Origin of the sequence: Mycobacterium sp. IS-3022, assembly GCF_001500065.1 — a bacterium.
GTDB lineage: Bacteria > Actinomycetota > Actinomycetes > Mycobacteriales > Mycobacteriaceae > Mycobacterium.
Window position 1 is genome coordinate 1 of the sequence record NZ_LQIN01000015.1, and the last position, 57671, is coordinate 57671.

Consider the following 57671-nt stretch of genomic DNA (forward strand, 5'->3'; position numbering starts at 1 on the left):
CGCCCTCCCCCCGGCTTACGCGCTGGTGCTCGCCCTCGCCGTGACGGCGCCCCTGCTCGCACCGGGGTACCTGCTGTTGCGCGACGCGGTGTCGACGCCGCGTTCGTATCTGTCCGACGCCGCGCTGGGGTTGTCCGAGGCGGCACCGCGTGCGCTGCCGCAGGACTTTTTCGTGGCGGTCGCGTCGTCGGCGGTCGACGGCGGAGTGGTGGTCAAAGCGCTGCTGATCGCCGGGTTGTGGTTGGCGGGCTGGGGCGCTGCCCGGCTGGCCGCCGCGGTGGTGCCCGAGTCGGGAGTGGCCGGTCAGTGCGTGGCGACGACGATCGCGGTGTGGAACCCGTACGTCGCCGAACGCCTTCTGCAGGGCCACTGGAGCCTTCTCGTCGGCTACGGATGCCTGCCGTGGGTGGGCGCCGCGATGCTGGGGATGCGGACTCGGCCGTCGTGGTCGACGGCGACAGGTCTGGTGTTCTGGATCGCGCTGGCCGGGGTGACGCCGACCGGGCTGATGCTGGCGGCGACCGTCGCGCTGGTCTGCGCCGTCGCGCCCGGCGACGGGTGGCCGCGGTGGCGGTGCGCGATTTTCGGGATGGGCGTGGCGGTCGTCGCGGCGCTGCCCTGGCTGGTCGCCGCGATGGTGACGCGGTCGTTGGAGTCGTCGCAGGCCGACGGGGTCGGTGCGTTCGCGGCGCGGGCCGAGCCCGGGCTCGGTACTCTGCTCAGCCTGGCCGGGCTGGGCGGGATCTGGAACGCAGAAGCTGTGCCCGCTTCTCGCACAACGCTTTTCGTCATCGTAGGCACCGCGGTGTTGCTCGGTGTCGTCGCGTTGGGCCTGCCGGTGGTGCTGCGGCGGCGGGCCGCGGTGCCGCTGCTGGTGCTGGCCGCCGTCGCGGTGATGGTGCCTGCGCTGATGGCGACCGCGCCCGGACTCGCCCTCGTCGAGGCGGCGATCCGCGCGCTGCCCGGCCTCGGAGTGGTACGCGACGCGCAGAAGTGGGTGGCGTTGGCGATGCCCGGGTACGCGCTGGCCGGGGCGGCCGCGGTGCTCACCGCGCGACGTTGGCTGCCCGCGGCGGCGACGGCGGTGCTCTGTTGCGCGGCGCTCATCGCGACGCTGCCGGATCTGGCGTGGGGCGTGGGCGGCAAGGTTGCGTCGGTGCAGTATCCGCCGGGGTGGGCGACGGTAGCGGAGATGATCAACGCCGACCCGCGCCCGGTGGCCGTGCTGGGAGTGGACAGCATGCGTCGATTCGACTGGGCGGGTGACGCGCCCGTACTCGACCCGTTGCCGCGGTGGGTTCACGCCGAGGTGCTGAGCACCGGCGACCTCCAGATCGGCGACCGGATCGTCTACGGGGAGGGGCAACGCGCGCGCGAGGTGCAGGAGATCCTCGTCGAAGGCGCCGACGGCGACGCGTTGGCCGGTGCCGGCGTCGGGTGGGTCGTCGTCGAATCAAGCGGCGTCGAATCCGGCGGCGCAGCAGTGCATTTGCCGTTGCCCGTGGCGTATGCCGATGACGACCTCGCGCTGTATCGGGTCGGTGGCTCGTCGCCGCGGGCCGACGGGCGCGGCCTCGTGCTGGCTGCCCACATGGTGTGGCTGGCGATTCTTCTGGTCGGTGGGGGCGCCGCACTCGTCACGGCAGTTCGAGGCCGTCAGGGCCGTTGAAGTCGCAGGCGATATCGCTTGCACCGCAGGCCTTACTACGGAGAATGAGCTCCAAGGTCTGCCTGCAAAATAGCAGCAATACAGCTAAACTGCAGGGATGGTTGCCATCACCATCCGTGACATCCCCGACGACGTGCGCGACGAGTTAGCTGTTCGGGCGGCCAGGGCCGGAAAGTCGCTTCAGGAATACCTGCGCGGAATGCTTGTCGAAACCGCCGCCAAACCGACAGTGCAGGACACTCTTGCCCGGGCACGAGCGCGGGTTGCAGCAACCGGAAGCCGACTCGACGCGGCGACGATCCTCGCCGACAAAGATGCGGATAAGCGTTGAGATTGCGCGTCGTCTGCGATGCGTCCACGATCCTGGCCGCTCTACTGGACTCCGGCGACGACGGTCGATGGGCGACCGCCAAGATCAGCGAGGGAGATCTCTACGCCCCGACACTTCTGCCGTTCGAGTGTGCCAACGTCATGCGACGACAAGAACTTGCCGGAACGATCACGCCCGACCAAGCAGTACAAGCGCATACCGACCTTCTCGACCTGGCGATCGAGTATTGGCCCTACGACTTGCTTGCCGATCGAATCTGGGAACTCCGGAAGAATCTGTCCAGCTACGACGCGGCATATGTCGCACTAGCCGAGACGCTGGACGCGACCGTCGTCACCCTGGACCGTCGTATCCGCGGTGCGCCGCACTTGAGGTGCGAGATCGACACGCCGCCTCTGCCTAGACGACGCCGCTGAGGTACTGCCCGCGGTGCACCGACTCCAGCACGGCGCGCATGGCCGTCGCGCTCTGCTGCCAGGAGAACTCGGCGCAGCGCACATGTGCCTTGGCTCCGAGTTGCTCGCGCAGCACCCGATCCGACAGCAGCTCGCCCAGGCCGTCGACCAGCCCGTCGAAGTCGTCGACCAACAGGCCCGTCACCGCGTCGACGATCGAATCGGTCAAGCCGCCGGAGGCTCGATAGCCGATCGTGGGTACCGAATGCTGCCCCGCCTCGATGACCGCCAGCGCCCAACCCTCTTTCCGAGACGGCAACACATGCACCCAGGACTGCTGCAGCACACGATGTTTCGTCTTATCGTCGACGTGACCGTGGAACGTCACCGCGTCGGAGATGCCGAGCAGCGCGGCGTGCTCGACGAGCCGCTGCTCCCACCAACCGCCGCCGACGACGTCGAGCGTCAGATCCGGAATACGGGGACGAAGCGCCGCGACGGCTTCAAGAGCGTCCTCGATCTGCTTGTGCGGCACCAGCCGCGACAACACCGCGACCCGGGGCGTGGCTGACCGGTCCGGGTTGAGCGCCCCTGCGGGCGCTTGGTCGAGGCCGTTGCGCACCACCGCGATCTGACTGGGCCGCACGCCCAACGTCGCCAGATCCCGCGCCGACGGCAGCGAGACGGTGACGTACTGGTTACGCCGGTGCGCGCGCGGCGACAGCTTCGACTCGATGAACCAGCCGACTCGGCCCATCACCGGGCCTGCGACCGGCCACTGTTCGCGGTGGCAGTGGTGCACCAACAGCGCGACGCGTCGGCCATAGGCGAGGCGGGCCATGAACGGGATGCCGTTCTGCGTGTCGATCACCACGTCGGGCCGCACGCGCCGCAACGGTCCGAGCCCGATGCGCGCCAACACCATCGCCAACCCCGCCCAGATGTAGACGGTGAAGCGCCCGCCGCCACGGCTGACCCGCACCCCGTCGACGACCTCGCGGCGCGGTGCCCCCGGATAGCGCGCAGTGCGAAGCGTGACGTCGACGCCCGACGCGACCAACTGCGCGCCGATGCGCTGCAGGTAGGCCTCGCTGCCGCCGCCCTGCGGGTGGCCGGTGTCGCGCCAGCACAGCAGCAACACCGATCGGAGGGGGCGGTCAGACATCCGCCCCAGACTAGTCGCTGCGTAGGGTCGCGCTGTGGTCACCGACCTGCTCGCTCGCCGCGCGACGCTGTCACGGTCGCTGCGCCTGCTGAGCGAATTCCGCTTCGAGCAACGTGACCCGGCCCGGTTCTACGGTGCGCTCGCCGAGGACACCGCCACGATGGTGGCCGACTTGTGGCACGGCGTGACCGGCTCGTCACCGGCCGGCCGGACCGTGCTGGACGTCGGCGGCGGGCCCGGCTACTTCTCGGAATCGTTCAGCGACAAGGGGTTTCGTTATATCGGCGTGGAACCCGATCCTGCGGAGATGCACAGCGGTCCCGCGACGACGACGGCCGCCACATACGTGCGGGCATCCGGGATGGCGTTGCCGTTCGCCGACGCCAGCGTCGACATCTGCCTGTCGTCGAATGTCGCCGAGCACGTGCCGCAGCCATGGCGGATGGGCCGGGAGATGATGCGGGTGACCAGGCCCGGAGGGCTGGTGGTGCTGTCGTACACGGTATGGCTGGGACCCTTCGGCGGCCACGAGACCGGCCTGTGGCACTACCTCGGCGGCGCCCGCGCGGCGCGCAGATATGCCCGCAAGCACGGCCATCCGGCGAAGAACAACTACGGCTCGTCACTGTTCGCCGTGCACGCGCGCGACGGGCTGCAGTGGGCAGCGAGCACCGGAGCCCTGGTCGCCGCTTTCCCCCGCTACCACCCACGATGGGCGTGGTCACTGACGAACGTCCCGGTGCTCAGAGAGTTCCTGGTGAGCAATCTGGTGCTGGTCCTGAGGCCGCCGACTGGAACAGGTTCTACTTTCGCCGGTTCGTAGGTAGTGTGACGGGCATGACACAGAGCACCGCGTTTCGGACCGAGTGGGACAAGCTGTTCATCGGCGGCAAGTGGGTCGAGCCGTCGTCGTCTGAGGTCATCGAGGTGCATTCGCCGGCGACCGGCGAGCTCGTCGGCAAGGTGCCGCTGGCGAAGGAGGCCGACGTCGACGCCGCCTGCGCAGCCGCCCGCAAGGCGTTCGACGAGGGTCCGTGGCCGCAGATGTCGCCGCAGGAGCGCGCGGCCGTGATCGGCGCCGCCACCAAGCTGATGGAGGAGCGCGGCGACGAGCTGAAGTTCCTGCTGGCCGCCGAGACCGGCCAGCCGCAGACCATCGTCGACATGATGCAGTACGGCGCCGCGATGTCGGCGTTCCAGTACTACGCGGGCGCCGCGGACAAGTTCGCCTGGAAAGAGATCCGCGACGGCATCTACGGCCAGACGCTGGTGGTGCGGGAGCCGATCGGTGTCGTCGGGGCCATCACCGCCTGGAACGTGCCGTTCTTCCTGGCGGCCAACAAGCTCGGGCCCGCGCTGCTGGCCGGCTGCACCGTCGTGCTCAAACCCGCCGCCGAGACGCCGCTGTCGGTGTTCGCGATGGCCGAGATGTTCGCCGAGGCCGGCCTGCCCGAGGGCGTGCTGTCGATCGTGCCCGGCGCCGCCGAGACCGGCCGCGCCTTGACCGCCAACCCCGAAATCGACAAGTACACGTTCACCGGCAGCTCGGCGGTCGGCAAGGAGGTCGCCAAGATCGCCGCCGATCGACTCAAGCCCTGCACCCTGGAGCTGGGCGGCAAGTCGGCGGCCATCATCCTCGAAGACGCCGACCTCGACTCGACGCTGCCGATGCTCGGGTTCTCGGGCGTGATGAACAGCGGTCAGGCCTGCGTGGCGCAGACTCGCATCCTCGCGCCGCGGTCGCGCTACGACGAGGTCGTCGAGAAGATCGCCAACTTCATCTCGGCGATGCCGGTCGGGCTGCCCGACGACCCGAATGCCGCGATCGGCCCGCTGATCAGCGAGAAGCAGCGCGAGCGCGTCGAGGGCTACATCAAGAAGGGCGTCGAGGAGGGCGCCCGGCTGGTCACCGGCGGCGGGCGCCCCGAGGGCCTGGACAGCGGCTGGTTCGTGCAGCCGACGGTGTTCGCCGACGTCGACAACTCGATGACGATCGCCCAGGAGGAGATCTTCGGTCCGGTGCTTGCGGTGATTCCCTACGAGACCGAAGAAGACGCGATCCGCATCGCCAACGACTCGGTCTATGGGCTGGCCGGCAGCGTGTGGACCACCGACAACAAGAAGGCGCTCGAGGTCGCAGGCAAGATCCGCACCGGCACATACGCGGTCAACATGTACGCGTTCGATCCGGGCGCGCCGTTCGGCGGCTACAAGAACTCCGGTATCGGCCGCGAGAACGGCCCGGAGGGCATCGAGGCCTACGTCGAGCACAAGAGCGTGCTGCTGCCGTTCGGCTACACCCCGGAAGACTGACGCCTCCTAGCGCAAGCAGACGGAAAGTGCCCTAATTTCACGGGTTTTCGGGGCATTTTCCGATCCCCTGACTTCGCCGTGGGCCCAGCTCGCCAACCTTGGTCAGAAGGCGGCTTCAGGTAGGTCCATGACCTCGAGGCCGACCTTCTCGACGATGCCGCGCCGGGCGCGCAACGGCGGCAACATGTTCTTGGCGAAGAAGTTGGCGGCGGCGACCTTGCCGGTGTAGAACGCGCGGTCGCTGTCGGAGACATCGCCGTCCATGGCCGCCAGCGCGATCTCGGCCTGGCGCAACAGCAACCAGCCGATGAACAGGTCGCCGACTGCGAGCAGGAACGGCACCGACTCCAGACCGACGCGGTACAACTCGCGCGGGTTCTCCTGCGCGGAGATCAGATACCTGGTCAGCGTGGCCGTCATGGTCTGCACGTCCTGCAGCGCGGTGGCCAGCAGCGCGCGGCCGTCCGCGAGTTCGGGACGCGCGCTGTCACTGGCGATGAACCGCTGGATCTGGTCGGCCACGTGCGTCAGCGCCGCGCCCTGGTCGCGGGCGATCTTACGAAAGAAGAAGTCCTGCGCCTGAATTGCGGTGGTGCCCTCGTAGAGCGAGTCGATCTTGGCGTCGCGGATGTACTGCTCGATCGGATAGTCCTGAAGGAATCCCGAACCGCCCAGCGTCTGCAGCGATTCGGTCAGACACTGGTACGCGCGCTCGGAGCCCACGCCTTTGACGATCGGCAGCAGCAAATCGTTGACGCGGTCGGCCATCTCGCCGTCGGCACCGGAGACGATCTGCGCGACGACGCTGTCCTGGTGGGCTGCTGTGTAGAGGTAGAGGGCGCGTAGCCCTTCGGCATAGGACTTCTGCGTCAGCAGCGCACGTCGCACATCGGGGTGGTGCATGATCGTCACCCGCGGCGCGTTCTTGTCCGTCATCTGGGTCATGTCGGCGCCCTGCACCCGGGTCTTTGCGTAATCCAGCGCGTTGAGGTAGCCGGTCGACAGCGTGGCGATCGCTTTGGTGCCCACCATCATTCGGGCGTACTCGATGACCTTGAACATCTGGGCGATGCCGTTGTGGGTGTCGTTGACCAGCCACCCCACCGCGGGTACGCCGTGTTGGCCGAAGGTCAGCTCGCAGGTGGCCGACACCTTCAGCCCCATCTTGTGCTCGAGACCGGTGACGAAGACTCCGTTGCGTTCGCCGATTTCACCGCTCTCGGGGTCGAAGTGGTACTTCGGCACCAAGAACAGGCTCAGTCCCTTGGTGCCCGGCCCGGCGCCTTCGGGCCGGGCCAACACCAGATGGAAGATGTTCTCGAACAGGTCGTCGGTGTCGCCGTTGGTGATGAACCGCTTCACCCCGTCGAGATGCCATGTCCCGTCGGGCTGTTGAACGGCCTTGGTGCGGGCGGCGCCGACGTCGGATCCGGCGTCGGGCTCGGTGAGCACCATCGTCGCGGCCCAGTTGCGCTCGACCATCAACGCGGCCCAGTGGCGCTGTTGCTCGTTGCCGATGTCGTTGAGGATGTCGGCCATCGTCGATCCGGCGTGGTAGATGAACACCGCCGGTTGGGCGCCGAGCGGCAACTCGTTGATCGCCCACTCCACGACTGCCGGGGCGGGTACTCCGCCGATCTCCTCGGCGATGCCGACGCGGAACCACTCGCCCTGATGCCAGGCCTGGAACGACTTCTTGAACGCTACGGGCAGGGTCACCTCGTGGGTGGCCGGATCGAACGTCGGCGGATGCCGGTCGCATTCGGCGAAGGACTCGGCGACCGGACCCTCGGCCAGGCGGGCCGCCTCGTCGAGCATCTGCCGCACCGACTCGCCGTCGAGGTCGCCGAACTCGCCGGTCGCCAGCGCCTTGTCGAGGTCCAGCACCTCGAAGAGATTGAACTCCAGATCGCGCACGTTGCTTCTGTAGTGGCTCATGACGAGCGCCTTTCCCTCTCCGCGTCGAGCCCGAGCGTAGCCGTCCGGTCATGCCCTGACCTGCACTTCGCTCGGAGAATCCGGGGCGCGACGGGATTATGGCCTGGTCCATAATCGGCCGGTTCGACGTGCAGACAACGTCCGGCCGCCGGTCGGCTACCTGCGTATACACCCGGCACCTGTGATGCGGAATACATCCATTGCCTCGGTGTGTTCCTGCTTTTATGCTGTTTGTCATAGACAGGGAGGCGCCCGATGTGGGTCATTGAGGTCAACTTCGCCGGTTACCGATTCACGCATCACGCGCATGACCGCCGTCGGCCGGTCCTCCGGTTCAGCCCACGTGTCCACGGTTGGCGTTCGGCGCTGATGCGTCGCACCCGCGCAGCCTGACCACTTCCCTGGAGGTTGTCCTGACATCCGCCGCGACCAAAACCAACAAGCGGGTTTCGACGCGCACCAAGATGTTGATCAGCGCGGCCGAGGTGCTGCGGGAGCGCGGTGCTGCCGGCGTCACCATCGACGAGGTGCTGGCCCGCAGCGGCGCACCGCGCGGGTCGGTCTACTACCACTTTCCGGCGGGCCGCAACCAGATCCTGACCGAGGCCCTTCAATACGCCGGTGAGGAGATCACTGAGGTCATCGACGAGGCCGCGGCCAAGGGCGGCATGTATCTGGTCCGCAAGTTCGTGGCGTTCTGGAAAGAGCTGCTCGTGGAAAGCGATTTTGCCGCGGGCTGTCCGGTGGTGGCGGCGGCGATCGGGTCCGCCGACGACGAACCCCGGTTGACGACCGTCGCCGGCAGCATCTTCGGCCACTGGCGCGATGCGCTGACGCGCGCGTTCGTCGCCGACGGTTTCGACCAGGCCCAGGCGGGCTCACTCGCGATCACGTGCATCGCCGCGCTGGAGGGGGCGGTGCTGCTGTGCCGATCCACGCGTACGGTGGACCCGCTGCGCGACGTCGCAGAGCAGATCGAATTCCTCATCAAGTCAAGGGAATTCATCCGTCGCTATGGTGGTGCAGACCGGGGATAGGCTGTCCGCCACCGCGCGCAGACGAATTCCCTGTTGACCGCCGCCTCGACCACAGCCCATTCCGAACGCACCGGCAGCACCGGTGAGCCCGCGCCGAGCGAACAGGGTGCGTAGCTGACGATCATCTCGTCGATCAGGCCTGCCGACACGAACTGCCCCGCTGTTTCACCTCCCCCGACGACCCAGACATCCTTACCCGTTGCGGCGGCGACTAATTCGGGATGTAGTTCGGCGACGTCGCCGGCGAAGGCCCGCACCGGGTGCCCGCGCTCGATGATGTGCGGTCGTCGCGTCAGTACCCAGGACGGTTGCTCGTACATCCAGTCGCCCGGATGGTTGCGCACAATCCATTCGTAGGTTGTCGAGCCCATCACCACGGCGCCGATCGTGGCGATGAACTCGTCGTAGTTGAACGGTCCGCTCGAATCGATGTCGCGGGAGGTCAGCCAGTCCAGGCTGTCGCGGTCGTCGACGATGTAACCGTCCATGCTGGACGCGGTGTAGTAGACGGTTGCCAAATCAGTTGCCCCGCATCCATTCCAGTGGGTCGCCGCGGTGTGTTTCGATGCCGTGGCGGCCCAGCATGGAGCGGGCCAGCCCGCGTCTGAGGGCGGCGTACTCGAGGACATGCGCGACGATGCCGTACAGCTGAAACGATTCGGGCGGATCGCACAGCGCATCGATAATGGTGTCGCCCATCCGCCCCTCGGCCGCGTACTCGGAAACCATTGCGCTCCAGCGCTTCCCGATGTCGGCGTGGTGCCTGGCCAACTGCTCGGGGGTGGTCGACTCGGGCCGGGTTACCGCCCGGTCCGGGAAATCGTGGCCCGCGATCGTGGCCAGCCAAACCTGCTTCGTCCAGACGATGGCGCCGAGCACAGCGCCGACGCTGGGTTCGGGACCGTCCCAGTCCAGGACCACCTGGCCCGCTGAGATCTCTTCTGTCCACTGCTGTTTTCTCAGATTGGTGGCCCGGTCGATGAGGTAGGCGGTATCGGCGATGTCGTGCGCGACCATCAGTTGGGAGATGTCGGGCTCCTTCGTGTCACCGGCGTTGTCCAACCACAGCGACTGCGGTGGATGGAAGTGCAGGCCGTTGGGCGCGCTGACCCGGAACGTCACGTCGGCGGCCTTGGAGGGCGGCACGCCGAAGGCGCGCCGGAAGGCGCGGGAGAACACCTCGGCTGACGACCATCCTTCGTCGGCCGCGACGACGGCCACTCGCTCACCGCGCTGCAGGCGCCAGGCCGCGCGCTCGAGCATGATCCGGCGCCGCATCGCGGCGGGCGACTCGCCGGTCAGGCGGCGAACCTCCCGCGAGAAGTGGAATTCCGAGGCGTGGCTGCTGCGGGCCATCTGCTCCACACCGCTGTTGTCGGCGTCGACGACCGCGTCGAGCAGTTCGCGCAAGCGGTCACGGCGTGATGGCTGGCCCACGCCCACCGAGTATGGTCGCGCCACGCGCGGAATGACATGACAATTTCTGCTGCCTTCTAGCGGTCGAGGACTTCGTGGATGCGTGCCTCGACGTCGCGGTGCTCGCCGAGGTCGTGTAGATCTATCCCGAAGCGGTCGGTGAGCGTGGCGAGGACGTCGGCGGCGGTGTCGAACCGAACTCGTTCGGTGCTCCCGCCGCTGTGGATCGCCAGGTTGCGTCCCCGCAGATTCCACCGGGCGTCGTCGGTGATCAGCGCTGCCGACAGGCCGGTGACGAAGCCCGACTCGGGATGGGTTGACACATACCAGCTTCCGACTTCGAGGTCGATCTGCGGCTGGGGTCGGGTGTCGAACGTGTACAGCGGCTGCCACTCGCCGCGGATCTCGGCTTCCAGAAGGTAACCGTCGACATGGTTACGCAACCGGTAGGGCTCATGGCGGGTGGTCTGCACGGGTCCGACGTCCAGCCGGATCGGCGACGTCAGGGTCTGCCCGCCGAAGCCGACGTCGACCAACCATGGTTCGTCGTCTCCGGGAACGCGTACCGAGAGCGTCTCGTGAGTCTGCGCCGGCAGTGCGCCGGACTGATTCATCCACAGCACCCGGCCAGCGAGCCGTTGCACGCCGTACCCCAGTTCGGCCAGCGCGTATCCCATGAGCCCGTTCTGCTCGTAGCAGTACCCGCCGCGTCGGCGGGTCACGAGTTTGTCGGCAAGCGGGCCCACGCTGAGGTCGGCGACCGGTATGCCGAGCAGCGGGTCGAGGTTCTCGAAGGGAATCGAGCGGTTGTGCGCTGCGATCAGGCCACGCAGCGTGTCCAGCGTCGGTTGGGTCGATCCGGTATATCCGATGCGGCCGAGGTAGGCCGCGATGTCGAGGCCTACGTCCAGGCCCGCCGGCGAAGATGTCATGCGAACAATCCTGCGACCTCAACGGCGGTTCAGGTCAACACCGGTCAGGCCGGCGGTGCCGACCTCAGGGCTTGCCGCGCGCCGGGGTCTGGTTCGCGACGCCGTGCCGCAACGGGGTGTTGGCCTCCGCGGCCGTCGACTCCTGCACCGGCGAACCGCCCGGCGTTGCGCTGACCCCGGGGGCGTTGGCCGGGTCGCCCGGCGACGGCTCCGCGCCGTGGGTCAACTCCTTGAGCCGCGCATGCAGCACCTCGAGCACCGGGATCCGGTTGCCGTGCTCGGTCTCGTGCTCGAACACCGCGCGCAGCGCCGGTTCGTCGAGCGCCCGGATGCGGTGCCGCAGCTCGGTGATCGGCAGCTGGTCGTAGTCGGCAATCGGCAGGTCGTGCGCCATGCGCTGTCTCCTTAGAGGTGAGGAAGGCCGTCGGTTGGTGAAGGGACGGCGCTCGCCCGTCCGTCGGCGCGTCCGCGGTACCGCATGACCAGCGCCGCAACGGCGCCGATACCGGCGAGAGCCACTGTCGGCCACAGCGCGGCCTGCAACAACCACAGTCGCCGCTGTGCTCTGAAGATGCGCTTCTGCGCGTGCCGCGCCCGGGTCAACGTTTCCACGTCTACCCGGTTGCCCCGGGCGGCGGGCGGAGAAACCCCGTCAGGTTCCCGTCCACTTCGGCGCCCGCTTCTCGGCGAACGCGATCGCGCCTTCCTTGGCATCGTTCGACATGAAGACAGGCGCGAAGATCTCGACCTGCTTCTTCCACATTTCCTGGGAGTTCCAGTCGCGGGATTCGACGATGATCCGCTTGGTCGCCGCCACCGCAAGCGGCCCGTTCGCGGTGATCTTCTCCGCGAAGGCGATCGCCGCCTCGAGTGCCCGGCCCGGCTCGGCGAGCATGTTGACCATCCCGAGGTCATGGGCCCGCTGGGCGGACAGGCTCTCACCGGTCAGCGCGAGCTCCATCGCCAGGCCGTAAGGGATCCGCTGCGGCAGCCGCAGCAGGCCGCCGCCGCCGGCCACCAGGCCACGCTTGACCTCCGGAATGCCGAACGCCGACTCCTTCGACGCCACGATCAGGTCGGTGGCCAGCGCCAACTCGCAGCCACCGGCCAGGCAGTAGCCCTCGACGGCTGCGATCAGGGGCTTGGCGGGCGGCCGCTCGGTGAAGCCCAGGCCGCGACCCTCGATGGCGACGTTCTCGCCGCGCGCGAACGCCTTGAGGTCCATGCCCGCGCTGAACGAGCCGCCGGCTCCGGTGAGGATGCCCACGGACAGTCCCGCGTCGCCGTCGAGTCGGTCCATGGCGTCGGCGAGGCCGCGGCTGACGTCGGCGTTCACCGCATTGCGGGCCTGCGGGCGGTTGATGGTGATGATCAGGATGCGGTCGCGCTGTTCGACCAGGACGGCTGGTTCCGTGTTGTCACTCACGCGGCTGATCGTAACGGCCCGGGAAACTCGAGCAGGCAGTCGGTCACGCGCTCCAGTGTGAATCTGGCGACGGTTTTCGGCCGGCGGATTCCGTCGCCGGATTCACAACCGGAGCCCGGGCGCTGAGCCCGTCAGTCGTCCTTCTTGCCATTGCCGTTTCCCCTGCCGTTGCCGCGGCCCTGTTCGCCTTTCTTGTCTCCCTTGGGTTTCTCGAAGACGGGCACGTCGGCCGTCGGCGGCGGAGGCGGCATCGACGAGGGCGGTGGAGGCGGGGGTTGCACAGGTGTGCTGGTGCCGATCGGTTGTGGCAGTTGTGTGCTCGATGACGGGTCGAGAGCGAGCGCCAAGCCGACGACGACGAAGGCCACGAACCCGGCGGCCGCCAACAGAAGCTTGCGTTCGCGGCTCAGCGGGCGCCGGCGCGGCGCCGGAGCGACGTAGTAGTTGGCGGACGGCGCGAGTGGTTGGGCGAGGACCTTGGTCGCCGGTCGTGACGCCGACGGCGGCGTCGGTCCCAGCAACAGCGCCGAGGGAGCGCCCGCCAGCGCGGCGTGCATGTGCTCCGCATTGCCGAACCGCTGGCTCACGTCGCGGGCCATGGCCCGGTCGATCGTCGCGGCCAGGGCCGGGTCGATGTCCGGGCGTATCGCGCTGATCGGCGGAGGCGGCGTGTCGAGGATGGCATGCAGGAGGGCGGCCGGGTTCTCCTGAGGGAACGGCCGCTGCCCTGTCAGCGCCTCGTAGCCCATCACGCCGACGGCGTACAGGTCGTCGGCCGCCGACGCCGGCGCACCTGCGACCCGCTCCGGGCTCATGTAGGCCATTGTCCCGACGAGTTGGCCGGTCGCCGTGAGCGCGGCGCCCGCCGTCTTGGCGATACCGAAGTCGGCGACCTTCATCGCGCCGCTGTTCGGGGCGATCAGCACGTTGCCGGGCTTGATGTCGCGATGGACGATGCCCGCGGCGTGTGCACAGCCGAGCGCGCCGAGCACGTCGTCCAGCATCGCGCGGACCCGCTCCGGCGGCATCGGCCCCAGCGCGATGTCGTCGTGCAGCGTCCGCCCGGGCAGGCGCTCCATCACGATGAACGGGGTGCCGTCGTGCTCACCACAGTCGTGCACCGCGACGATGTTGGGGTGGTTCAGCGCCGCGGCGGCACGGGCCTCCTCCTCGAACCGGCGACGCATGTGGGCGTCGGCGTTGAACGCCTGGTACAGCAGCTTGATCGCCACCGGGCGCTGCAACCGGGTGTCCCACCCGTCGTGGACCTCGGCCATCCCGCCGCGACCGAGCACGCCTCGCAGTTCGTAGCGGTCCGCAAGAAGGTCGCGGCCGTCCATGCCGAATAAGGTAGCCGTAGCTGTGTGCACGCAAACCAGCGCCGTTTGTCCTGCACAGCGGCAGTCGGCTAAACTAGAACACGTTTCAGTTTTCGATCCGGAGGAGATCCGATGGCCGCCCCCGACACAGAGCCGTCGCAGCTCACCAAGTGGGATCCGAAGCTGACCGAACGGTTCATGGCCGTCACCCGGCCTTTCCTCAAGCGCTACTTCCGTTCTGAGGTGCGCGGCCTGGAGAACCTGCCGGCAGGCGGGGCGCTCGTGGTGTCCAACCACTCCGGCGGCATGCTGCCGATGGACGTGCCGATCCTGGCCGCGGACTTCTACGCGCACCACGGTTACGACCGCCCGCTCTACACCCTCAGCCACGACATGCTGATGGTCGGCCCGACGGGCGAGTTCTTCCGCAAGATCGGCTACATCAGCGCCAATCACCGCAACGCCGACGAGGCGCTGCGCTCGGGCGGTCTGGTCGTGGTGTTCCCCGGCGGCGACTACGACGTGTACCGCCCGACGTTCTCGGAGAACGTGATCGACTTCGGCGGGCGCACAGGTTATGTGAAAGCCGCGCTGAACGCCGGTGTGCCGATCGTGCCGACCGTCGGCATCGGCGGACAGGAGACGCAGATCTTCCTGTCGCGCGGAACGTGGCTGGCCAAGCGCCTCGGGCCGATCGCCCGCCTGGCCCGCGCGAAGATCGTGCCGATCTCCTTCGGCTTCCCGTTCGGGCTGTCGCTGGTCGTTCCGCCCAATCTCCCGCTGCCGTCGAAGATCGTCATGCAGGTGCTTGAACCGATCGACATCGTGGCCGAGTTCGGCGAGGACCCCGACATCGACGAGGTCGACGCTCATGTGCGCCGCGTGATGCAGCGCGCGCTCGACGAGCTGGCCACCGAGCGCCGCCTGCCGGTACTGGGCTAGCGGGTGGTCGCCGATGTTTTGCCGGCCGTCGCCTGGGCTATGACGGAGCTCGATGACTAAACGCCGCTTTCCGCTGCTTCGTGCAGTGGCCGAACTCGCCAACGCAGCCAACGGAGTTCAACCGCTCGGCCGCGAGGGCTACATCACGCTGCCGGTGTTCGCCTTCGGCTGGGCCACCACCGAGATGTCGCCGGTGTACATGGCGGTCTCGATGCTCGACGCGCTGCGCCGCGGCCTGCGCGGCGACTTCCGCGGCGCTCGGGGCCGAATAGCGTTGGTACTGACCGCAATCGCGTGGGCGCTGCTGGGGCTGATCCACTACCGCAACGTCAAGTCGCAGCCTTACTTCGAAGATCCGCTGCGCGAGGCGCTGGGCGAGGACTACGAGCGCGTCGCGAACAAGTCGCAGCCGGCCCGGCGACGGCGGGCGCAGATCGGCGTCTGGCCCCACGACCTGATCAGGCGCCGGTATGTCGAGAAGACCAACACCATCCAGTACGGGCCACACCGCCGCGTCAACCGCGCCGACATCTGGCGCCGCAACGACCTGCCCCGCGACGGCAAGGCCCCGGTACTGCTGCAGGTGCCGGGCGGCGCGTGGGCCATCGGCATGCGGCGGCCCCAGGCCTATCCGCTGCTGGCCCACATGGCTAAACGCGGGTGGGTGTGTGTCTCGATCGACTACCGGGTCAGCCCGCGGCACACCTGGCCCGCCCACATCGTCGACGTCAAACGGGCGCTCGCGTGGATCAAGGAGAACATCGCCGACTACGGCGGTGACCCCGACTTCGTCGCGATCACCGGGGGCTCGGCGGGCGGACACCTGTCCTCGCTCGCCGCGCTGACCCACGATGATCCGCAGTGGCAACCCGGTTTCGAGGACGCCGACACCTCCGTCGTCGCCGCCGTGCCGCTCTACGGCCGCTACGACTGGGTGTCGGCGAAAGGCTCCGGCCGCAAGGAGTTCATCGGGTTCCTGCAGAAGTTCGTGGTCAAGAAGCGCATCACCGAACACAAGCAGGTCTTCGTCGACGCCTCGTCGATCATGCGGTTACGTCCCGATGCGCCACCGTTTTTCGTGCTTCACGGCCAGGACGACTCGATCATTCCGGTGCAGGAGGGCCGCGAGTTCGCCGAGGCGCTGCAGAAGAAGGTGTCGACGTCGACGGTCGCCTACGCCGAGATCCCGCACGCCCAGCACGCGTTCGACTTCTACTACGGCTCGCCGCGGGCGCACTACACCGCGCAGGCGGTCGAGAAGTTCCTGTCGTGGGTGCACGCCAGGTACACGCGAGCCGGCGAGCCCGTCGACGCCGCGGCTACTGCAGCGCCGACGATCAAGCCATAGCCGACTCGATCACCGTCAGCTCGCCGGAAAGCCCTGCAGCGCGGCGGATCTCGATGAACGCCTCGACCATCGCGTCGGTCAGCTCGTGCGGGTCCGCCAGCGTGGCGCCGTCGGACAGCACGGAGATGTTGAGCTGGTCGACGTAGCTCCACACCGTGATGTTCAACCCGCTGCCGGTGGTGAGTGGACCGACGGAGTAGATCTCGGTGACCAGCGCGCCGCCGACGCGGCCGGGCTCACGCGGGCCGGGCACATTCGAAATCGGCAGGTTCAACACCTTGTTCTGGCCGTCCTTTTCGGCCAGCCAGTGAAACAACCGCTCGGCCGGAGCCGGCGGGAAATACGCCGACCACCGGCTCACCAGTTCCGGCCCCATCAGGTGGTGGGTGTCCTTGGCGTCGCTCGCGGCCTCGTGGACGGCGCGCACCCGCTCCAGCGGGTCGTCGAGCTGGATCGGCACCACCATCATGACGCCGGTGAAGTAGTTGCCGGAGATGCGATCCGGTGAGAAGTCGAAGCTCACCGGCACAGAGGCCAACAGCGGGTGATCGGCGTGTCCGTCGTACTTCAGCGACAGTCCGCGCAGCGCGCCGGCGGAGATCGCGAGCACCATGTCGTTGATCGTGACGCCAAGGTGCTTCGCCGTCTCCTTGACGTCCGCGAGCGCCAGTGTGGTTGTGGCGAACTTGCGCTGAGCGTCGACCCTGTGGTTCATGAACGACGGCGGCGGCGTGAAGGGCCTGGTGAGTTCGGGCGAAAACTTCTTCGCGCTCTTGCGCACCCGCTGAATGCCCTGCGCCGTGTAGCGCATGACGCCGGGCAACCGGCCGATCTGTCGCATGTGGTCGGCGAACGCGGTTCGCACCAACTCCGCCCGCCCCGGTGGCGGATCGGTGGCGTACGAGTCGCGCTCGGCCTGCGGGCCGGTCTGCAGGTCCATGCCGCGGGCCAGCAGATTCGCCGATGCGACCCCGTCGGCGAGAGCGTGGTGGATCTTGCCCAGCACCGCAATCCGGCCGTTGGCGAGGCCCTCGATGAAATACATCTCCCACAGCGGCCTGCTGCGATCCAGCGGTGTGCTGGCGATCCGGCCGACCGCCTCGTCGAGTTGCCGGCGGCCGCCGGGACTGTCCACGCGGTATGGACGCACGTGATATTCGAGGTCGACCTCGCAGTTCTCCCGCCACATCGGGTGGTGGAACTTGAACGGGATGTCGACCAGTTCGTAGCGGAACGGGTCGAGCTTGTAGAGCCGCCCGTGGATGACGCGACGGAACTCCTCGATGCCGAACTGCCGGCCGCCCAGTTCGGTCAGGTCGATGACCGCCAGCTTGAGCGTGTGCATGTGTACGGACGGCGTCTCGCTGTACAGCAGCACGGCGTCCCAGCCGCTGAGCCTCTTCACCTCGTCACCCCCACCTCCGGAGGTGCCTATATAACCTCTTTGGCGCCGACCAGCGACCGGTTTCGGTGAACCTGGTTGAGGAACAGGCCGATTGCTGTCGCCGCCGAGCCGGTCCTGGCCCCGTCGGTCATGTCGAACGCGTGGCCTGCGCCAGGGAGTTCGATATAACTGACCACCGACCGCGACACCGCACGCATTCGCTCGACGAACGCGCGGGCCTGGGCGACCGGGATGACGCTGTCGCCGCTGCCGTGAACGACCAGGAAGGGCGGGGCGTTGCGGTGGACACGGGCAATCGGCGACGCCTTGCGGAAGACGTCGGGGTGGTCGGCGAGTTTGCGCCGGACCACCACGCGCTCGAGGAAGTCGACGAACCGCACCCGCTCGACGGTGGAGCGATCCTCCCAGTCGTAGCGGCCGTAGATGGGAACGACCGCGTCGACGGACGTGTCGGAACCCTCCGGCAGTTCGGCCTGCAGTTCGGGATCGTTGGGCGTCAGGCCGGCGAGCGCGGCCAGGTGCCCGCCCGCCGAGGTGCCTGCGACCGCGACGAAATGACGGTCGCCGCCGAACTTGTCGACGTTGGCCCGCGCCCACGCAATCGCTGTCTTGACGTCGGTGATGTGCGCAGGCCACGGGTGATGCGGGGCGACACGGTAGTCGATGGACAGACACACCCAGCCCTGCTGAGCGAGGTGGCTCATCAGGGCGTAACCCTGCAGCAGTCGGCTACCGTGGACCCAGGCACCACCGGGCACGAAGAGCAGCACGGGTGCGGGCTCGGACGGCAGTTCCTCGGGCCGCCACACGTCCAGCAGTTGTGACGACCGCGGACCGTACTGCACGGAGGTGCGGTACACGCTGCGCCGGTATTCGCGAATGTTCCACAGCGGCGGCACCGATTGCGGTGCGGGCCAGTCGATTGCGAGGTCCTTGGCGTTGACGACGCCGCGCAGCGCGGCCTCGGCGATGGCGTTGGTGCTGTTGCGCTCGGACCGCTTGAGTTCGGCGCTACCCGGGCTCAACCAGGACTTCGCCGTCGCGTTCAGGAAGTCGGGCAGATGGCGGTAACCCCACACCCCCATCGCGGTCGCAGCGCCAAGCGGCTCAAGGTGTTTACCGATGACGGGCAACGACGCCGAAGCGACACTCATCGCCATCATGTAATCCGACGGACCAGCGTTGAGCAACCACCGCGCACGCGTCCAGAAGGTCGGTCCGGGGTACCGGGGCTCCGCTCGTTCGGCCATTGCGCGACTGTACCCCCGCGCCCCGCGCGGAAACGACAACATCCGGGAAGTGTCTACGCACGACATTTCGCACCCGAATTGTGACGGCCATCACCTATACCGTGACCTGCGCCTTCGGGCTAGCTTGGGTCACGACCGCCAAGCAGATGAGGACTTCCACCGTGAGCAAGTCAGCGCTAGCCATCACCGAAGAGCACGTCGACCTGGCCGATTCCGTATTTGGCCAGCTCAACCGGGTCAAGAGCCGGGCGGCCGCCCGCGCCACCCTCGACGACGGGTCCGCGCATCCGCCGGAGATCTGGTCGGCGGCGGCCGACCTGGGATGGCCGGGGCTGGCCATCGCCGAGGAACACGGCGGGTCCGGAGTCGGCCTCGCGGAACTGGCGGTCGTGTTGGAGGCCCAGGGTCACGAACTCTGCCCTGGCCCGTTCCTGCCCAGCGTGGCCGCTGCCGTGGTGATCGACCGGTGTGCGTCGGACCCGGTTCGGGCGCAACATCTTCCGGGCCTCGCAGATGGCAGCGTCGTCGGTGCGCTCGCGGTGGCGGGCAGCGTGACCATCGGATCCGATCTGACCGTCGCCGGTGAATGTCCCGCGGTGTTGGGTGCGCCGGACGCGAACGTGCTGGTCGTGGTCGCCGGTGACGACGTCGTGGTGATCGATGCGGGCGCCGACGGTGTGACGGTGACCGCTCTGGAGGCGATGGACACCTCGCGCAGCGTCGGATCGGTGGCGTTGCGCGCAGTACCGGTCGCAGAAGATCACGTGCTGCGGGGCGCGGCGCGCAAGGCGCGCACGGTGTTTCGAATTCTGGCATCCGCCGAGGCGGTTGGGGTCAGCTGGGCGACCTTGGAGATGGCCGTCGAGTACGCCAAGGTGCGGGAGCAGTTCGGCCGCACGATCGGCACCTTTCAGGCAGTCAAGCACCATGCCGCCAACATGCTCGTCAACGCGGAGGAGACCGCCGCCGCGACGTGGGACGCCGCCCGCGCCGACGATCTCGACAGCGCGTGGTTCGCCGCCGCCGTCGCCGCATCGCATGCGATACGCACGCAGCTCTTCAACGCGCAGAACAACATTCAGCTACACGGCGGAATCGGCTTCACCTGGGAGCACGATGCCCACCTCTACCTGCGCCGCGCCCGCACCCTCGCGGCGTTGCTGGCCGAGGCGGGCGACCCGCTTCTCGACATCGTGGCGGCCCAGCGCAGCGGTGAGGCGCACGGCGCCACGTTCACGTTGCCGCCCAAGGCGGAGCAGTTCCGCCAGCAGGCACGTGAGGCCGTCGCCAAGCTGCGCTCCCTGCCCGCTGACCAGCAGCGTGACTTCCTCGTCGACTCGGGCTATCTGGTGCCGCACTGGCCGAAGCCGTGGGGCCGCGCGGCCGATGTGCTCGAACAGCTGGCCATAGAGGAAGAGTTCGCCGGCGTCGACCGGCCCGACATGGGGATCACTGGCTGGGTGACGTTGACCATCGCTCAGGCAGGCACCGACGATCAGCGGGAGCGGTGGGTGGAACCGGTGCTGCGAGGACAGGTGATGTGGTGCCAGCTGTTCTCCGAGCCGGGTGCCGGGTCGGACGCGGCCGCCGTGCGGACATCGGCGAAGAAGGTCGACGGCGGCTGGCGGGTGACCGGTCAGAAGGTGTGGACCAGCCTGGCGCACCTTTGCCAGTGGGGGCTGGCGACGGTCCGCACCGATCCCGATGCGCCCAAGCATGCGGGTGTGACCATGATGGCGATCGACATGAAAGCCCCTGGCGTCACGGTGAATCCGCTTCGCGGTCTGACCGGTCACGCGCACTTCAACGAGGTGTTCTTCGATGACGTGTTCGTTCCGGATGCCGACGTGGTCGGCGATGTGAACAAAGGCTGGCTGGTGGCCCGCGCGACGTTGGGCAACGAACGCATCTCGATCGGCGGCGGTTCGGGCGGGTCGACCGGCTTCACCGCAGAGGACCTGGTCAAGCTGCTCGACAACGCGCCGGTCGAGACCGCGGCGTATTTCGTCCGGCGAGCCGGTGAGGTCATCGCCGAGACGCACACGCTGCGGCTGCTGAACCTGCGCCGGGTGACCCGGGCTATTGCAGGTTCGGAGCCGGGGCCGGAGGGCAACGTCACCAAGCTGCTGGTGGCCGAGTCGGGACAGCGGATGACGGAGCTGGCCATGGAGTTGGCCGGTTCGGCGGCGGTCGTCGGGCAGACCCCGACATTGACGCAGTCCTATCTCGGCAACCGGGCGATGACCATTGCGGGCGGCACTTCGGAGATCACCCGTAACACCATCGCGGAGCGAATTCTGGGCCTGCCGCGTGACCCGCTACTGAAATAGTCAGGCCAGCAGGGCAACTCCGCCGACGATCAGTGCGATGACTTTCACGGTCTCCAGCCCGACATACCCGTAGTGGGCGCGTGACCGGCCCCGGCCCGACGGATTCTCTGCCGGCGGCGTGGACAGTACGGCGTCGGAACGCCGGTTCAGTGCCGGCCGAACCACCACCAGTTGCGCGGCCAACACGACGATGGCGACGACGATCGCGACGACGGCGGTCGCCGAGAACCCGTCGAGAACGATGGCGATCAGCAGGACGACGGCCAGCGCGACTTCGATGGTGTTGAGCGCGCGAAACACCAACCGGCCGATGCCCAGTCCGATCTGGATCGAAACCCCGGGCGCCCGGAACTTCAGCGGCGCTTCGATGAACGAGATCGCGACCACCATGCCCAGCCAGACGAAAGTAGCCGCCGTTGCGATCGCGTGTGCGACGGTCATGATGCTCGCCTCCTCGGCGCCAGATCAGCGACACACAGCCCGGGTTCCGCGAACGGAATCAGCCCGTCCACGGTGAGCGGCGCGTCCCAGGCCTCCAGCGCGCCTTGCATGAGACCGAGATGCACCGGACATATCACGTCTCGGCGGCTGTCCGCCAGCTCCAGGAACGGGCAGTTCCGCAGTCCGATTTCACCGAGATCGGCAGCACCGGAATGTCTTTCGGGGGCGAACCCGAGATCGGCGAGTAGCCCGGTGAGCCGCTCCAGAGCCTGATCCGGCCCCGGGGCATCGTCGGCATCGTGTGAGACGGCTGTGTTCTTCGCCCAGCTGCGCCCGGCGGCGACCGCCCGGCCCTGCGGGTCTCGCTGGCGCGCGAACGCGTCGGCCAGGACCGCGGCCAGCATTCGGTAGTCGCGAGGACCGTCGGGGTCCATACCCGTTGCGGCACGGAACATCCGAGGCGGGCGACCCGGTTTGGTACGACTGGGTTTGATCGATTCCACGCGTCCGCGGTTGACCAGCGCTTCAAGATGAAATCGCGCGGTGTTGGGATGGATCGACAACCGCTGCGCCACTTCGACGACGCTCAGGGGCGTGCCCGCGTCTCGCAGTGCCGCCAGCACGTCATCACGGCGTAGCGTCATCGTCGCTCCCAGCTTGTGGTGTTTATACAACTTGGTCTTGTAATAAGACGGTAGTCCTCAGAGCGCCGATCGGAAAGTCAGTCCTCTCGCGACAGCGCCGCGCGCGGACACTCGGCGACGGCCTTCTCGGCCTGCGCCTCCAGCTCGCCAGGCACCGGATCGAGGGTGACCACGGCGTAATCGTCATCGTCGAGCTCAAACACGTCGGGCGCATACTTCACGCACATCGCATTGCCCTCACATCGATCACGGTCCACCACAACGCGCATGACGCCTCCTCGGTTTCAGGACGACGGGCTGATTTACACAAATCTGATTGTACAAACAGCGGTAGTGGAGCGGCCTGGCCATTCACCGGCCCAGCTCGGCGCGGCCCTGGTAATACTTGTCGAATGCCGTCCAGCCGCTTCCATCCCGATCTGCGTCGCGCCGCCCGCCTCGTCCCCAGGCAGGTGATCACGCCCGTGACGCTGCCGATCGTCCGGCTGGTCACCCGGCGGATGTGGCAGCGGGTACCCCGCGACGTCGAGGCACTGACCTTGCCGTCGGGTGTCGGCGTTCGGCTGTACCGGCCGACCGGCGGGAGCGGGAAGGGCGCCGCGCTGCTGTGGATCCACGGCGGGGGTTTCCTCATCGGACATCCTGGCCAGGACGACCAGCTGTGCCGACGTTTCGTACGCCGTCTCGGCGTCACCGTCGCCTCCGTCGACTACCGACTGGCCCCCGAACACGCATACCCGACCCCGCTGGAGGACTGTTATTCGGCGTTGACCTGGTTGGCGGCACTGCCGTCGGTTGATCCCGAGCGCATCGCAATCGGCGGCGCCAGTGCGGGCGGCGGATTGGCCGCCTCGTTGGCGTTGCTCGCCCGCGATCGGGGCGAGGTGGCGCCGGCTGCCCAACTGCTGGTGTATCCGATGCTCGACGACCGCACCGTGAACCGCCGCGAACTGGACAATCCGGGGCATCGCCTGTGGAATCAGTCGAGCAACAAGTTCGGCTGGACGGCCTATCTCGGCGACGCCGACCCCGCTGTCGCGGTGCCCGCCCGGCGAGAGGACCTGGCCGGTCTGCCGCCGGCTTGGGTCGGGGTCGGAGACCTGGACCTCTTTCACGATGAGGACCTCGCCTATGCCGAACGTCTCAAGGCCGCCGGAGTGCCGTGTGACGTCGAGGTCGTCGAGGGCGCCTTCCACGGGTTCGACGGCATTGTGCCGAAAGCCTCGGTGTCGCAACAGTTCTTCAACAGCCAGTGTGCGATGCTGCAGCGAACGCTGGCTCCAGCGGCGGCCTGAGTCAGCCGCGCTCGAACACCACCTCACCCGCCGCCACCGTCGCGGTGACCAGTTCCGCATTCAGTTCGCCGAGTACTTCAGCGGGTGACGCGGCGAGTACGACCAGATCCCCTGGCTGGCCCGCCGCGACCGCGCGCGGCTCGCTAGGACGGTGGGCGTGCCCGAGAAACATGTCCAATGCCGTTCGCGCAGTAATGCGTTCGCCGGCGTTCAGCACTGCCCCGCCGGTGGTCACGCGTCGAACCGCGGCACGCATCGATGCCCACGGGTCGTCGTCGCCGAACGGCATGTCGGTCGACAGCGCGACCGGGATCCCGGCACGGATCAACGAGTCGACCCGCCACAGCTCATGATGCTCGGCAGCCGGCACGTCCTCGAGATACTGGTCGCCACGCTCCGCGACGAAGTTCGGCTGCGTCACAACGGTCACTCCGCTTTCCGCCAGAGACGCGACGGTGGCGTCGGGCACCACTGCGGCGTGTTCGATGCGGTCGTTCGGATGCGCTCCGGTCACCTGCAGGGCGGCCAGCGTGAGGGCCAGTTGTGCAGCGGTCACACAGTGCACCGCGACGGGCGCTTCGTCGGCGTGCCGTTCGGTGATCCACTCGATCAGCTCGTCGAGGTCGAGATCGGTGTCGTGCAGGATCCGCTTGCCGGGGGCCAGACATTGCACGCGCTGGCGCAGCTCGCCGTGCCGGTGCGCCTCCATGAGCTTCACGATGTCGCCGACGTCGAGGTCCGGCGTGGCGTCCGTGACCCCCGTGACGCCGAAGCGGCTGAGCCGACTACTTACCTCGGCCAGCCCGCTTTCGTTGCGTTGCAACGTATCCGACCACGACCGGTCGGCGCTGCGCAGCCGCCCGTCGGGATGGTCAGCCATACCCACACGCGCCAGTCCGATCGAGTTCAACGTCCATAGCACACCGCTGCGATGCTGTACCCGCACCGGCACCGGCGGGGACAGCTCGTCGAGCACCGCGCGGTCGAGCCGGCCGGCGGCCGCCTCGTGATAACCCACCGCTCTGATCCAGCCGTCGGCGCCGACGTCCGCGGCGGCCAGCGCACCGGCCAGCTCAGCTCGGTCGCGCACGTCGGCCGGACCGACCCGCACCGATGTCAACGCCGCGGCGGCGGACCGCAGATGAACGTGATGATCGTGCAAGCCCGGGATGACGGTGCGACAGGCGGCGTCGTAAACATGCTCTCCGGGAAGCGGCGCCAAGGTCTGCTCGACGGCCGTGATCTGTTCCGTGACCCGGATGTCGACGACCGTGCCGTCGAGCAGCGTCGCCCGCTGAATCAGCAAGGGGCGAACCGTCGCTGGGTGATCAGCTGTTCGACTTCGTCATTGTCCGCGCCGAGCGGCGCCGCCGGCCCAACCACGTGCGGCCTTGTTCCACAACGCGATTGGTCCTCGAGCGGCAACTGCGCATACGTGGCGGCCACGGCGGCCATCGACATCTCGATCAACTCGCCGCCGCCGCTGCGCAACGACTGCACCACCGCCGACGCCGCCTCCAGGCCGGTCAGCGGGTCGGCGATCGCGTCACCACAGAAGACCGGATCGTCGGTGCCACCGCAGACCAGGCCGCCCGATACGGCGGCGTCGTCGCCGAACGCGACCCAGTTCGCGCGGTCGCCGTCGGCGCCGTGCCCGGTGACCCGAAGCCACACCCGCCCGTCGCGCGGCAGCACATCCGTCGGCGCAAGGCCTCGGCGGGCCAATGCGGCGGGCCGCGACGACTCGATCACCACATCGGCGGCGGCGAGTAGCGCCCGCAAGCCGGCGGGCTCGTCGAAATCGACGACGTACGAGAGCTTTCCGGCGTTCATCCAGTCGAAGAACGGTTGCGGCCCGCTGCGGGCGCCGTCGGGTCGGGCAGCACTCTCGACTTTCACCACGGTCGCACCCGCAAGCGACAGCAGCTGCGCGCACAGTGGGCCCGCCCACATCGCGGACAGGTCGGCGACCAACAGACCGGCCGGGCCGCGCGTCGCGGTGGCCGCGCCGAACGGATACACCCGCGCCGGCTCGGCGGGTGTCTCGGCGAGCGCGGCGACCGGCAATCCGAGCAGCCGGGCACGCTCGGTCACGTCGGCGCAGTCACGATCGGCGACCCAGCGCTCTACGGCCGGCCATGGGTCGTCCACCCCGTCGGCACCCAGCAGCGCGGGTACGGCGTCGAAGTCGTCAGGGCGGGACAGCGTGAGCGCACACCAACCATCCCGGCTCGACATGAGGCGCGTCGCACCGCCCGCCGAGACCCGCCCATTCGGTGACAGACCCAGGAGTGCGGCCCGCCCGCCGATCAACTCGGCTGCGTCGACCGTGACGCCGGTGAACGTCTCGTAGGCGGCGGCGACCTGCCGTGCCCGCTCGAGCACGGCGGTCGGGACGGTCAACGACGTCGACGTCACATCCCCATTGTCGGTCGACTGCGCGAACGCGCACACCCCGGGGTGGGGTCGCGCTCATAACTGCAACGCGGTGAACCGCCAGTCGAGCGCCTGGCGGTCCTGCTCAGGCTGGTACTCGGCCGCACAAAGTGTCAATATGGCCGGACGTGAACGAGGAAGAGACCATTCTGGTCGCCACCGTGCGGGCATTCGTCGACCGCGAGGTCAAGCCCCGGGTGCGCGACGTCGAACACGCCAACGAATACCCGGAGGCGTGGATCGAGCAGATGAAGCAGATCGGCATCTACGGCCTGGCGATACCCGAAGAATACGGCGGTTCGCCGGTGTCGATGCCGTGCTACGTCGAGGTGACCCAGGAACTATCCCGCGGCTGGATGAGCCTGGCGGGCGCGATGGGCGGGCACACCGTCGTCGCCAAACTGCTCACGCTTTTCGGCACGGAGGACCAGAAGCGGCACTACCTGCCGGCGATGGCCACCGGTGAAGTGCGAGCCACAATGGCGCTGACCGAGCCCGGTGGCGGTTCGGACCTGCAGAACATGTCGACGACCGCGCTGCCGTGCGTCGGCGGCGGGCTGACGATCAACGGCTCGAAGACGTGGATTTCCAACGCGCGACGGTCGGGGCTGATCGCGCTGCTGTGCAAGACCGATCCGGCCGCCACCCCGCGGCACAAGGGCATCTCGGTGGTGCTCGTCGAGCAGGGTATGACGGGGCTGTCGGTGTCGCGTGACCTGCCGAAGCTGGGGTACAAGGGTGTCGAGTCATGCGAGTTGGTTTTCGAGGACTGCCGCGTGCCCGCCTCGGCGATCCTCGGCGGTGAACCCGGCAAGGGTTTTACGCAGATGATGAAAGGTCTTGAGACCGGCCGTATTCAGGTTGCGTCACGGGCGCTCGGGGTGGCGACGGCTGCGTTGGAGGACGCGCTGCGTTACGCCCAGGAGCGCGAGAGCTTCGGTCAGCCGATCTGGAAGCACCAGTCGATCGGCAACTACCTGGCCGACATGGCAACCAAGTTGACCGCCGCGCGCCAACTGACCCGGTATGCCGCCGAACGCTATGACAGCGGGGAGCGCTGCGACATGGAGGCGGGCATGGCGAAGCTGTTCGCCTCCGAGATCGCGATGGAGATCGCGCTGGATGCGGTGCGCATCCACGGCGGCTACGGCTACTCGACGGAATACGACGTCGAGCGCTACTTCCGCGATGCACCGCTGATGATCGTCGGTGAAGGCACCAACGAGATTCAGCGCAACGTCATCGCCGCGCAGTTGGTGGCCAGAGGCGGCATCTAGCTTCGACGCGGCCAGCCATTTCCTGCCCGAACCGTAGACCTACCGCGTGACGTTACGCCGGTCGGGTTGAAGCGATTTCGGTGTCGCTGGTTGCGCTGACCGCAACTAACTACACCGAAATCACACGATTTCGTCGATCAGTTCCCACCGCAGCGCCGTGGGCGGGTCGATCGTCCGGCCGGACAACACCAGATAGGCCGTCCGCCAGCGGCCGATCCGACGAGTCACGCTCACCGTCCCGCCGGCGCCGGGAATCAGGCCGAGGCTCAGTTCGGGCAGCCCGAAGACCGCATCGGCGCTCGATCGGACATGTCCACAGAAGGCTGCCATTTCCAACCCGCTGCCCAACACCTGACCGTGCACCTCGGCGCGGCACCGCTCCCCCAGGCGTGCCGTCAGTTCGTCGAGCACCAGCGCCGGGCTGTGGCGGGTCCTGGCGAAGTGCGCGCTGGCCGGGTCGGCGAAGCTGCCGAACTCGGCCAGGTCGCCGCCGCTGCAGAACGACGGCCCGTTGCCGGACAGGACCACCTCGGTGATCGATGGGTCGAGGCGCGCGACCTCCAGCGCTTCCAGCAGTGCCGCGCGCGCGTCGGTGGAAAACGCGTTGTGCCGCTGGGGCCGATCGAATCGGACGTGCAGCGTGTCCCCGACCCGTTCGGCGGCGACGGGGTCGGGAATGTCGGGCAGTTTCGCCGGCCCCCGCTCGGCGAGCCAACGCGCGAACTCCGGACCCGACTGCAGCGTCGAGTACGCCAGCGATTCGGTGATGACACCGGTGAACGCAGGCGCGGCGGGGTCGGCGGCGCGCAGCACGTCGTCGCAGATGCCTGCCGCGTGCGGCCATCGCGCGCACCGCTGTCGTAACTCGCCGAGCGCGTCGGACACCGAGGGCACGGTGACGACCCGCCGGTCGTCGATGTCGTCCTCGGACAGCGTGAAAGCGGCGTCGTCCGTTGGCGTTCCGGTCGCGACGGTCACACCGCCCGCGAGCATGTGCGTCACGAGTACTTCTTGATCAGCTCCTGCTTGTACAGCTTGCCGGTGTCGGTGCGCGGCAGCTGCGCTTCGAAGGAGATCGACCGTGGACACTTGTAGTGCGCCAACCGATCCCGCAGCCACGCGAGCAAGTCGTCGGCGAACTCCTCGGTGGCGTCGGCCGGGTCGACGGTCTGCACCACACCTTTGACCCGTTGACCCATTTCGTCGTCGGGGACCCCGAACACCGCGGCGTCCAACACCTTCGGGTGGGTGATCAACATGTTCTCGGCCTCCTGCGGATAGATGTTGACGCCGCCGGAGATGATCATGTGGTGCCTGCGGTCGGTCAGGTACAGGTAGCCGTCCTCGTCGACGTAGCCGATGTCGCCGACTGTGGTCCAGCCACGCTCGTCGCGCGATTTGGCGGTCTTCTCCGGGTCGTTGAGGTACTCGAACGTGTTTCCGCCCTCGAAGTAGATCTCGCCGGGCTCGCCGGGCGGTAACTCGTTGCCGTCCTCGTCGAGAATGTGCAGGTTGCCGGTCATCGGCTTGCCGACCGAACCGGGGTGCGCCAGCCAGTCCTCCGCGCTGATCAGCGTGGAACCGTGTGCCTCCGAGGAGGCGTAGTACTCGTCGATGATCGGCCCCCACCACTCGATCATCTGCTTCTTGATCTCGACGGGGCACGGCGCAGCGGCGTGGATGACCCGCTTGAGGCTGGACACGTCGTACGAATTACGCACCGAATCCGGCAGTTTCAGCATCCGGGTGAACATCGCCGGAACGAACTGACCGTGCGTGACCCCGTAACGCTGGATCGCGTCGAGAGCACTTTCGGGATCGAACTTCTCCATCACCACCGTCGTGTAGCCGGCGGCCTGCACGGTCATCGACCACACCGAAGGCGCCGTGTGATAGAGCGGCGCCGGACTCAGATACACCGAATCCGGCTGCATCCAGACGGCGACGAGCATCGTCATCAGGCCCGGCGCCTCCGCGGGCGACAGGTGCGGAAGCTCGCGCTTGATGCCCTTGGGGCGGCCGGTGGTGCCCGACGAGTACTGCAGCAAGTCGCCCTCGATCTCATCGGCGATCGGCGTATCGGGTTGCCCGGCAACGCATTCCGGGTAACGCTGCCAGCCGTCGAGATCGCTGGAGGCGCCTGTCGCCGACGGATCGGCTCCGTCGGCAATGAGTAGCACCGGGGGCAGGCCTCGTGGCAACTCAGCGGCGAGCCCCGCGAGCGTCTTCCGTTGTGCGGCCGAGCCGATGATCCCTTTCGCGTTGCTGTTGTCGACGATGTAGGCCGCCTCGGCCGCGGTCAGATGCGTGTTGATCGGCACGTAGTACAGGCCGCTGCGGCGCGCCGCCCACATCACGGCGTGGAAGTGCTCGTTGTTCTCCATGAGCATGGCCACGGTGTCGCCTTCGACGAGTCCGGCCTTCCGGAAGTGATGAGCCAACCGGTTGGCGCGCGCCTCGAGCTCACCGAACGTCACCACGGTTCCCGACGGATGCATGACGACGGCCGGCTTGTCGGGGGTGGCCTCGGCGTGTTCGCGGATCTGCATGGGCCGACTCTACGACGCGTCGAGTTGACAGGTGTCAAGTGGTCGAACCTGTCCGCTGTCGACACCGCCGACTTAGCATGAACCCGCAGGGTATGGAGGTGCGGCGGTGGCCGAATGAGAGGCGGACAAGAAGCGGCGCCTTCTGGGATCGTCACGTTTCTGTTCACCGACATCGAAGGGTCGACCCGGCGATGGGAGGCCGACCCCTCGGGGATGCGGCGCGCGCTGACCGTCCACGACGACACGTTGCGACGGGCGGTGAAGTCGCACGAAGGCTGGTTGTTCAAGCACACGGGTGACGGAATCTGCGCAGCCTTCGCCTCGCCCAGGCAAGCGGTCGACGCCGCCGTCGTCGCCCAACGATCGCTTGAAATACCGGTCCGCATGGGCGTTGCGACTGGCGAGGCGGAGTGTCGGGACAGCGACTACTTCGGTGCCGTGTTGAACCGCACTGCGCGGCTGATGGGCGCCGGCCACGGCGGCCAGATTCTGCTCGACGGTGCGACGGCCGGATTGCTCACTGGTGTCGATCTGATTTCGCTGGGGCCGAGGCGCCTGCGCGACATCGCCAAGGCGGTGGAGATCTTTCAGGTTCGGGCACCGGGCCTTCGTACCGACTTCCCTGCGTTGAGGACGGCCGAACCGGCTACAGGCAAAGTCCGCCGCCCGACAACGAGTTTCGTTGGGCGAGAGAGGGAGCTCGCCGAGCTGGTGACCACACTGAAGGCACATCGGGTGGTGACGCTCATCGGCGTCGGCGGCGTAGGCAAGACCCGGTTGGCGCTGGAGTTGGCCGATCGTTCCGCCGACGACTTTCCGGATGGGGTATTCGTGATCGAGCTTTCGCCCGTCGGAGACCCGGCGGCGGTCCCCGAGATAGTCGCGGCCGCACTGGGCGTAGTCCAGCAACCGGGGCTCAACCTCACCGAAAGCGTCGCCGCCGCATCAGAAGGAAGAACTCGGCTCTTGGTGTTCGACAACTGCGAACACCTCTTGGATGCCGTTGCCGACGTGATCGAAGCCATCCTGGCTCAGTCGACGACCGTGAAGATGCTCGCGACGAGTCGCGAAGGGCTAGGGCTGACTGATGAGCGGTTGTGGCTGGTGCCCTCCCTCGACGTCGAATCCAGCGCCGCAACACTTTTCGTAGAGCGTGCAGCAGCCGTCACGTCCGCTGCACCTTCGCTGGCTCACTCCGAGGCAGTGGCTGATATCTGCCGTCGTCTTGAGGGGATCCCGTTGGCGATCGAGCTGGCCGCATCGCGCATGCAGTCCATGACCGCCGCGGAACTGCGCGACCGGCTGGATAACCGATTTCGGTTGCTCGTTGGGTCGCGACGCGGGCTGGAACGCCATCAAACCCTGCGGCATGCGGTTCAGTGGTCTTATGACCTCCTGAGCGACGGTGAAAGGTTTTTGCTTGCAAGATGTTCGGTATTCGCCGGCGGATTCGATCTGACTGCCGCTTGCGTATTGGCCGACAATTCCGACGAACTGGCGACCCTGAATTTGCTCGATTCGCTCGTACGGAAATCTCTGCTCGTCGCTGACAGATCTTCGGTACACACCCGGTTCACGATGCTGGAGACCATCCGCCAGTTCGCCGAGGAACGACTCGTGTCATCAGGAAACGCGAACGCGGTACGCGCCGCGCACGCACGTCACTTCGCCAGCAAGGCAACCGAAGCCAAGGCGCAGTGGAACACCCCCCGACAGCGAAAAGCCCACGAGTGGTTGGCCCTGGAACTTGCGAATCTGCGCGCTGCGTTCCGGTGGGCTGCCAGTGAAGAGGATCTCGAATCGGCTACCGCGGTTGCAGTGCATGCCGCCTTTCTGGGCTACGCCACCGAGCAGTGGGAACCGGTCGGATGGGTAGAGGAGATCATCCCTCGTGCCGAAGCGGTGCAACATCCGCGTCTGGCACAGCTGTACGTCGCAGCCACCTATTGTGCTGCGGTAGGCCGAGTCCACGAGTTCGTCCACTACGCCGAGGCGGCCCGGGCGGCCATCGAAAGCGGCCGCTTCGACGCCGTGAACGACGAACTCGGATGTGCTGTCGCGGCCGGCTACAACACCGTGGGTCAGGCCGACCGGGCCATCGACTGGTGTCGCTTCACGCTCGCACGAAGCCCGGGACCTCATACCGCCAGCAGGACAGTGCTGGCAGTGACATTGGCTTTCTCGGGCGCCACGGAAGAAGCGGTCGCGTTGTCGGAGGACATGCTCACTGCGGTGCAAGATGCCCACAACTCCGACATGCTTGCCGCCGTACTCCTGGGATACGGCTGGGCCCGCCGGGAAACCGATCCCGTCAGCGCTTACGAGGCACTGCTGCGCGGCCTGACGATCAGCACCGAAAACGGCAACCGGCAGCAGGCGTCGATCATCGCGCTGCTGTTGTCGAGGGTCGCGGCCACAGCCGGGAAGCCGGGCGAGGCGCTCGACCACATCTTGCTGACCATCCGCCAGTACTACGACTCCGGCAGCGTCCTACTACTCTTCAACGGTTTCGGTGTGCTCGCCGCGTTGCTGGACGACCTCGGACACCACGAGCCTGCGGCTACCATCAGCGGGTTCGCCGCGGGGAGTCTCGCGCTCTCAGCCTTCCCCGAAATCGGCACCTCGATTGCCCATCTGCGCGGTGAACTCGGAGACGAACGCTACGAGTCGCTGGCGAGCCGGGGCACGCAGATGACGAGGGCCGAAATGGCGGACTACGCCTTCGATCAGATCGACCACGCCAGGGCACAACTGGCCGCCAGCGGCTGAGGTCAGCTGACCGCGCGCGACCGCGAAGTGCTGCATTTCCGCGGCGTGTCGCGTGCAAACACGGCCGCTCACGGTAGGGGGTAAGTTAGTCGGCCTCGGCCAACCGGTGCTTGAGCGCGTCGAACTCGTCCTTGATGCCGGTCGGCAGCTTCTCGCCGACGAACTCGAACCACTCCTCGATCAGCGGAAGCTCCTGGCGCCACTCCTCGACGTTGACCTTGAGCGCAGCATCCACGTCGGCCGGATCGACGTCCAGGCCGGACAGGTCGAGATCCTCGGCGGTGGGCACGGTGCCGATCGGCGTGGTGCGGCCACCGGCCTTCTGCTCGATCCGGTCGATGATCCACTTCATCACGCGGCTGTTCTCACCGAAGCCCGGCCACAGGAAGCGGCCGTCGTCGCCGCGGCGGAACCAGTTCACGAAGAAGATCTTCGGCATCTTCGACTCGTCGGACTGCTTGCCGACGTCGATCCAGTGCGCGAAGTAGTCGCCGACGTTGTAGCCGAGGAACGGCAGCATCGCCATCGGGTCGCGGCGCACGGTGCCGACCTTGCCCTCGGCGGCGGCGGTCTGCTCGGAACCCATCGTGGCGCCGATGAACACGCCGTGCTGCCAGTCGCGGGCCTGCGTCACCAGCGGCACCGTCGTCTTGCGGCGCGCGCCGAACAGGATCGCCGAGATCGGCACGCCCTGCGGATCGTCCCACTCGGGCGCCAGCGTCGGGCACTGCGACATCGGGGTGCAGTAGCGCGAGTTGGGATGCGCGGCCTTCTCTTCGGACTCCGGCGTCCAGTCGCGGCCCTTCCAGTCGATCAGGTGCTGCGGATCGCCCTCGAGGCCCTCCCACCACACGTCGTTGTCGTCGGTCAGCGCGACGTTGGTGAACACGGTGTTGCCGGCCTCGATGGTCTTCATCGCGTTCGGGTTCGACGACCAGTTGGTGCCCGGCGCGACGCCGAAGAAGCCGAACTCGGGGTTGACGGCGTAGAGGCGACCGTCCTTGCCGAACCGCATCCAGGCGATGTCGTCGCCGATGGTCTCGGCGCGCCACCCCGGAATCGTGGGCTGCAGCATCGCGAGGTTGGTCTTACCGCACGCCGACGGGAACGCCGCGGCGACGAAGTACGCCTTGTTCTCCGGGCTGATCAGCTTGAGGATCAGCATGTGCTCGGCGAGCCAACCCTCGTCGTGCGCCATCGCCGAGGCGATGCGAAGCGAGTAGCACTTCTTGCCCAGCAGCGCGTTGCCGCCGTAGCCGGAGCCGTAGCTCCAGATCTCACGGGTCTCGGGGAAGTGGCTGATGTACTTGGTGTCGTTGCACGGCCACGGCACGTCCTTCTGGCCCGGCTCCAGCGGCGCACCGATCGAGTGCAGCGCCTTGACGAAGAACCCGTCGGTGCCCATCTTGTCCAGCGCGGCCTTGCCCATCCGGGTCATCGTGCGCATCGACACCACGACGTACTCGGAGTCGGTGATCTCGACACCCAGCTTGGGATCCTCGGCGCCGAGCGGGCCCATGCAGAAGGGCACCACGTACATGGTGCGGCCGCGCATGCAGCCGCGGTACAGGTCGGTCATGGTCTGGCGCATCTCGGCGGGCGCCATCCAGTTGTTGGTGGGGCCGGCGTCGATCTCCTTCTCGGTGCAGATGAAGGTCCGTGACTCCACGCGTGCGACGTCCGACGGGTCAGACAGCGCGAGGTACGAGTTCGGCTTCTTCTCGTCGTTGAGCCGGGTGAAGGTGCCTGCCGCCACCAGTTGCTCGCACAGGCGGGCGTTCTCCTCGTCAGATCCGTCGGCGAACACCACGCGGTCGGGCTGCGTCAGTTCGGCGACCTCTTGAACCCAAGCGAGCAGACCCTTGTGCTTCGTCGGTGCGGTGTCCAGACCTGGGATGGTCGCTGCGGTCATGAAAATCTCCTGTGTCTGTTGCTGCCAGGACCCAAGGCTCCGTGTGCGCCGCCCAGACAGGAACAGGCAGCGTCGCGGTTTCCTATACCGAGGTTATCGCGGGTGAGATACCCACGGGGAATCGGGGATGTGTCCGATGACTCACAAGAACGATTCAGAAGGCCGTTTTCCATACAGTTCGGCCCGTACCGCGTCGAGCGCCCGTTGCAACGACGGCAGGCGTTTGTCCCGCACGGCGGCGGCACGGGCGGTCTGCACCGAATGCTCACGCAGTTCGGCGTCGATCTCGGCCACCTCGACCTCCGCGGCGGTGGCCTCGCGTTCGTCGCGGGCGGTCGATTCCGACGTCAACGCGCTCTCGGCGGCCAGCATCCGCGTCGCCACGCGCTCCTCGAGCGCGGACTTCACGGTCGCGGTGATGTCGGTGACCCAGCGATCCAGCACGGCCCGGTCGTGCAGCAGCCCACGGATGCCCACGACCCACACCGTCAACGCCAGCCCCACCAGCCCCCCTGCCACCAGTCCGGCAACGGTCAGCCCGGGCGCCAGGCCGGTGAACAACCGCGTGACCGCCAGCGCCACCCCCAGCCCGAAGCCGGCGCCGAGAATCATCGTCAGCTGCGTTTCCAACCGTCGCGACTTCAGCGGCGGCGGCGTGACCTCGGGAGCGGACGGCGCCGCGGGGGTCGGCGGGGCGGTCAGGCCGAGTTGTGCCGCCATGTCGGTGAGGTGGGCGGTGATGCCCTCCTCGACCTCTGCGACCACCTCGCCGAGCCGCTCGCGCACATGCGACTCGAAGCCGCCGAGTCGGCCGCGGCTCAACTGCGCCGCGTCCTCGGCGAGTTCGGCCCGCACCGACGTGCACCGCTTGCGCGCGAAGTAGCCCAGCTGGACACGGGCCTGTTGAAGCTGGCTGCGTAGCGCTATCGCGTGCTCGGATTTCGCCTGCCGACGGCCCCGCACGATGTCCTCGCGGGCCTGCTGCAGGGCATTCACCCGGGCCCGCCGGTCCGCGCCGTCGCCGTCGGACCGACACCGCCCGATCGCCGACTCGAGCCGAGTCTCCCACGCCCGCAGCCTGTTTCGCCGCTTCAGCTCCGGATCCGCCAGCCGTTGCCGCAGCAATCCGACGAGTTCGTCGACGCGTGGCTCCCCCAGGTCCGGCGCCGCGGCCGTACCCACCCACGGCACGTGCGCGTGCCGGGGCGACCACCCGGCCAGCACGGCCCGGTCGGCGGCGAGCACGTCGCGCCAGGTGCGGTGGGTGTCGATCTTCGCCACCACGCCCACCACCAGATCGGTATGCGGCGTGGCCAGATCCATGAGCTCACAGTCGGATTGGGTCAGCGGCGACACCGCCGACACCACGAACACCACCGCGATGGGTGCATCGGTCCGGCCCAGTTCGTCCGCTTCGACGAAGGTGTGCTCGGGAATCCGTTCTCGTAGCGCCGCAGCGACGCTGGTGGTGCCGGCCAGCCACGGCCCGGTGACGAGCACGACGTCTCGCACCCGCACCTCCGGCGGGGCCAGTCCCGGTTCGACGGCGGCGACCACCGCGTCGGCTGATGCGAGTGGATCGGCACGCGTCGCGTCCGATGTCACCGCGACCGTCCGAGCAGGCGCATCGAACCCCGGCTGATGTCGGCGGCGCAGGCGCGGTGCAGCGCGTCGACCGGGCCGCTGCCGTACCGGCGCCACCGCACGGCGCGGCGCAGGTGGGCGGTCGGGTCGTCGCCGCGGTCGACGGTCAGGCCCGCAGCCTCCACGACGTCGACCGCCGCCGTCATCACCGCGAGTATCGTGTCGTCGTTCACCAGCATTTCGGCCAGCCGCGAATCTTCGGATTGTGTTGCCACTGCCCGCAATTGGCCTACCCCGGCTCGAAGGCGCCGATACCTCAACGGTGCACCTGCAGCGTGGATGTGCTCGACGACCCGGTCGACCTGGCTGAGCCGCCGCAGGTGGCCGGTCAGCGACTCCGCGGTCGCACCGCGGTCGAGTGCGAGCACCGCGTGCGCGATACCGAACCGGTCGAGCGCACCGAGCAGGCGTTCGCGCACCTCGCGTGACAGCGGGTGGGGTGCGTCGACGAACGCATCGGTCGACGTCAGATCGGCGGGGTGGGTGAGCAGCGTCTGCAGCGCGCCGACGAGGTCGCCGGTCAGTTCCGCGCCGGCGAGCAGCGCGATCATCGGCGTCGTCGGAAGGCCGGTCAGCGCGCGGATGTGGGCGGCCCGGCGGTGTGCCAGCGCCACTGGTCCGTCCGCGCCGAAGCCGGTGAGGTCGGCCTTGTTCAGGACGACGACCGCCGGCCGGTTCCGGCTTGTCAACACCTGGTCCTCCGGTTTGAGCGCTTCGGCGATCACCACGACCTCGACGTCGGCGGCGCCGTCGGACGAAACGGGGACGCCCGCGGCGGTCGACGCGGCGGCCACCGTCGCGCACCCGACGCCGTCGCGACCGTGCACCGCAACCCGTGTCGGCGCGGTGAGGCGCCGGATGATCGGCGGCAGCCGCGGATCGCGGCTCTCTTCAGCGAATTGCAGCAGCGTGTCGACGAAAATCTGACCTTCTTCTGTCCGTGGACGAGGCGCCACATCACACCCTGCCCTCATCTGACGATCGTGACACCTCGGTGGTCCCGGCGCGAGCGGCCGCCACACAGCTTGGGGACAGACCGCTGTACCAGCCGAAGGCAACTGTTGGGTATCAATCTGTACCACGATGCGGGTACTCCAGTCTGGATGAGCCACCATGGACGGATGCATCTGCCCGGGCCTGATGTCGCCGACGCTTCGGCTCCGAGGCCCGATGTCGCCGACGCTTCGGCTCCGAGGCCCGATGTCGCCGACGCTTCGGCTCCGAGGCCCGATGTCGAGCACCGCTATCCCCGGGTCACCAGCTTCCGCACCAGGCGCACCACGCTGTCGGCCGCCCAGCAGGCGACGTGGGAGCGGCTGTGGCCGGAGATCGGCATGCACGCCCGCGACGGCGGCCGACCGGTTCCGCAGCTGGACACCGAGGCTTGGTTCGGCCGGTCGGCGCCCGTCGTGCTGGAGATCGGCTGCGGGGCCGGCACCTCGACGCTGGCGATGGCCAAGGCGGAACCCCACCTCGACGTCGTCGCGGTGGAGGTGTACCGGCGCGGGCTGGCACAGCTGCTGACTGGCATCGACCGCGAACAGGTGACGAATATCCGCCTGGTCCGCGGCGACGGCGTCGACGTGCTGCAGCACATGTTCGGACCCGACTCGCTGACCGGTGTGCGGGTGTTCTTCCCCGACCCGTGGCCCAAGGCTCGCCATCACAAGCGCCGGCTGTTGCAACCGGCCACCGTCGCGTTGATCGCCGACCGGCTGCGCCCCGGTGGCGTGCTGCACGCCGCGACGGACCACGCCGGCTACGCCGAGCACATCGCCGAAGTCGGCGACGCCGAGCCGCGGCTCCGTCGCGTCGGCCCGACCGATTCGCTTCCGATCTCCGTCGAGCGGCCGGTCACCAAGTACGAGGGCAAGGCGCAGCACGCCGGCAGCGCCGTCGCAGAACTGCTGTGGGAGAGAGTATGAGCCTCACAGAAGACATCGGACATATAGAAGAGGTGGCACCACCGGAAGCGGCCACACCACCCGCGGCCGACGCGATGGCCCGGGTGCTACTGGTCTGGGACGCCCCCAACCTCGACATGGGTCTCGGCTCGATCCTCGGCGGCCGACCGACCGCCGCACACCGGCCGCGGTTCGATGCGCTGGGGCGCTGGCTGCTGACGCGGACGGCGGAGCTCTCGGCGGTGCGCCCGGACGTCACACTGGAGCCGGAGGCTACTGTCTTCACCAACATCGCGCCCGGCAGCGCCGACGTCGTCCGGCCGTGGGTAGAGGCGTTGCGTAACGTCGGCTTCGCGGTCTTCGCGAAACCCAAACTGAACGACGACAGTGATGTCGATACCGACATGCTGAACCACATCGCGCTGCGCCGCAGCGAGGGTCTGGCCGGGGTGCTTGTGGCATCGGCCGACGGTCAGGCGTTCAAACAACCGCTGGAGGAGATCGCTCGCGACGGCATCCCGGTCCAGGTGCTCGGATTTCGCGAACATGCGAGCTGGGCGCTAGCGTCGGATACCTTGGAGTTCGTCGACCTGGAAGACATCCCTGGTGTTTTCCGGGAACCGCTACCGCGAATCGGCCTAGATTCGCTGCCCGAGCAGGGGGCATGGTTGCAGCCGTTCCGGCCGCTGTCCTCGCTACTGACCTCGCGTGTCAACAACTGAACTGCGCGGGTCGCCGCTGACTTAGTTAGGAGCTCAAGTGTTCGCCTGGTGGGGTCGAACGGTGTACCGGTACCGGTACATCGTCATCGGCGTCATGGTCGCGCTCTGTCTCAGTGGCGGTATCTACGGCATCAGCCTCGGCAGCCACGTCACGCAGAGCGGCTTCTACGACGAAGGCAGCCAATCGGTGCACGCGTCGGTGGTCGCCGACGAGGCATACGGCCGCGACCGCACCAGCCACATCGTCGCAATCCTGACGCCACCCGACGGCAAGAAGGTCAACGATCCCGCGTGGATGAAGCAGACCGTCGACGAGCTCAACAAGCTGGTCGAGGACAACAGCGACAGGATCGTGAGCTGGGTCGGCTGGCTGCGCGCACCCGACGCCGAATCGCAGACCGTCCAGCAGATGAAGACCGCGGACCTGTCCCGCACGTTCGTCAGCATTCCGCTCAAGGGCGAGAGCGACGACGAGATCCTCAAGAACTATCAGGCCGTCGAAGACCAACTGCGCGAGGTCAACGACGGCAACATCCAGCTGGCCGGGCTCAACCCGCTGGCCAGTGAACTCACCGGCACCATCGGTGAGGACCAACGCCGCGCCGAGGTGGCCGCCATCCCGCTGGTGGCGGTCGTGCTGTTCTTCGTGTTCGGTGGCGTGGTCGCGGCCAGCCTCCCGGCCATCATCGGCGGCCTGACGATCGCCGGCGCACTGGGCATCATGCGGTTGGTCGCCGAGTTCATGCCGGTGCACTTCTTCGCCCAGCCCGTGGTGACCCTGATGGGTCTCGGTATCGCCGTCGACTACGGCCTGTTCATGGTCAGCCGCTTCCGCGAGGAGATCGCGGAGGGCTACGACACAGAGGCCGCGGTCCGGCGCACCGTGATGACTTCGGGCCGCACGATCATGTTCTCCGCAGTGATCCTGGTGGCGTCGTCGGTGCCGCTGCTGCTATTCCCACAGGGCTTCCTGAAGTCCATCACCTACGCGATCATCGCGTCGGTGATGCTGGCGGCGGTGCTGTCGGTCACGGTGCTGGCGGCCGCGCTCGCCATCCTGGGACGCAACGTCGACGCCCTTGGGGTGCGGACGCTGGTGCGCTTCGCCCAGCCGGACACGATCGGGTCGTATTCGCACAGCGGCCGCCGCAATCCGCTGGCCGTCGCGGCCGTCGTCCTCGGTGTGCTGGTCCCGTTCGCGGCGATCCCCGTCGGTCACCTCGCCCGTGCGCAGATCCGCCGCACGCACGACGACGGCGCGAGTCTCGCGCTGATCGGTCTGCTTCTCGGCTACATCGGTTCGTTCGCGTGGCTCACCTACGGATTGTTCGCGTTGAAGGACACGATCGGCTCGGCGATCTTCTGGTTGCTGATGGGCATTTTGGTGTTCGTCGCGGGCACCATCACGGTGCTGGCGCTGGCCCGGTTCAGCCCCGCAGTGCGCAAGCCGACGATCGCATGGCTCGACTGGCTCGCCGAGAAGACCCAGAAGACAAAGACCCGCGCCGAGGTCGAGAAGGGCTTCTGGGGCAAGCTGGTCAACCGCGTGATGAAACGCCCGATCGCGTTCGCCGCGCCGATCGTGATCGCGATGATCCTGCTGATCATCCCGTTGGGACAGTTGTCGCTCGGCGGCATCAGCGAGAAGTACCTACCGCCGGACAACCCGGTCCGCCTGGCTCAGGAAGCCTTCGACAAGACGTTCCCCGGCTTCCGCACCGAACCGCTGACCATCGTGATCGAGAACAACGATGGTGATCCGGTCACCGACCGGCAGGTCGCCGAGATCCGCAACAAGGCGATGGCGATCCCCGGGTTCATCGAACCCGACGACGACCCCACCAAGATGTGGCAGGCGCGACCGCATCAGGAGAGCGGCTCGAAGGACCCGTCGGTCCGCGTCATCCAGAACGGTCTGGAGAACCGCAACGACGCCGCCGAGAAGATCGAGGAACTCCGGTCCATCACGCCACCGCGCGGGCTGTCGATCTCGGTGGGCGGCACCCCGGCGCTGGAGCAGGACAGCATCCACAGCTTGTTCGACAAGCTGCCGCTGATGGTTACCGTCCTGATCGTCACCACCACCATCCTGATGTTCCTGGCGTTCGGGTCGGTGGTGCTGCCCATCAAGGCCGCGGTGATGAGCGCGCTCACCCTCGGTTCGACGATGGGCGTGCTGACATGGATGTTCGTCGACGGTCACGGCTCAGGCCTGATGAACTACACGCCGCAGCCGCTGATGGCCCCGATGATCGGGTTGATCATCGCGGTGATCTGGGGGCTGTCGACCGACTACGAGGTCTTCCTGGTGTCACGCATGGTGGAGGCGCGAGAACGCGGCATGTCCACCGCCGAGGCGATCCGGATCGGCACCGCGACCACCGGCCGGCTGATCACGGGCGCCGCGCTGGTGCTGGCGGTCGTCGCGGGCGCGTTCGTGTTCTCCGACCTGGTGATGATGAAGTATCTGGCCTTCGGCCTGCTGATCGCGCTTCTGCTGGACGCCACGATCGTCCGGATGTTCCTGGTCCCGGCCGTGATGAAGCTGCTCGGCGACGACTGCTGGTGGGCACCGCGGTGGATGAAGCGTATCCAGGAGCGGCTGGGGCTGGGCGAGACCGAACTGCCCGACGAGCGGAAGCGGCCCGCGGTGCGCGACTCCGCCGAGAATCCCGAGGTGTTGGTCGGTGCGGGTGCGCCCGTGCCGCGTCGCCCGTACGACAGGCCCCGCCCACCCCACGATCCGACGCATCCCGCCGTCGAAGGCTCGTCACGGCCCGGCGCCACCCGCGTCGCGGCGCCACCGCGGGCGAACGCTCCATCGGTGGCGGGCACGACGCGCATCCCCAGCGCCGCCACACCTGCCGCTCCGCCGTCCGACGAACCGCAGACCACGCGGTTGTCGATGGCCAAGAACGCCGTGCGGAACGCGGTGACCAACGCCGCCGCCGCGACGCGTCAGGCCGCCCGGCCGCCGGCCCCCCCCGCCCCGCCGCCACGGCCACCGCGGGAGGAACGCGAGATCGAGTCGTGGCTGGGCGAGTTGCGTGGCACCGGCACGCCGCCCGCGCCACCGGCACCGCAACGGCCGTCGGCGGAGCCCACCAGGGCGATGCCCGCGGGAAGCCCGCCGGAAGGCAGGAGAGGACGTCGGCCCGAAGCGCGACCGTCGCCGGACAACGAGCCGACCACTGCGATTCCGACTCCGGGAACCCGCCCGCAGGGGACCCCGCCGGAAGGCAGGGCAGACCCCGACGCGACGACGGCCATCCCCACCCCGGGTAAGCAATCAGACGATGCCGAGGCGGCGACCGAAAAGCTGAACACCCGCGAGGACGAGGAACGTCAGCGCCGCGGCGGGGTGAGCGCGCAGGACTTGCTGCGGCGCGAGGGCCGGCTCTAGTCCCGCTGGATCACCGAGGCTCTGACTCCTCGACGTCGTCGGTCTCGGCCCTGACCAACGGCCCGTCCTCCGCTTCCTGCGCGGCTTCCTCCGCGGCTGGGTCCCTCGCGGTGAGCACGCGAATCGAGCTGTTGAGGAACGCGAGCACCGGTACCGCCAGAAGTGCCCCGACGATGCCCGCCAAGACGCCACCGCCCGCGATCACCAGAACGATCGCCAGCGGGTGAATCGACACCGCACGACCCATCACCAACGGCTGCAGGACGTGGCCTTCCAGCTGCTGGACCGCGATGACAAGCGCGAGGGTGATCAACGCATAGATGATGCCCTTGGCGATCAGCGCGACGACCACCGCGAGGGCGCCGGCGATCACCGCACCGACGAGCGGAATGAATGCGCCCAAGAACACCAGCGACGCCAACGGCAAGGCCAACGGCACACCCATGATCGCCAGGCCGGTGCCGATCCCGACGGCGTCGACGAGCGCAACCAGGAACGTCGCCCGCACATAGCCGATCAGCGAGTGGAAGCCGGCCCGGCCGGCGTCGCGAACGCGCTCGCGCACGCTCACCGGGAAGATCCGCGTGACGAACGCGTAGATGTTGCGCCCGCCTTGCAGCAGGAAGATCAGCGTGAACAACACCAGCACGGCACCGGTGACGATCTCGGTCACCGTGCCGGCCGTCGACAGCGCGCCGGTCGTCACCCGTTCCTGGTTGTTCTGCAAGGCCTCGATCGCGGCGTTGCCCGCGTTGTCGATCTGTTCCCGGCTCAGGTGCAGTGGGCCGTCGATCAGCCAGTCGCGCACACCGTCGATGCTGCGGCTCACCTGCTCCACCAACGCCGGTGCACCCTCGATGAACTGGCTGACGACGAAGGCCAGAATCCCTCCGACGACGGCGAAGCCGCCGAGCAACATCAGCGCAACGGCACCGCCGCGCGGGGCGCCACGCCGGTCGAGGAAGTCGACCGCCGGCATCAGCAGGGCCGCCAGAATCGTCGCCAACGCCACCGGGACGACGATGATCTCCAGTCGCTTGAACAACCACAGCATCGCGACGATGGCGGCGAGGATCACCAGCAATCGCCATGACCACGCAGCAGCCTTGCGAACAAGAGGCGAAACCGCCTCGTCATCGAGAGAAGTGCCCTCGAGCATCCCGATAGCGTAACGGCCCGCAGCATGCTGGGCCGGATCTCCGGAATCGGCCACGCCACGAACTACCCTTACCCCGTGGCCCACGACGCGCCTGCGAGTGCAGCCCGCAGCCAGGTGCGCTCCGCGCGCAGCAGGTACTGGTGGCTGCGGTGGGCGGTCTTCGCCGTCGTGCTCGTCGTGCTGACCGTCGAACTCGGGCTGGTGTGGGACCAGCTCGCCAAGGCGTGGCACAGCCTCTACACAGCGGACTGGTGGTGGGTGCTGGCGGCCGTCGGCACCGCCCTGGCGTCCATGCACTTCTTCGGCGACATTCAACGCAAGTTGCTGCGCTCGGCGGAAGTGCCTGTGCGGCAGTGGCGTTCGCAGGCGGCGTTCTACGCGGGCAATTCGCTGAGCACGACGCTGCCGGGCGGACCCGTGCTGTCGGCCACGTTCATCTACCGTCAGCAGCGGCTCTGGGGTGCGACGCCGGTCATCGCCTCCTGGCAGCTTGTGATGTCGGGGGCGCTGCAGGTGACCAGCCTGGCGCTGCTCGGGTTGGGCAGCGCGTTCTTCCTGGGCGCCAAACACAACCCGTTCTCGCTGATCTTCACGCTGGTCGGTTTCATCATGCTGATCGTGCTGGCGCAAGCGGTGGCGTCGCGGCCGGATCTGCTCGACGGCGTCGGCGTGCGGGTGCTGTCGTGGGTGAACTACCTGCGCGCCAAACCGGCCGACAACGGTTTGGCCAGGTGGCGTGAGACGCTGGCGCAACTCGAATCGGTGAAGCTGAGCCGAAGCCAGCTCAGCGTCGCGTTCGTGTGGTCGATGTTCACGCTGGTGACCGGTGTGGGCACGCTGCTGTTCGCCTGCTACGCCGCGGGCGGACGGCCCTCACTGCTCGGGGTGATCGTGGCGTACGTCGCGGCCCGCGCGGTCGGGTCGATCCCGCTGATGCCCGGCGGGTTGCTGGTGGTCGAGGCGGTGCTGGTGCCGGGCCTGGTGTCGAGCGGGATGACGTTGGCGTCGGCGATCTCGGCCATGCTCATCTACCGGTTGATCAGCTGGATCTTCATCGCGGCGATCGGGTGGGTGGTGTTCTTCTTCATGTTCCGCACCGAAACCGACGTCGACCCCGACGCATGTGGTTGAAGGCGATGACCGATGCCGATCGATAGCCGAGAGCAGACCCGGCCAACGCTGGCGGCGCTGGCAACCGACGTGTGCTGCCTGATCGTGTTCGCCGCCATCGGCCGACGCAGCCACGCCGAGGGCGTCGACCTGGCCGGCGTCGCTGCGACCGCATGGCCGTTCGTGGCGGGCGCGGTGGTCGGATGGACGCTGTCGCTTGGGTGGCGGCGACCCTACTCGCTGCTCCCGACGGGGATCGCGGTGTGGGTGTGCACCATCGTGGTGGGGATGCTGCTACGTAAGCTGACGTCGGCCGGCGTCGCACCGAGTTTCATTGTGGTGGCCTCGATTTCGACCGCAGTGCTGCTACTCGGCTGGCGCGCCGCGATCCTGGCCATGACCCGCCGCTGACACCGTCAGCGGCGGGCGCGCAGGCCTAGCTGTCGGCGAGGCCGTCGCCGTTGGTGTCGCCGCAGCGGTTCTTGATGTCAACCAGCGGCTGACGAATCCCGGTCAACTCGGCCTTCACCTGAGGGTTGGAGTTCAAGTAGTCCTGCACCTTGCCCCGGACCTCGTCGCGCGGCAGGCCCTCGAGGCTGGTGAAGAACCAGTTCACATCCGGATGGCTGAACAGATATGCCGAGGTCGCTGCCGAGACGCCGGACGCCACCCCGGCGAGATCGGCGGCCGTGCAGTTCGGCGGCGCGGGCTGGGCCGTCGCCGAAGGCATGGCACCGAGGAACATCGCACCCGCGATCGCGCCGGTGCCGACCGCGCCAGCTACCGCACGTCGCGCAGTACGGGCCGAGAGAACCATGGTTGAGCTCCTTCATCGGAAGTGGAGTGGCCGTAACCTGGGCGGTTACTGACGAAGACCAACTAGGACCAACGCACAAAAGCTAAGCAGAATGTCGGCGGACTTTCTCGCCTTGCGGTCAACGAATCCCGGAAAACTCCGAATCCGCAGCTCAGAGGTGCCGTTGCGGGGTACTGCGCGCCGGGTCGGGTCAGGGCAGACCGGCGATGGCCGATCCCGGCGTCGCTGCGGTGCCCTGCGAGACCGGCGCCGCCGCGGGCATGTGCGCCGTGGCACCCGCTGCGGGAAGGCCCGCGTTCTGGGCGGCGGGCGCCTGCGCCGGCAAACTCCCCGGCAGGCCGCCACCCTGCTGCGCGGCCTGCAACAGACCCACCACCTGAGGCAGCGTGAACGGCAGTTTGCACTTACCGGACAGGCTCGCCAGCGGCTGCTGCAACTGCTGCATGTCCTTGGCCACCTGTGGGTTGGCATCGAAGTACGTCTTCACCGCAGCCAGCGACTGCGGCCCGGCCTGCTGCTTGCTGATCGTCGTCAGGGCCTGGTTCGTCTGCGGGTGCTCTTCGAGGTACTCACCGGTCGACGTGGCCACCTCACCGATCGTCCTGGCGAGCTCGCTGGCCGCACACGGGTCCTGCGCGGCAGTCGCGGACGGCATCAATGGCTGGGCCGGCGTCACCAGCGCGGCCACCATGGCGCCGCCGGCCGCGGAGGCAGCAAGAACACCGAAAAGCCCGCGACGCATCAGCCCGGTGGTCGTTTTCATGGACAACTCCTTACGGTTTGCGGACGGCGTCGACATCTCGAACGATCCGCAAACACCTTCGATGGACGACAATCAGTCCCCGACGCCGAAAACGGCCGCCTGACATCCTGCCACCCGGCCCGCTGCCCCCGCCAATTCCGCGGCCGAGACGCACGAGGTGCCCGGGGGAGGAACCCTCGCGGTAACGGCGTGCGGTCCGTTCGCGAGAATTGGATTAGAGCAGCTCGCGGCGTTGCTGGCAGATTGCTCGGGGACCACTGAAGGACGCGGCACCTTACCGCACACTGTTGTACGCTTCGGCTACGAAACGCCGGGGAGAAAGCGGGGGTTTCCAATCCAGCAGTTCATGATGCGCTTGAGTGGCAACCTGCGCAGATATCGCTGGGCGGTGTTCGCCGTATGGCTGCTCCTTCTGGCCCCGTCGATCTGGCTTGCGCTCAACCAGTCCGGCCACCTCACGGGCGGCGGCTTCGAAGTCGAAGGTTCGCAGTCGCTGCGGGTGCAGCGCGAACTCGAGGAGTACTTCCCCGATCAGGGCGCCTCCCCGCTGGCACTGGTCGCCGCACCGCGCGCCGACGCCTCGTTCGAGGACATGAACGCCGCCGTCGCCCACCTCGAACGCCTCGCCGCCGAGGTGCCCAGCGTCAAGGTCGTCCCCAACCGGCAACAGCCGCCGCCCCAACCCGACCGGCCCTACGTCATCACGCTGCAGCTGGACTTCAACAACACCGGCGCGGTCGACGTCGCCAAACGACTGCGCCAAAAAGTCGGCATCGACGGCGAGGACCCCGGCGAGATCGAGAACGGCAAGGTCAAGCTGTACGTCATCGGGCAGGGCGCGCTCGGCGCGGCGGCCACCCAGGCCACCAAACACGACATCGCCCAGGCGGAGCGCTGGAACCTCCCCATCGTCCTGATCGTCCTGCTCGCGGTGTTCGGTTCACTGGCGGCGGCGGCCGTACCACTGGTGCTCGGCATCTGCACCGTCGCGGTGACCATGGGCATCGTCTATCTGCTGTCGATGGTGACGTCGATGTCGGTGTTCGTGACGTCGACCGTGTCGATGTTCGGCATCGCACTGGCCATCGACTACTCCTTGTTCATCCTCATGCGGTTCCGTGAGGAGCTGCGCGCCGGTCGCGACCCAGAGCAGGCCGCGGACGCCGCGATGGCGACGTCCGGCCTGGCGGTGGTGCTGTCCGGGGTGACCGTGATCGCCTCGGTGACCGGGATCTACCTGATCCAGACTCCGGTGCTGGTGTCGATGGCCACCGGCGCCATCCTCGCCGTCGCGGTGGCGGTGCTCACCTCCACCACGCTCACGCCGGCGGTGCTGGCGACGTTCGGCCGGGCGGCGGCCAAGCGCTCGTCGTATCTGCACTGGTCGAGACGATCGGAAAGCACCCAGTCGCGGTTCTGGACCCGGTGGACCGGGTGGGTGATGCGCCGACCGTGGTTGTCGGCGCTGGCCGCCGCGGCGCTGCTGGTGGCGCTGGCCGCGCCGGCGTTCTCGATGATGCTCGGCAACAGCATGCAGCGTCAGTTCGAGCCGACCCACGAGATCCGCGGCGGGGTCAACGCAGCGGCCGAGGCGCTCGGTCCCGGCGCGCTCGGTCCGGTCCGGGTCTTGGTGACGTTCCCGGAGGGCGACGCCGCGTCGGCCCCGGCCAAGGAACCGCTGCTCGACGCGCTGCGCCAGCGCATGGCACAGGGCCCCAACGTGGTGTCGGTCAGCCCTCCCGCGTTCGGCGAGGACAACCGGCACGCATTGCTGTCGGCGGTGCTGTCGGTCGACCCCGAGGACATGGGCGCACGCGAAACCGTCGGCTGGCTGCGGGCCGAGCTGCCGAAGGTCTCCGGCGTCGAGGACGTGCAGGTCGCCGTCGGCGGCCCGACGGCCCTGATCAAGGACTTCGACGACCGGGTGTCTGCCACTCAGCCGCTGGTGTTCGTCTTTGTGGCGTTGATCGCGTTCCTCATGCTGCTCATCGCGATCCGGTCGGTGGTGCTGGCGTTCAAGGGCGTCCTGATGACCGTGTTGTCGGTGGCGGCCGCCTACGGCAGCCTGGTCGCCGTGTTCCAGTGGGGCTGGCTGGAGGACCTGGGCTTCGAGCGGATCTCGTCGCTGGACAGCACCATCCCGCCCCTGGTGCTGGCGATGACGTTCGGCTTGTCCATGGACTACGAGATCTTCCTGCTGACCCGCATCCGGGAACGGTTCCTGCTGACGCGCAACACCCGCGACGCGGTGGCCTACGGCGTGAGCACCAGCGCCAGAACGATCACCAGCGCGGCGCTGATCATGATCGCGGTGTTCATCGGATTCGCGTTCGCGGGTATGCCGCTGGTGGCGCAGTTGGGCGTGGCGTGTGCGGTGGCGATCGCGGTCGACGCGACGGTGGTGCGACTGGTACTGGTGCCCGCGCTGATGGCGATGTTCGACGAGTGGAACTGGTGGCTGCCGCGCTGGCTGGCGCGCATCCTGCCGTCGGTGGACTTCGAGAAGCCGCTGCCCAAGGTGGACACCCCCGACTTGATCATCATCCCCGACGATCTCTCGTCGCTTGGGCCGACCGGCTCCGAGCTGCGCATGGTCGTCAAGTCGGCGGCCAAGTTGAAAACCCTTGCGCCGCAAGCTGTCACGGTCACCGATCCGCTGGCCTTCAGCGGCTGCGGCGGGGGCGGCGCGGCCACGAAGATGCGCAGCGCCGAGCGGCTCAACGGCGGCCACCGCAACGGCCGCAACGGCGCCGGAACCGCGCTGGCCACCGCCGCGCCGCCGGTACATCCGGTGACGATGTGGGGGGGCCGACTGTCCGTCGCCCTCGACGCGCTGGCGACCGCGTCGGACTGCGAGGGCGCGCCGATGGAGCGGCGCAGTCCGATGGAGACCACCAACGTCCAGCTGCCGACCGGTGACCGGCTGCAGATCCCGACCGGCGCGGAGACGTTGCGGCTCAAGAGCTACCTCATCATGTGCCGGAACACCACCCGCGACTACGCGGAGTTCGCCGATCTCGTCGAGTGCATGGAGACGCACACCGCGGCAGAAGTGTTGACCGCGATGGACCGGTACTACTGTGGGCGGCAGTCGAGGAAACAATGGGTGGCGACCCAGCTGGTGCGCCGACTGGCCGACCCTGCGCCTTCCGATGAGCACGACACCCGGATGTCGGGCCCCGAGGCGGAGGCGGAGTGGGCCAAGGTCAGAGAGCGTTGCCTATCGGTTGCGGTCGCGATGCTGGAGGAGGCGAGGTGACGGTGACTCCCGACATCCGGGATACCCGCCGCCGCGGGGGTGTCTCGCCCGAGCAGCGCCCGACGCCGCCCGCACCGAAGCCGGCCGCCGAGGAACGGCCCGTCGAGTTCTGGCCTACCGCTGCGATCCGCGCGGCGCTGGAGACCGACGATCTCGCCGTCTGGCAGCGCATCGTCGCGGCGATCAAGCGGGACCCGTTCGGTCGTACCGCCCGCCAGGTCGAGGAGGTCCTCGAGACCGCACGGCCGTACGGCGTGTCCAAGGCACTCGCCGAGGTGCTCACCCGCACCCGCGAACACCTGGAAGCCAACGAGCGCCAGGAGGTGGCCCGTCACATCCGCGCGCTGCTGGAGCACTCCGGGCTTGCCCCGCAGGAGTTCGCGTCGCGGATCGGCGTGCCCGCCGCCGACTTCGCGGATTTCCTCAGCGGCAAAACCAGCCCGTCGGCGGCGTTGATGGTGCGCATGAAGCGGCTGTCCGAACGGTTCGCCCGGATGCGGTCGAACCGGCCCAACGGCTGACGCCCGTCGGTCGCTGGGTATACGCCGGGAATGGACCTCGAGCAGATACTGCGGGAAACCCGCACGGTGGCGATCGTCGGCGCATCGCCCAACCCGGACCGCGCCAGCCATGAGATCTGGACGTACCTCAAGGCGGCCACCGATTACGAGTTGTATCTGGTGAATCCGACGGTCGACGAGATCGACGGCACACCGGTCTATCCGTCGTTGGCCGACCTTCCCGTCGTGCCCGACCTCGTGGACGTGTTCCGTCGCCGCGAACACCTGCCCGCGGTCCTCGCCGACACCATCGCCGTGGGCGCCAAGGTCCTGTGGCTACAACTCGGGCTGTCAGACGATCAGGTCGCCCGTGACGGCGCCGCCGCAGGGCTGCGGGTGGTGATGGACCGCTGCATCAAGGTCGATCACGCGCGCCTTCTCGGTTAGCGGGAGTGGATCGGCGACACGTCGTCAACCAACCAGCGGCCGTCTTTTTTCGACAACGCCACCCGCAACGCCAGGACCGCGGTGTCGGTCGGCTTGCCCGGCGAGTTCTGTGTGGCGTGCAGGACCACCGCGACGCTGGCGGCGTTCGGTCCGATCGCCTCGACGCCCGCGGACACCGTGCTCGCCTGCGCGGAGACGTTGCGGCTCGTCAAATCCTCTGCCACCGAGGAGAATTCGTTTTTGAAATCTTCGGCGCGTTCCGGCGACATCATCGCCGCCGCCCGGTCGATCGACGCGGTGGGGCTCTGCGGGGTGAACGTCGCGGAGGCCTCGGCGACACTGCTGGCGATGCCCACCACCTCCGTGCTGTCTTTGCGCAGCGTGCGGTCCGGCACCGTCCAGTGCAGATAGCCGACGAGCACCGCGGCCGCCAACGCCGCCGTCGCGACCGCCGACACCCCCAACCGCAGCCCGGGACCGTCGTCGTCGGTGCCGACGGTCACTGCGTCGCGGCGCGCCAGCACCGCGTTCACCACGACACCCTCGACGATCAGCAGGCACAGCACCGAGCACACCGAAACCCACCACAGCGGCCAGGCCAGCGCGATGCCGATGTACACCAGCGCCGCTACCGCGGCCACCGGAGCGGCGACGTCGAATACCGCGACCCGCCAGGCGTTCCTCATCGGATCGGCTCCAACCGCGAGATCATCAGCTTGCCGTCCACGTCGGACACGTCCAGGCGCAGTGTCCAACGCACCGTCTGCGGCTTCTTCTCACCGGCGTTCTCGCTGATCGAGGTCGCCACCACCAGCACGGTGTCGGTGCGCGAGGCGAACTCGGTCACCTCGGGCTGGGGTTTCGGCGGTCGTGCACCGTCGGTCCCGGGCTGCGGATGGTGGATCGACTCGACGGCCACCGAGTCGATCTGACCGGTGGTCTGCGTCTGCAGTTTCTGCACAAGCTCGCGGTAGGGCTCAATGGCCGCGTCGAAGTCGGAGTTGAGCTGTCCGACGGTGTTCTCGTGCAACTTGACCAGGTCGGACTGCACGGTGTCCTTGTTCATGTTGATCAGCACGCTGGTCCAGTCGGCCGCAGCTTGCATGACGCGGGCGCGATACCTCAGTTCGTCGGTGTCGGCACGATGCTGCACCCAGATCAGCGCGGCGAGAGCCACCGCGACGACTGCGATCACCCCAAGCACCGCCGACGCGATGCCGTAACTGGTGAAGACGGGACCGTCCTCGGCCGCGGTGGGCTCGTCGTCAGGCATGCGCGTGAGGGTACCGGGCGGTGCCGCCGACAGCGGTGAGCGGCCGACGTCACAGGCTGGTCGGCACTGCAGGCGAGCGAATTCGGGTATCCCGGCTCCGACTCGCGGACGAAAGGGAAGCGGTGGGCAACTACCTGATAGCCGCCAGTCCGATCCCTGGGCACGTGACGCCACTGCTGCACGTCGGTGCCGACCTGCGTCAACGTGGTCACCGCATCACCGTCCTCACCGGAGCCGAACACCACCGTGCGGTAACCGAGCACGGGCTGGCGCCGCTGGACCTGCCCGACGCGGCGCATCCCCGCCGCGACCCCGGCGGTCTACGGGTACTGCCAGCGCTGCTCAACCGTTGGCACCGGGGCCGCGTCGAGATGCGGTCGGTGTTCATCGATCCGCTGGTGGCGCAGCACTGGGCGCTGCGCAAAGCACTGCAGCGGGACAGGTTCGACGCGGTGTTGTGCGACGTCGCGTTCACCGGTGCACTACCGCTGTTGACCGGCCACCGCCCCCGCCCGTGGCTGCTGGTGTGTGGGGTCGGCCCGCTGACGGTGTCCAGCGCGGACGCACCGCCGTTCGGGACGGCGTGGGCCCCGCGCTCGGAACTCAACTACGAGCCGATGACTTGGGTCACGCACCGCGTGCTGTTCGGCGACGTGCAGGCCGACCTGAACGCCGCGCTTGCGGCCGTCGGTGCGCCGTCGTCGCCGGTGTTCCTGACGGACTGGCCGCTGCTCGCCGACCGCCTACTGCAGTTCACGGTGCCCTCGCTGGAGTATCCGCGCAGCGACCTGCCGGGCACGGTCGCGTTCACCGGCCCCGTGATACCGCGCCCCGCCGCGGACCGCGGACACCTGCCATGGGACCCGGCTCGCGAGGCGCGCACGGTCGTTCACGTCACTCAGGGCACCTGGGACAACGACGATCTCGACGCGCTACTGCGCCCGACGCTCGATGCGTTGGCCGATCGGGATGACCTGTTTGTGGTCGCGACGACTGGGCGTCGCGGCCGCACGACACTGCCGGGCCGCATGCCCGCCAACGCGTACGTCACCGACTTCCTGCCCTATGCCGAACTTCTGCCGCATGTCGACGTCATGGTCACCAACGGCGGATACGGCGGTGTGCATCTGGCGCTGTCGCACGGCGTGCCGCTGGTCCTCGCAGGCGCGACGGCCGACAAACCGGAGGTTGCAGGCCGGGTCGCGCATTCGGGGGCCGGCGTCAACGTCGGCACTTCGCGAACGGGCCGCGCGGCGCTCGCCAACGCCGTCGACGAGGTCCTCACCGCCGGTTCCTACCGCGCCGCAGCCCAGTCGTTGGCCCGCGAGATCCGCAACTCAGACGCCTTCGAGCGGATCGCGCAGATCCTGGCAGGGCTGGCCGTGCCGCAGCGGCCGGGGAGGCCCACCGCGCGTTCTGGCACCCTGGTGGGGTGACTGTCGAAGCAATCCGATCAGGCATCGACCTGAGCCACGTCGACGCCCAGGCCCGCCCGCAAGACGACCTCTTCGGCCACGTGAACGGCCGCTGGCTGACCGATTACGAGATGCCGGGCGACCGCGCCACCGACGGCGCGTTCCGCTCGCTCTACGACCGCGCCGAGGAGCATGTCCGCGACCTCATCACCGGCGCGGCAGCATCGGGCGCGGCGCCGGGCACCGACGAACAGCGCATCGGCGACCTGTACGCCAGCTTCATGGACGAACAGACAGTCGCCGCGCGCGGTGTGCAACCGCTGCTGGAGGAGTTGGCGGCGATCGACGCAGCCGACACCCCCGAGGCGCTGGCCCGGGTGCTGGGTGCATTGCAGCGCACCGGCATCGGCGGCGGCACCGGTGTCTACGTCGACACCGACTCCAAGGACTCCACGCGGTACCTGCTGCACTTCAACCAGTCCGGTCTGGGCCTGCCCGACGAGTCCTATTACCGCGACGAGCAGCACGCCGAGATCCTCGCCGCCTATCCGCGGCACATCGCGGCGATGTTCGGGTTGGCCTACGGCGAGGGTGACCACGACGACACCGCGGCGCGCATCGTCGCGCTGGAGACCAAGCTGGCCGCCGCGCACTGGGACGTCGTCAAGCGTCGCGACGCCGACCTCACCTACAATTTGCGCGCCTTCGCCGACCTGCCCGCCGAGGCGCCCGGCTTCGACTGGGCCGGTTGGATCACCGAGCTGGGCGCGTCTCCGGAAAGGGCTGCGGAAGTCGTTGTCCGCCAACCCGATTACCTGACCGCATTCGCCGCCGAGTGGTCTGGCGGGGATCTCGAGGACTGGAAGCGGTGGCTGCGCTGGCGGGTCATCCACGCCCGCGCGTTCCTGCTGACCGACGACCTGATAGCCGAGGACTTCGCGTTCTACGGTCGTCGGCTCTCAGGCACCGAGCAGATCCGCGACCGGTGGAAGCGCGCGGTGTCGGTGGTCGAGAGCCTGATGGGCGATGCCGTCGGCAAGCTCTACGTCGAGCGGCATTTCCCGCCGCACGCCAAACAGCGGATGGACGAACTCGTCGCCAACATCCGCGAGGCATACCGCGTCAGCATCAACTCGCTGGACTGGATGACGCCGGCCACACGGGAGAAGGCGCTGGCCAAACTCGACAAGTTCACGCCGAAGATCGGTTATCCGGCGAAGTGGCGCGACTATTCGAATTTGGTGATCGAGCGCGACGATCTGTACGGCAACTACCGGCGCGGCTACGCCTTCGAGTACGACCGCGAGATGGCCAAGCTCGGCGGACCCGTCGACCGTGACGAGTGGTTCATGACGCCGCAGACCGTTAATGCCTACTACAACCCGGGTATGAACGAGATCGTCTTTCCCGCAGCGATTCTGCAGCCGCCGTTCTTCGACGCCGAGGCCGACGACGCCGCGAACTACGGCGGCATCGGCGCGGTGATCGGCCACGAGATCGGGCACGGCTTCGACGATCAGGGCGCCAAGTACGACGGCGACGGCAACCTGGTCGACTGGTGGACCGACGAGGATCGCACGGAGTTCGGGGCCCGCACGAAAAGGTTGATCGAGCAGTACGACGAGTACGTGCCGCGTGCGTTGAGCAATGGGCACCACGTGAACGGCGCGTTCACCGTCGGCGAGAACATCGGCGACCTCGGCGGGCTGTCGATCGCCCTACTGGCCTATCGGCTGTCGCTCGGTGACCGGGAGGCGCCCGTCATCGACGGCTTGACGGGCGAACAACGGGTCTTCTATGGCTGGGCTCAGGTGTGGCGGGCGAAATCCCGCGACGCCGAGGCGATTCGACGGCTAGCGATCGACCCGCACTCGCCGCCGGAGTTCCGGTGCAACGGCGTCATCCGCAACATGGACGCGTTCTACGACGCGTTCGACGTCACCGAAGACGACGCGCTCTACCTGGAACCCGAACGGCGAGTGCGCATCTGGAACTAGGGATCTCGGTCAGAACATCTGCCAGTCCGACGCGCCGTCGGGCTGGTTGTAGATCCCGGTCGAGTTCTTGATGACGACCGCGTCACCGCTGCCGAAGTTGTCGAAGAACCACTTCGCGTTGGCCGGACTCAGGTTGATGCAGCCATGGCTGACATTCTCTTCGCCCTGTGATCCGACCGACCACGGCGCGCTGTGCACGAACACGCCGCTGTTGTCGATGCGCACGGCGTCCTTCACCTTGAGCTTGTAGCCGTCGGGCGAATCCACCGGCACACCGTAGGTGGACGAATCCATCACGATCTCGGGGAACTTCTCCAGCACGTAGTAGGTGCCGTTCTTGGTGTCGTTGCCCTTCTTACCCATCGACACGGGGAAGGTCTTCTCCAGCTCGCCGTTGCGGTGGATCTCCATCTGCAACGACTTGTTGTCGATGGTCGCGACGAGTTGCTCGGGCACCGTGAAGCTCGACTTGGTGCCGGAGGCGTCGATGTTCACCACGGTGCCCGCGGGCCAGAAGTCCTGCGGACGCCACCGCACCTGAGTATCGGTGGTCCAGTAGAAGCGGCCCGGCACCGGCGGGTTCGACGAGATGTGGATAGCTTGTTCGGCCATCGCCCGGTTGGCGATCGGCCGCTGGAAGTTGATGTAGATCGGCTTGGCGGCGCCGACGATCGAGCCGTCGGTCGGATTGAATGACGGCGGTGCGAACACCGGCGCGCCGACATAGGGCGTGGGGTTCTGCCCGGCGGGCGTGCCCTCCGGGATCGGATGCTGCTGAGCCAGCGGGTCGGGCGGGCCGAAGAACGGGTTCGACGGCGGTGGTGGCGCCGCTACCTCGGCGGGCGGCGCGGGCGGGGCCGGCGGCGCCGGAGCCGCCAACGGATTGGCCGGCGGAGGCGGTGGCACTGCCGGTGGCGGTGGCGGAGCCGGCGCGACGGCCGGATCGACGGGCGCCGGTGGCGGCGGAACGGGCTGAGCCAGGGCTGACGGGCTGCTGAGCAGCATCCCGCCGACAAGACCCGCCGCCAGGATGGCAGTGAGCAGTCGGCTGCGCTTTGGCCTGCGCATACATAACCTCCCAGTCGCAGAACTTCCACCAGTGTGGCATAGCGCGCGGAGCGCTCCCTGCCGTCCGGGCCGCCCCGAAACCTGGGCAGCGCTCAATCCACACCCTTGACCTGCACTGTTCATCGTCGGCACGCGCCCAGTGTTACGGGTGGCAGGCTGGTCGAATGATTGTGGCCTTCAGCGTGAGCCCGATGGGCGCAGATGAGAGCGTCGGCGACGCCGTCGCCGAAGCGGTGAAGGTGGTCCGCGCGTCGGGGCTGCCCAACGAAACCAATGCGATGTTCACCAACCTCGAAGGCGACTGGGACGAGGTGATGGATGTGGTGAAGCGGGCCGTCGACGCGGTCGCCGCGGCATCGCCACGCGTGAGCCTGGTCCTCAAAGCCGACATCCGCCCCGGCCACACCGATCAGCTGACGGCGAAGGTCAGGCGCATCGACGACGCGTTGGGCGATTAGGACCGCACCAGTCGCGCGATGGCCGCCGACGCCTCGGCCAGCTTGACGTCGGCCTCCTCACCGCCCTCCGCGACGGCTTGGGACACGCAGTGCCCGAGGTGTTCGTCCAGCAGGCCGAGCGCGACCGATTGCAGCGCGCTGTTGACCGCACTGATCTGGGTGAGCACGTCGATGCAGTACTTGTCGTCCTCGATCATCTTCGCGATACCGCGAACCTGGCCCTCGATGCGGCGCAGCCGCTTGGCGTAGTTGTCCTTCTGCTCTGAATAACCATGCACCGCAGTCATTTCAGCCCTTCAACATTCGGTTCATCTGGTCGATCTCGGCCTGCTGGGTATCGACCATCGTCTGCGCCAGGCGCTTGGCATCGACGTTCTCGCCGTTCGCGAGTTCGGCTCGAGCCATCTCGATCGCCCCCTGGTGGTGGCTGATCATCGACTCGAGCCACAGGGTGTCGAACTCCGGACCGGACAAAGACCTGAGTTTGGCCATGGTGGCGTCGTCGACCATGCCCTGCATCGCGCCATGTCCGCCGTGTCCGCCGTGCCCGGTGTCGGAGTCTGGGTTTTCGTTCCACTGCACGAGCAGCACCTTCATGGCCTGGATCTCTGGCTCCTGCGCGGCGGAGATCTGCTCGGCGAGCGCTTTCACCTCCGGATTCGTCGAGCGCTCCGGAACCAAGGCCGAGAGCTCGACGGCCTGCTGGTGGTGCGGGATCATGTTCGTCGCGAAGGCGACGTCATCGGAGTTGAAGCCGGCCGGTTGCCCGCTGATCACCGGCTCATCCGGTTGCTTGTGTTCGGTGTGACCGTCGGATGCATTGCCGCTGCAGGATGCCACGAGCAGCGCGGCGGCGAGGGCGATCAGGACAGCGGCAAGGCGAGCGATCAACGACGTCATGACCCCAGACTACCGCATACCCCGCCGGGGTATAGATATTGGTTTGGCCGGGTGAAACGCCGAAGGCATACTTGTTTGATGCCCTCACAGCCTCCGGACACCGAAGCCCGCCGTCGGGCGGAGCCCGACATCAAGCCCCGCAGTCGCGACGTCACCGACGGTCTCGAGAAGGCCGCCGCCCGCGGGATGTTGCGGGCGGTAGGCATGGAGGACGACGACTTCGCCAAGCCGCAGATCGGTGTCGGGTCGTCGTGGAACGAGATCACGCCGTGCAACCTCTCGCTCGACCGCCT

The 57671-nt window shown here is 67.9% G+C and carries 53 protein-coding genes (1 of these 53 running past the window's edge); 24 read left to right on the forward strand and 29 right to left on the reverse strand.

The window, feature by feature from the left end:
• From AU188_RS25515 to AU188_RS12265, 3 genes are all read left to right on the forward strand, one after another.
• Positions 1–1669, forward strand: a 1669-nt coding sequence (locus AU188_RS25515) for an MmpA family trehalose lipid delivery protein (RefSeq protein WP_286137427.1), incomplete at its 5' end; no start/stop codon positions are given.
• A gap of 97 nt (positions 1670–1766) precedes the next feature.
• Entirely contained in the window at positions 1767–2000 is a 234-nt protein-coding gene (locus AU188_RS12260) for a FitA-like ribbon-helix-helix domain-containing protein (protein ID WP_059163992.1), read from the forward strand.
• Positions 1997–2416: a type II toxin-antitoxin system VapC family toxin gene (locus AU188_RS12265; RefSeq protein WP_156426658.1), complete on the forward strand. Its 420-nt coding sequence runs from the start codon at positions 1997–1999 to the stop codon at positions 2414–2416. Before AU188_RS12260 ends, AU188_RS12265 begins: the two co-directional genes overlap by 4 nt.
• Here the strand turns inward: AU188_RS12265 and AU188_RS12270 are convergent.
• A complete protein-coding gene (locus AU188_RS12270) occupies positions 2400–3560 on the reverse strand; it encodes a glycosyltransferase family 4 protein (RefSeq protein WP_059163994.1) in 1161 nt (386 codons plus the stop codon). The genes AU188_RS12265 and AU188_RS12270 overlap by 17 nt on opposite strands.
• Before the next feature lie 34 nt (positions 3561–3594).
• On the opposite strand from AU188_RS12270, the gene AU188_RS12275 reads away from it, so the two are divergent.
• Together AU188_RS12275 and AU188_RS12280 are read left to right on the forward strand one after the other, a co-directional pair.
• Positions 3595–4383: a class I SAM-dependent methyltransferase gene (locus AU188_RS12275; RefSeq protein ID WP_059163995.1), complete on the forward strand. Its 789-nt coding sequence runs from the start codon at positions 3595–3597 to the stop codon at positions 4381–4383.
• Positions 4384–4397: 14 nt separating this feature from the next.
• Positions 4398–5873, forward strand: coding sequence for an aldehyde dehydrogenase (locus tag AU188_RS12280; RefSeq protein ID WP_059163996.1), 1476 nt, complete (start codon positions 4398–4400; stop codon positions 5871–5873).
• Between the two features lie 102 nt (positions 5874–5975).
• On the opposite strand, the gene AU188_RS12285 is transcribed toward AU188_RS12280, so the two are convergent.
• On the reverse strand, positions 5976–7811 hold the full coding sequence (locus AU188_RS12285) for an acyl-CoA dehydrogenase (protein ID WP_059163997.1): 1836 nt from the start codon (positions 7809–7811) through the stop codon (positions 5976–5978).
• Between the two features lie 464 nt (positions 7812–8275).
• On the opposite strand from AU188_RS12285, the gene AU188_RS12290 reads away from it, so the two are divergent.
• Positions 8276–8848: a TetR/AcrR family transcriptional regulator gene (locus AU188_RS12290; protein ID WP_059164037.1), complete on the forward strand. Its 573-nt coding sequence runs from the start codon at positions 8276–8278 to the stop codon at positions 8846–8848.
• On the opposite strand, the gene AU188_RS12295 is transcribed toward AU188_RS12290, so the two are convergent.
• The 7 genes from AU188_RS12295 to AU188_RS12325 form a co-directional block, all read right to left on the reverse strand.
• The gene (locus tag AU188_RS12295; protein ID WP_059163998.1) at positions 8824–9366 is read right to left on the reverse strand and encodes a dihydrofolate reductase family protein; all 543 of its coding nucleotides are present in this window, start codon (positions 9364–9366) and stop codon (positions 8824–8826) included. The genes AU188_RS12290 and AU188_RS12295 overlap by 25 nt on opposite strands.
• Position 9367: 1 nt before the next feature.
• Positions 9368–10285 carry a helix-turn-helix domain-containing protein gene (locus AU188_RS12300; protein WP_059164038.1) on the reverse strand — a complete coding sequence of 306 codons (918 nt, stop codon included), beginning with the start codon at positions 10283–10285 and terminating at the stop codon, positions 9368–9370.
• Between the two features lie 56 nt (positions 10286–10341).
• Positions 10342–11196 carry an arylamine N-acetyltransferase family protein gene (locus tag AU188_RS12305; protein WP_059163999.1) on the reverse strand — a complete coding sequence of 285 codons (855 nt, stop codon included), beginning with the start codon at positions 11194–11196 and terminating at the stop codon, positions 10342–10344.
• Between the two features lie 64 nt (positions 11197–11260).
• Positions 11261–11590 (reverse strand): DUF8129 domain-containing protein, encoded by a 330-nt coding sequence (locus AU188_RS12310; RefSeq protein WP_059164000.1) that lies wholly within the window; start codon positions 11588–11590, stop codon positions 11261–11263.
• 11 nt (positions 11591–11601) lie between these two features.
• Positions 11602–11808 (reverse strand): hypothetical protein, encoded by a 207-nt coding sequence (locus AU188_RS12315; protein ID WP_059164001.1) that lies wholly within the window; start codon positions 11806–11808, stop codon positions 11602–11604.
• Positions 11809–11848: 40 nt separating this feature from the next.
• Positions 11849–12631, reverse strand: coding sequence for a crotonase/enoyl-CoA hydratase family protein (locus tag AU188_RS12320; protein WP_059164002.1), 783 nt, complete (start codon positions 12629–12631; stop codon positions 11849–11851).
• Positions 12632–12753: 122 nt separating this feature from the next.
• A complete protein-coding gene (locus AU188_RS12325) occupies positions 12754–13962 on the reverse strand; it encodes a protein kinase domain-containing protein (RefSeq protein ID WP_059164003.1) in 1209 nt (402 codons plus the stop codon).
• A 111-nt stretch (positions 13963–14073) separates the two neighbouring features.
• On the opposite strand from AU188_RS12325, the gene AU188_RS12330 reads away from it, so the two are divergent.
• Both AU188_RS12330 and AU188_RS12335 read left to right on the forward strand, forming a co-directional pair.
• On the forward strand, positions 14074–14883 hold the full coding sequence (locus AU188_RS12330) for a lysophospholipid acyltransferase family protein (RefSeq protein ID WP_059164004.1): 810 nt from the start codon (positions 14074–14076) through the stop codon (positions 14881–14883).
• Positions 14884–14935: 52 nt separating this feature from the next.
• Positions 14936–16231, forward strand: coding sequence for an alpha/beta hydrolase (locus tag AU188_RS12335; RefSeq protein WP_059164005.1), 1296 nt, complete (start codon positions 14936–14938; stop codon positions 16229–16231).
• On the opposite strand, the gene AU188_RS12340 is transcribed toward AU188_RS12335, so the two are convergent.
• Both AU188_RS12340 and AU188_RS12345 read right to left on the reverse strand, forming a co-directional pair.
• Positions 16221–17636, reverse strand: a complete 1416-nt coding sequence (locus AU188_RS12340; protein ID WP_059164006.1) for a WS/DGAT/MGAT family O-acyltransferase — start codon at positions 17634–17636, stop codon at positions 16221–16223. The two genes, AU188_RS12335 and AU188_RS12340, sit on opposite strands and share 11 nt — an antisense overlap.
• A gap of 26 nt (positions 17637–17662) precedes the next feature.
• Positions 17663–18886, reverse strand: a complete 1224-nt coding sequence (locus tag AU188_RS12345; RefSeq protein WP_059164007.1) for an alpha/beta hydrolase — start codon at positions 18884–18886, stop codon at positions 17663–17665.
• Between the two features lie 161 nt (positions 18887–19047).
• On the opposite strand from AU188_RS12345, the gene AU188_RS12350 reads away from it, so the two are divergent.
• The gene (locus AU188_RS12350; RefSeq protein ID WP_059164039.1) at positions 19048–21216 is read left to right on the forward strand and encodes an acyl-CoA dehydrogenase family protein; all 2169 of its coding nucleotides are present in this window, start codon (positions 19048–19050) and stop codon (positions 21214–21216) included.
• Here AU188_RS12350 and AU188_RS12355 read toward each other — a convergent pair whose 3' ends face one another.
• The 3 genes from AU188_RS12355 to AU188_RS12365 form a co-directional block, all read right to left on the reverse strand.
• Positions 21217–21657 carry a hypothetical protein gene (locus AU188_RS12355; protein WP_059164008.1) on the reverse strand — a complete coding sequence of 147 codons (441 nt, stop codon included), beginning with the start codon at positions 21655–21657 and terminating at the stop codon, positions 21217–21219.
• The gene (locus AU188_RS12360; protein WP_059164009.1) at positions 21654–22301 is read right to left on the reverse strand and encodes a helix-turn-helix transcriptional regulator; all 648 of its coding nucleotides are present in this window, start codon (positions 22299–22301) and stop codon (positions 21654–21656) included. The genes AU188_RS12355 and AU188_RS12360 overlap by 4 nt, the downstream gene beginning before the upstream one ends.
• A gap of 77 nt (positions 22302–22378) precedes the next feature.
• Positions 22379–22570 (reverse strand): ferredoxin, encoded by a 192-nt coding sequence (locus AU188_RS12365; protein WP_059164010.1) that lies wholly within the window; start codon positions 22568–22570, stop codon positions 22379–22381.
• A gap of 123 nt (positions 22571–22693) precedes the next feature.
• Here AU188_RS12365 and AU188_RS12370 point away from each other — a divergent pair, with 123 nt between their 5' ends.
• Positions 22694–23596, forward strand: coding sequence for an alpha/beta hydrolase (locus AU188_RS12370; RefSeq protein WP_059164011.1), 903 nt, complete (start codon positions 22694–22696; stop codon positions 23594–23596).
• Position 23597: 1 nt separating this feature from the next.
• Here the strand turns inward: AU188_RS12370 and AU188_RS12375 are convergent, their stop codons facing one another.
• Complete coding sequence (locus tag AU188_RS12375; RefSeq protein WP_059164012.1) at positions 23598–24902, reverse strand: amidohydrolase family protein; 1305 nt, start codon at positions 24900–24902, stop codon at positions 23598–23600.
• Positions 24896–26014: a CoA transferase gene (locus AU188_RS12380; protein ID WP_059164040.1), complete on the reverse strand. Its 1119-nt coding sequence runs from the start codon at positions 26012–26014 to the stop codon at positions 24896–24898. Before AU188_RS12380 ends, AU188_RS12375 begins: the two co-directional genes overlap by 7 nt.
• A gap of 146 nt (positions 26015–26160) precedes the next feature.
• On the opposite strand from AU188_RS12380, the gene AU188_RS12385 reads away from it, so the two are divergent.
• Positions 26161–27309 carry an acyl-CoA dehydrogenase family protein gene (locus AU188_RS12385; protein WP_059164013.1) on the forward strand — a complete coding sequence of 383 codons (1149 nt, stop codon included), beginning with the start codon at positions 26161–26163 and terminating at the stop codon, positions 27307–27309.
• 120 nt (positions 27310–27429) lie between these two features.
• On the opposite strand, the gene AU188_RS12390 is transcribed toward AU188_RS12385, so the two are convergent.
• Together AU188_RS12390 and fadD4 are read right to left on the reverse strand one after the other, a co-directional pair.
• Positions 27430–28302 (reverse strand): enoyl-CoA hydratase/isomerase family protein, encoded by an 873-nt coding sequence (locus AU188_RS12390; protein WP_059164041.1) that lies wholly within the window; start codon positions 28300–28302, stop codon positions 27430–27432.
• A gap of 5 nt (positions 28303–28307) precedes the next feature.
• The gene (gene fadD4 / locus AU188_RS12395) at positions 28308–29858 is read right to left on the reverse strand and encodes a fatty-acid--CoA ligase FadD4 (RefSeq protein WP_059164014.1); all 1551 of its coding nucleotides are present in this window, start codon (positions 29856–29858) and stop codon (positions 28308–28310) included.
• Positions 29859–29972: 114 nt separating this feature from the next.
• Between fadD4 and AU188_RS12400 the strand changes: the two genes are divergently transcribed.
• On the forward strand, positions 29973–32627 hold the full coding sequence (locus tag AU188_RS12400; RefSeq protein ID WP_059164015.1) for an ATP-binding protein: 2655 nt from the start codon (positions 29973–29975) through the stop codon (positions 32625–32627).
• A gap of 85 nt (positions 32628–32712) precedes the next feature.
• Here AU188_RS12400 and AU188_RS12405 read toward each other — a convergent pair whose 3' ends face one another.
• The 3 genes from AU188_RS12405 to AU188_RS12415 form a co-directional block, all read right to left on the reverse strand.
• The gene (locus AU188_RS12405; protein WP_059164016.1) at positions 32713–34539 is read right to left on the reverse strand and encodes a phosphoenolpyruvate carboxykinase (GTP); all 1827 of its coding nucleotides are present in this window, start codon (positions 34537–34539) and stop codon (positions 32713–32715) included.
• A gap of 141 nt (positions 34540–34680) precedes the next feature.
• Positions 34681–36144: a hypothetical protein gene (locus tag AU188_RS12410; protein ID WP_059164017.1), complete on the reverse strand. Its 1464-nt coding sequence runs from the start codon at positions 36142–36144 to the stop codon at positions 34681–34683.
• Positions 36141–37139 carry a hypothetical protein gene (locus AU188_RS12415; protein WP_286137429.1) on the reverse strand — a complete coding sequence of 333 codons (999 nt, stop codon included), beginning with the start codon at positions 37137–37139 and terminating at the stop codon, positions 36141–36143. Before AU188_RS12415 ends, AU188_RS12410 begins: the two co-directional genes overlap by 4 nt.
• A gap of 147 nt (positions 37140–37286) precedes the next feature.
• Here AU188_RS12415 and trmB point away from each other — a divergent pair, with 147 nt between their 5' ends.
• The 3 genes from trmB (at position 37287) to AU188_RS12430 (ending at position 42212) form a co-directional block, all read left to right on the forward strand.
• Positions 37287–38108: a tRNA (guanosine(46)-N7)-methyltransferase TrmB gene (gene trmB, locus AU188_RS12420; RefSeq protein WP_059164018.1), complete on the forward strand. Its 822-nt coding sequence runs from the start codon at positions 37287–37289 to the stop codon at positions 38106–38108.
• A gap of 74 nt (positions 38109–38182) precedes the next feature.
• A complete protein-coding gene (locus AU188_RS12425) occupies positions 38183–38809 on the forward strand; it encodes an NYN domain-containing protein (protein WP_286137442.1) in 627 nt (208 codons plus the stop codon).
• Between the two features lie 37 nt (positions 38810–38846).
• Entirely contained in the window at positions 38847–42212 is a 3366-nt protein-coding gene (locus AU188_RS12430; RefSeq protein ID WP_059164020.1) for an MMPL family transporter, read from the forward strand.
• A 10-nt stretch (positions 42213–42222) separates the two neighbouring features.
• On the opposite strand, the gene AU188_RS12435 is transcribed toward AU188_RS12430, so the two are convergent.
• Positions 42223–43371, reverse strand: a complete 1149-nt coding sequence (locus AU188_RS12435; protein WP_059164021.1) for an AI-2E family transporter — start codon at positions 43369–43371, stop codon at positions 42223–42225.
• 75 nt (positions 43372–43446) lie between these two features.
• Between AU188_RS12435 and AU188_RS12440 the strand changes: the two genes are divergently transcribed.
• Positions 43447–44502 carry a lysylphosphatidylglycerol synthase transmembrane domain-containing protein gene (locus tag AU188_RS12440; protein ID WP_059164043.1) on the forward strand — a complete coding sequence of 352 codons (1056 nt, stop codon included), beginning with the start codon at positions 43447–43449 and terminating at the stop codon, positions 44500–44502.
• Positions 44503–44514: 12 nt separating this feature from the next.
• Entirely contained in the window at positions 44515–44892 is a 378-nt protein-coding gene (locus tag AU188_RS12445) for a DUF3054 domain-containing protein (protein WP_059164022.1), read from the forward strand.
• A gap of 25 nt (positions 44893–44917) precedes the next feature.
• Here the strand turns inward: AU188_RS12445 and AU188_RS12450 are convergent, their stop codons facing one another.
• The gene (locus AU188_RS12450; protein ID WP_059098788.1) at positions 44918–45298 is read right to left on the reverse strand and encodes a heme-binding protein; all 381 of its coding nucleotides are present in this window, start codon (positions 45296–45298) and stop codon (positions 44918–44920) included.
• Positions 45299–45488: 190 nt separating this feature from the next.
• Positions 45489–46061, reverse strand: coding sequence for a hemophore (locus AU188_RS12455; RefSeq protein ID WP_082686611.1), 573 nt, complete (start codon positions 46059–46061; stop codon positions 45489–45491).
• 346 nt (positions 46062–46407) lie between these two features.
• Here AU188_RS12455 and AU188_RS12460 point away from each other — a divergent pair, with 346 nt between their 5' ends.
• From AU188_RS12460 to AU188_RS12470, 3 genes are read left to right on the forward strand one after another with little or no spacing between them, the layout of a single operon-like run.
• Positions 46408–49320, forward strand: coding sequence for an MMPL family transporter (locus AU188_RS12460; protein ID WP_059164023.1), 2913 nt, complete (start codon positions 46408–46410; stop codon positions 49318–49320).
• Positions 49317–49841 (forward strand): transcriptional regulator, encoded by a 525-nt coding sequence (locus AU188_RS12465; protein ID WP_059164024.1) that lies wholly within the window; start codon positions 49317–49319, stop codon positions 49839–49841. The genes AU188_RS12460 and AU188_RS12465 overlap by 4 nt, the downstream gene beginning before the upstream one ends.
• Before the next feature lie 30 nt (positions 49842–49871).
• The gene (locus AU188_RS12470) at positions 49872–50267 is read left to right on the forward strand and encodes a CoA-binding protein (protein ID WP_059164025.1); all 396 of its coding nucleotides are present in this window, start codon (positions 49872–49874) and stop codon (positions 50265–50267) included.
• On the opposite strand, the gene AU188_RS12475 is transcribed toward AU188_RS12470, so the two are convergent.
• The gene (locus tag AU188_RS12475; protein WP_059164026.1) at positions 50264–50953 is read right to left on the reverse strand and encodes a hypothetical protein; all 690 of its coding nucleotides are present in this window, start codon (positions 50951–50953) and stop codon (positions 50264–50266) included. The genes AU188_RS12470 and AU188_RS12475 overlap by 4 nt on opposite strands.
• On the reverse strand, positions 50950–51540 hold the full coding sequence (locus AU188_RS12480; protein ID WP_059164027.1) for an Rv1363c family protein: 591 nt from the start codon (positions 51538–51540) through the stop codon (positions 50950–50952). The genes AU188_RS12475 and AU188_RS12480 overlap by 4 nt, the downstream gene beginning before the upstream one ends.
• 164 nt (positions 51541–51704) lie before the next feature.
• On the opposite strand from AU188_RS12480, the gene AU188_RS12485 reads away from it, so the two are divergent.
• A complete protein-coding gene (locus tag AU188_RS12485) occupies positions 51705–52976 on the forward strand; it encodes a glycosyltransferase (protein ID WP_286137435.1) in 1272 nt (423 codons plus the stop codon).
• Complete coding sequence (locus tag AU188_RS12490; protein WP_059164029.1) at positions 52973–54952, forward strand: M13 family metallopeptidase; 1980 nt, start codon at positions 52973–52975, stop codon at positions 54950–54952. The genes AU188_RS12485 and AU188_RS12490 overlap by 4 nt, the downstream gene beginning before the upstream one ends.
• Positions 54953–54961: 9 nt before the next feature.
• Here the strand turns inward: AU188_RS12490 and AU188_RS12495 are convergent, their stop codons facing one another.
• Complete coding sequence (locus tag AU188_RS12495; protein ID WP_059164030.1) at positions 54962–56020, reverse strand: L,D-transpeptidase; 1059 nt, start codon at positions 56018–56020, stop codon at positions 54962–54964.
• 164 nt (positions 56021–56184) lie between these two features.
• Between AU188_RS12495 and AU188_RS12500 the strand changes: the two genes are divergently transcribed.
• On the forward strand, positions 56185–56478 hold the full coding sequence (locus AU188_RS12500; protein ID WP_059164031.1) for an MTH1187 family thiamine-binding protein: 294 nt from the start codon (positions 56185–56187) through the stop codon (positions 56476–56478).
• Here AU188_RS12500 and ricR read toward each other — a convergent pair.
• Together ricR and AU188_RS12510 are read right to left on the reverse strand one after the other, a co-directional pair.
• Positions 56475–56765 (reverse strand): copper-sensing transcriptional repressor RicR, encoded by a 291-nt coding sequence (ricR, locus tag AU188_RS12505; protein ID WP_059100810.1) that lies wholly within the window; start codon positions 56763–56765, stop codon positions 56475–56477. The genes AU188_RS12500 and ricR overlap by 4 nt on opposite strands.
• 1 nt (position 56766) lies before the next feature.
• Complete coding sequence (locus AU188_RS12510) at positions 56767–57378, reverse strand: DUF305 domain-containing protein (protein ID WP_059164032.1); 612 nt, start codon at positions 57376–57378, stop codon at positions 56767–56769.
• Positions 57379–57456: 78 nt separating this feature from the next.
• Here AU188_RS12510 and ilvD point away from each other — a divergent pair, with 78 nt between their 5' ends.
• On the forward strand, positions 57457–57671 hold the 5' portion of the coding sequence (gene ilvD, locus AU188_RS12515) for a dihydroxy-acid dehydratase (protein ID WP_059164033.1). The gene runs 1516 nt beyond the window's last position; 215 of the gene's 1731 nt are visible here — the first part of the coding sequence; the start codon lies at positions 57457–57459; the stop codon falls past the right edge of the window.

Bases quoted from the DNA above. Each gene is read 5' to 3' on its own strand.
- AU188_RS12260 (WP_059163992.1), top strand. From the start codon at position 1,767: ATGGTTGCCATCACCATCCGTGACATCCCCGACGACGTGCGCGACGAG.
- AU188_RS12270 (WP_059163994.1), bottom strand. From the start codon at position 3,560: ATGTCTGACCGCCCCCTCCGATCGGTGTTGCTGCTGTGCTGGCGCGAC.
- AU188_RS12280 (WP_059163996.1), top strand. From the start codon at position 4,398: ATGACACAGAGCACCGCGTTTCGGACCGAGTGGGACAAGCTGTTCATC.
- AU188_RS12285 (WP_059163997.1), bottom strand. From the start codon at position 7,811: ATGAGCCACTACAGAAGCAACGTGCGCGATCTGGAGTTCAATCTCTTC.
- AU188_RS12290 (WP_059164037.1), top strand. From the start codon at position 8,276: ATGTTGATCAGCGCGGCCGAGGTGCTGCGGGAGCGCGGTGCTGCCGGC.
- AU188_RS12305 (WP_059163999.1), bottom strand. From the start codon at position 11,196: ATGACATCTTCGCCGGCGGGCCTGGACGTAGGCCTCGACATCGCGGCC.
- AU188_RS12310 (WP_059164000.1), bottom strand. From the start codon at position 11,590: ATGGCGCACGACCTGCCGATTGCCGACTACGACCAGCTGCCGATCACC.
- AU188_RS12325 (WP_059164003.1), bottom strand. From the start codon at position 13,962: ATGGACGGCCGCGACCTTCTTGCGGACCGCTACGAACTGCGAGGCGTG.
- AU188_RS12330 (WP_059164004.1), top strand. From the start codon at position 14,074: ATGGCCGCCCCCGACACAGAGCCGTCGCAGCTCACCAAGTGGGATCCG.
- AU188_RS12335 (WP_059164005.1), top strand. From the start codon at position 14,936: ATGACTAAACGCCGCTTTCCGCTGCTTCGTGCAGTGGCCGAACTCGCC.
- AU188_RS12345 (WP_059164007.1), bottom strand. From the start codon at position 18,886: ATGGCCGAACGAGCGGAGCCCCGGTACCCCGGACCGACCTTCTGGACG.
- AU188_RS12355 (WP_059164008.1), bottom strand. From the start codon at position 21,657: ATGACCGTCGCACACGCGATCGCAACGGCGGCTACTTTCGTCTGGCTG.
- AU188_RS12360 (WP_059164009.1), bottom strand. From the start codon at position 22,301: ATGACGCTACGCCGTGATGACGTGCTGGCGGCACTGCGAGACGCGGGC.
- AU188_RS12365 (WP_059164010.1), bottom strand. From the start codon at position 22,570: ATGCGCGTTGTGGTGGACCGTGATCGATGTGAGGGCAATGCGATGTGC.
- AU188_RS12370 (WP_059164011.1), top strand. From the start codon at position 22,694: ATGCCGTCCAGCCGCTTCCATCCCGATCTGCGTCGCGCCGCCCGCCTC.
- AU188_RS12390 (WP_059164041.1), bottom strand. From the start codon at position 28,302: ATGCTCGCGGGCGGTGTGACCGTCGCGACCGGAACGCCAACGGACGAC.
- fadD4 (WP_059164014.1), bottom strand. From the start codon at position 29,858: ATGCAGATCCGCGAACACGCCGAGGCCACCCCCGACAAGCCGGCCGTC.
- AU188_RS12400 (WP_059164015.1), top strand. From the start codon at position 29,973: ATGAGAGGCGGACAAGAAGCGGCGCCTTCTGGGATCGTCACGTTTCTG.
- AU188_RS12405 (WP_059164016.1), bottom strand. From the start codon at position 34,539: ATGACCGCAGCGACCATCCCAGGTCTGGACACCGCACCGACGAAGCAC.
- trmB (WP_059164018.1), top strand. From the start codon at position 37,287: ATGAGCCACCATGGACGGATGCATCTGCCCGGGCCTGATGTCGCCGAC.
- AU188_RS12425 (WP_286137442.1), top strand. From the start codon at position 38,183: ATGGCCCGGGTGCTACTGGTCTGGGACGCCCCCAACCTCGACATGGGT.
- AU188_RS12435 (WP_059164021.1), bottom strand. From the start codon at position 43,371: ATGCTCGAGGGCACTTCTCTCGATGACGAGGCGGTTTCGCCTCTTGTT.
- AU188_RS12445 (WP_059164022.1), top strand. From the start codon at position 44,515: ATGCCGATCGATAGCCGAGAGCAGACCCGGCCAACGCTGGCGGCGCTG.
- AU188_RS12450 (WP_059098788.1), bottom strand. From the start codon at position 45,298: ATGGTTCTCTCGGCCCGTACTGCGCGACGTGCGGTAGCTGGCGCGGTC.
- AU188_RS12455 (WP_082686611.1), bottom strand. From the start codon at position 46,061: ATGAAAACGACCACCGGGCTGATGCGTCGCGGGCTTTTCGGTGTTCTT.
- AU188_RS12460 (WP_059164023.1), top strand. From the start codon at position 46,408: ATGATGCGCTTGAGTGGCAACCTGCGCAGATATCGCTGGGCGGTGTTC.
- AU188_RS12470 (WP_059164025.1), top strand. From the start codon at position 49,872: ATGGACCTCGAGCAGATACTGCGGGAAACCCGCACGGTGGCGATCGTC.
- AU188_RS12475 (WP_059164026.1), bottom strand. From the start codon at position 50,953: ATGAGGAACGCCTGGCGGGTCGCGGTATTCGACGTCGCCGCTCCGGTG.
- AU188_RS12480 (WP_059164027.1), bottom strand. From the start codon at position 51,540: ATGCCTGACGACGAGCCCACCGCGGCCGAGGACGGTCCCGTCTTCACC.
- AU188_RS12495 (WP_059164030.1), bottom strand. From the start codon at position 56,020: ATGCGCAGGCCAAAGCGCAGCCGACTGCTCACTGCCATCCTGGCGGCG.
- AU188_RS12500 (WP_059164031.1), top strand. From the start codon at position 56,185: ATGATTGTGGCCTTCAGCGTGAGCCCGATGGGCGCAGATGAGAGCGTC.
- ricR (WP_059100810.1), bottom strand. From the start codon at position 56,765: ATGACTGCGGTGCATGGTTATTCAGAGCAGAAGGACAACTACGCCAAG.
- AU188_RS12510 (WP_059164032.1), bottom strand. From the start codon at position 57,378: ATGACGTCGTTGATCGCTCGCCTTGCCGCTGTCCTGATCGCCCTCGCC.